Origin of the sequence: Roseibium sp. Sym1 (assembly GCF_027359675.1) — a bacterium.
In the GTDB taxonomy this organism is placed as follows: Bacteria; Pseudomonadota; Alphaproteobacteria; order Rhizobiales; family Stappiaceae; genus Roseibium.
Genome location: NZ_CP114786.1, coordinates 2,345,172 through 2,387,500, shown reverse-complemented (window position 1 = coordinate 2,387,500; position 42,329 = coordinate 2,345,172). Strand labels below are relative to the sequence as shown.

The window sequence follows — 42,329 nt, the reverse complement described above, 5'->3', positions numbered from 1 at the left end:
GGTCCGCAGTGTCGCCGGTCGATTCCGCACCGATATCGACCATGGCCGCACCTTCCAGCGTCATCCGCCGGCCACGATAGAGCGCAGCCTCGAATGTGTGGCAGACGGTTTCCCGGTAGGTGCTGTCCGGCGACAGGTTCAGAACTCCCATCTGGTAGGTGCGGTCCTCGAAGGTCCGGTTGAACTTTTCAAACGAAAAGGTCCGGATCGGCGTCTCGAGCGCATCGCGGTACTTGAGCCAGAGAGGCAGCAGGCGGTCTGCGGAAATCATTTATGAAAAGGCTCCTTGGAATTCGGCGGGCGCTGCCGGACAGCTTCCGGGCAAATAGGCGGGAAGGGCAGACCGGCAAGTCAGGCCCGCTTGCGAACGATACGAATGCCGACACCGGCGGCGTCCTCGAAAATGTCGGGCTTGGTCACCTTGACCATGACCTGGTCGGCCAGCGGATTGGTGAGCACGAAGGCCGCGACCGCTTCGGCCCAGTCCTCGACCAGGTCGACATGTCCGCCGGAGGCGGCCTTTTCCTGGATGAATTCGACGGCATCGGCATAGGAAACAAATTGGCCGGTCTCGCGCACGATCCTGCGATAGCCGGCAACCGTCCGGATCTCGACATCGAAGCACACCGATTGCCGGCGCCCCTTTTCGCTGTCGAGCACGCCGATTTCGGCCGGCAGCAACAATCCTTCGATCAGGATCGTGTCCCGGCTGTCCTCGACGAGATCCCCCTGCTCGCTTGAAGCCGTGGAGAGAGACGATGATTGCAATGGTGACGACATGGGAAATCCGGCGCAGTGATTAACGAATGACACCGCAAAGGCATGTCACCCCGGCCGCGCCGCCGTCAAGCAAAACAGGCGAGGCGTGCCGTGGACCGCCTGGTCCGGTGTGACCGCGGAACATCGTCACAAGGGACCTCCCATGTGCTTTTGAAAATCCGCGCGTCCTTCCGGCCGGGGATCGCTCAGTCCCTGACCACACGAAACTCGCTCGAAGCCGGTCGCTGTTGCAGGCCGGAGAGTTCGCCACAGCGGATGGCGGCGGCCTCGACAGTGCGCTTGACCAGATCCTGGATGCCGTTTTCGTCCGCCATGAATTCCAGCATGCCGGCTTCCGTCGTCCCCCCCTTGGAGGTGACCGCAACGCGGAACCCTGTCGCGTCGGCATTCGGCTGCGCCAGCATGCGGCCGGCACCGGCAACCGTCCTGATCGCCAGCTCGTGCGCAAGATCCTCCGGCAAGCCGAGTTCAAGACCCGCGGCGGCAAAGGCCTCCGCCATGGCGAAGACATAGGCCGGCCCGGCGCCGGACAGCGCAGTAACGATCGGCAGCAGATCTTCCTGCGGCATCTCGACGAGAGAGCCGACACAGGACATCAGCCGGATGAACAACTCCTTCTGCTCCTCGCGCAGATGCTTGTTGGCGACATAGGCGGTGATCGCGGCCCCGACCGTCGCCGGCAGGTTGGGCATGGCCCGGATCACCGGCGTGCCGTCCGGAAAGTTTTCCTCAAACAGCGAAATCGGTTTGCTGGCGGCAATCGAAAGGATCAGCGTCTCTCCGCCGCCATAGGCCTTGAGCGTCGGCAGCACTTCATCCACGTCGGGCGGACGGGTTGCGATCACGATCGCGCCTGGGCCTTCGGGGAACGGTTCATTGATGTGCACGCCCGTCTGGCCGGTCAGCCAGGCGGAAGGTCTCGGATCGCGAACAAAAAAGGTTTCGGCGGGAACGCCGTCCGCCATCCAGCTTCGCAGCAGCGCCTGTCCCATAAAACCACAGCCAATCAGGCAGACACCGCGATCCAACAGCCGTTTCATTTGTTCCATTGGCTCAAATCTATCAATTTACGCAGCGTGAACGAAACGGAACCAGAATAGTTCCCAGGCATACCCGGACCGTTCCTCTGCCGGCTCAAATGCATTGCGGCAACCAGCCGCTCCATTTCAACCAATAGAATGAATTTTCACTTCGACGACAATACGTAACTTTCTGAAACTGGTAATTTTTCCTTTCGATTCCTGTCATGTTTCGAAGGGCTTCCATAAATATTCGTTGTCTTCTATCTATTGCCGACCGCCAGGGCAGCGAAGGCGCGGGTCTACGCGCCCCAGGTGTCGCTGAGCCGGTATCCCGTCGGCCAGGGGTCGCTCGGATCCAGCATGTGCTGGTGAATGCCGGTGACCCAGCCGCGACCGGAAATCTCGGGCACAATGCCCTGAAGACCGCCGACCGTCTGTTCGGCCACGATCCGTCCGGTGAAGGTCGACCCGATGATCGACACCGCCTCGAACGTGTCTCCCACCATCATCTGGCCCTTCGCCGCCATCAGCGCCATGCGCGCGGAAACGGCAGTCCCGGTCGGGGAGCGGTCGACCTTGCCGGGCTGGATCGCGACGGCCGACTTTCCCGTAAGCCCGGTTTCCGTTTTCGACAAGGGACCACAGAATGCGCAGAAGGAGATGTGGTCCCAGTCCGGATTTTCCGGATGGGAAAAGCCGAGCTGCTCATTGGCCGCGTTGGTGATCTTCACGCCGAGCCGGGCAAGGTCCTTGGCCTCGTTCTCCGTGATGGCGAAACCGAGCGCGGCCGCATCGACCACCACAAAACTGTCGCCGCCATAGGCCGTGTCGACGCTCAGGGTGCCGAGCCCCTCGACCTCAAGCGGTACGGACAGTTTGCCGGCAAAGCTCGGCACATTCTGCACGAAGATCCGCTCCGCCTTGCCATCGCGGCACTCCGCCCGCACGCGCACCAGACCACCCGGTGCCTCCAGCACCAATTCGGTGACCGGCTCTTTCATCGGCACGATGCCGCCGTCAAGCAGCACCGTGGAGACGCAGATGGAATTCGAGCCGGACATGGGCGGCGTGTCCTCGGGCTCCATGATGATGAAGGCGGCATCCGCCTCCGGGTGCTTCGGCGGCACCAGCAGGTTGACATGCCGGAAGACGCCACCGCGCGGTTCGTTGAGCACGAAATTGCGAAGGGTCTCGTCCCTGGCGATGAAGCTGCGCTGCTCCCAGAGCGTGTCGCCCGGCGGCGGTGCGACGCCGCCGACGATGACATCGCCGACTTCGCCTTCCGCATGGCAGGAAATCACGTGGATCGTCTTGCTGCTGCGCATGGCGGACCTCAGGAGTAGCGGGCGACCGGCTCGCCCAGGGCATCGAAGATCGGCGTAATACCGAGACCCGGCCGGTTCGCGGCGGTCATCCGGCCATTGACGCGTTTGGGCGCGCCTTCGGCGATGTCGACCGTGCCATAGCTGTTGAAGTCCGTCGCCGAGAAAGTGAATTCCGGCGGTGTCGAGCGGGCGAGATGGGCGATCGCCGCCGTGGTGATGTCGCCGCCCCAGGTGTCCTCGATGGTCATCGGCAGGCCATGGGCAACGCACAGATCGCGCATCAATTTGGCCTTTGTCAGCCCGCCGACCTTGGAGATCTTCAGGTTGATGCAATCCATCGCGTCCTCGGCAATGCCGCGCACCAGCGTATTCGGCCCGTCGATCACCTCGTCGAGCACGAAGGGAAGCGCCGTGCGCCGGCGGATGGAAACGCTCTCCTCGTAGGTGAGGCAGGGCTGCTCGACATAGACATCGAGTGACGACACGGCCCCGACCACGCGTGCCGCCTCGTGCCGGGTCCAGCCGGTATTGGCATCGGCCACAAGCAGATCCGAGGGTTTCAGAACCGAGCGGGTGGCGTGGATCCGCTCGATATCGTCATTGGCGTCACCGCCGACCTTGAGCTGGAACTTGGTGTAGCCTTCCGCCGCATAGCCCTCGATCTTCTTCGCCATCACCTCCGGGTCTTCCTGGCTGATCGCCCGGTAGAGCACCACGTCGTCCTGGGCGGCCCCGCCCAGCAGCGTGTAGACCGGCTGCCCGGTCGCCTTGCCGAGAAGATCCCAGCAGGCGATGTCGATCGGCGCCTTGGCGTAAGGGTGACCGCGCAGGGCAGCGTCCATCACCCGGTTGACCTCACCGATATTGAGCGGGTCCTGTCCGATCAGGTGCGGCGCCAGTTCCTGCAGCCCGGAGCGCACGCCGAGCGCGTAGCTCGGCAGGTAGGCGGAGCCGAGCGGACAGCATTCGGCATAGCCTTTCAGGCCCTCGTCGGTCGCGATTTCCACCACGGTGCTGTCGAACACCTCGACGAAATTGCCGTTCGACCAGCTGTAGCGCCCCTCCTTCAGGGGAAGGTCGACCTGGTAGACATTGATGGCCGAGATTTTCATGAGTTTCCTCCGTTAAAAGCGGCGCGCTGAAAAGGCCGATGTGTCGATGGGGGTGGTGCCTTCACCGGCAAGACCGGCCACCAGTTCGGCGGTGCCTGCGGACTGGGTCAGGCCCAGATGACCGTGGCCGAAGGCGTAGACGATGCGCCGGTCGCTCGGAGACCGGTCGATCACCGGCAGGCTGTCCGGCATGGACGGGCGGAAGCCCATCCATTTTGTGCCGCCCCCTGTCTTCAGCTCGGGCAGGAAATCCTTTGCCTTGTTCAAAAGGATGTCGGCGCGCCGGTAGTCCGGCGGCAGCTTCAGCCCGCCGAGTTCCACCGCGCCGCCGACCCGGACACCGCCATTGATCTTGGTGACCACGAAGCCGTGACCGGAGAAGGTCAGGTGGGTTCTGAGCTCGAAGGCGCCCTCCGGCAGGGTCGTGTTGTAGCCGCGCTCGGTTTCCAGCGGGATCCTGTCACCGAGACCCCGCGCCAGGTGATGCGACCAGGCACCCGCCGCGACCACCACACGCCTGGCAAGGCAACTACTCTCTGAAGCGGTCACGATCTCGACGTCACGCTCCCTCGGAACCAGCCTGACGGCTTCGGCCGCGACCCGTTGACCGCCGCGCGTTTCAAAGGTCGTGGCCAGATGGTCAAGCCAGCGCGCCGGATCCACCGTATTGACCCAGTCGGGTGTATAAGCCGCGTGAGTGAACCGCGGATCAAGCCCCGGCTGGATGTCGGCGATCGCTTCCGGACTTTCCAGGAGGTCGAAGCGGATGCCGTGCTCGCGGCGCAGGTCCCAGCTGGCCAAGCTGGCCTGATACTCACGTTTTCCTTCATAAAGCTGCAGCTGACCTTCCCGCTGCAACAGGTCGGCGCTGCCGACATCCTGCACCTGCCGCTCGAGCGCCGCCTGCGAGTGCTGCATCAGGGACGCCTGTGCGGTGAGCGACGCCTGATACCGGTCCGGCCAGCTGGCACGCCAGAAGCGCAGCATCCACGGCGCGACCTTCAGCGCATAGGCGGGCGGGATCGACAGCGGACCGAGCGGATCGAGCAGCCATTTCGGCGCCCGGCGCATGATTCCCGGCGTTGCCAGCGGCACGATGTCGGTGAAGGCGAAGGCCCCGGCATTCATTTCCGATGCCTTGCGTGTCTCAGACGGCCGGTCCAGCACCAGCACCTTGTATCCGGCCTTCTGCAGGGCAAGCGCCGACCCGAGGCCGATGACCCCGCCGCCGATGACAATGATGTCGTGAACCACTGTGTCCGTCATGAAAATTCAACCCGGAAAGGGCCTGCGGAGCGCCGTTCTCCGCAGGCGAGATTGCCTCAGGGAAGCGTGTAGGCGGTCTTGACGGTGGTGTAGAACTCGGCCGCGTAACGCCCCTGCTCGCGCGAACCGAAGCTGGAGCCCTTGGTGCCGCCGAAAGGCACGTGATAGTCGACACCCGCCGTCGGCAGATTGACCATCACCATGCCCGCCTGGGCATTCTCCTTGAAATGGCTCGCATGTTTCAGGCTGGTGGTGCAGATGCCCGCGCTCAGGCCGAATTCCGTGTCGTTGGCAACGGCCAGCGCCTCGTCGTAATCCTTCACGCGGATCACGGAAGCAACCGGGCCGAACACTTCTTCAGTGTTGATGCGCATGGCATTGTCGGTCTCCGTCACCAGGGCCGGGGCCATGTAGAAGCCTTCCGTTTGCCTGTTCAGCCGTTCGCCGCCCTGGACTGTGCCGCCTTCTTTCGCAGCAATGTCGACATAGGACAGGTTCTGCTGCAGCTGGCGGTCGTCGACCACCGGCCCCATCTGGATACCGTCTTCCAACGCATTGCCGACCTTCATGGCCTTCATGGCGTCTGCAAGCGCGGCGACGAAGCGGTCGTGAATGCCTTCGCTCACCACGAGGCGGGAACTGGCGGTACAGCGCTGGCCGGTGGAGAAGAACGCGCCGTTGAGGCAGGCCGCGACGGCCACGTCGAGATCGGCATCGTCGAGAACCACCATCGGGTTCTTGCCGCCCATCTCCAGCTGGACCTTTTTCAGGTGCTGGCCGCAGGCGGCCGCGATGCCGCGCCCGGTCGGGACGGACCCGGTGAAGGAGATCGCGTTGACCTTTGAATTCTCGACCAGGCGCGGACCGATCTCGGAGCCGCGGCCCATCACCAGGTTGACCACGCCGTCCGGCACACCGGAGCGGGACAGGATCTCGACCAGCGCATGGGCGCAGCCCGGCACCAGCTCGGCCGGCTTCAGAACAACCGCATTGCCGTAACAGAGCGCCGGTGCGACCTTCCAGGCCGGGATCGCGATCGGGAAATTCCACGGTGTGATCAGGCCGATCACCCCGACCGGCGATCGTGTCACCTCGACATCGATGCCCGGGCGCACGGAGGCCAGCTTGTCGCCCGCGAGCCGCAGGGCTTCGCCGGCAAAGAACTTGAAGATCTGGCCGGCGCGCGCGGCTTCGCCAATGCCTTCCGGCAGGGTCTTGCCTTCCTCGCGCGACAGAAGACGACCGAGTTCTTCCTTGCGCGCCAGGATTTCGGTGCCGACAAGATCCAGAACGTCGAAACGCTGCTGCGGCGTGGACGCTGCCCAGCCGCTTGCCGCCGCGTGCGCCGCGTCAATGGCCTGATCGAGCTGCACCGCATCGCCCCTGGCCGCATGGCCGACAATGTCGCTGATGTCCGACGGGTTGATATTGGCGACGCTGTCACTCGTCTCGACCCACTGGCCGCCGACAAAATTCCTGTAATCCATGACAAATATCCGGTGTTAAAGACGGATCCCGGAGCGGTAGGGATCCGCGGGATTGAAAATCAGGTTGGCATCGGACGTGACGAAGGCCTGGCCGGCGACCGTCGGGATCACCCCGCCCCTTTCGCCCGGCCGGTAGCTGATCCGGTAGGTGCTGCCGATGACGCTTTCCTGCAGATAGGCCTCGCCCGGTGCCAGCAGTCCGTCCGCCGCGAGGCAGGCAAGCTTGGCCGAACAGCCCGTGCCACAGGGCGAGCGGTCATAGGCGCCGCCCGGGCAGAGCACGAAGTTGCGGCTGTCGGCCTGCGCGCTTTGGGGCGGACCGAACAGTTCGATGTGATCGATCCACGCGCCGTCCCTGCCGGTCACGCCGGCCTTTTCCAGCCCGGCCCGGATCTTCAGGGTCAGGTCGGTCAGCGGCCGGATATTGGCGCCCGTCAACGCGATCGGACTGTCCTTGACGAGAAAGAACCAGTTGCCGCCCCAGGCAACATCCCCGGTGACCGGACCGACGCCGTCGACATCGACGGTGACATCCTTCGCCAGCCGGTAGCTTTCCACATTGACCACCGACACGGTGTTGGCGTCGATCAGGTCGATGCCGACCTGGCCCACCGGCGTGTCAAGCCGGTGCTTGCCCGGTCCGATCTGTCCCAGATGCGCCAGCGTGACGCCAAGACCGATGGTGGCGTGACCGCACATGCCGAGGTTTTGCAGGTTGTTGAAGTAGATCACTCCGGCCGCACAGGCGGGATCGTCCGGCGGCACCAGAAGCGCGCCGATGATGGCATCGTGACCGCGCGGTTCCAGCACCACGGAGGCGCAGAAATCGAGATGCTCCGCCTCCAGCCGCGCCGCCCGTGTCGCGAGACTGCCCGACCCGAGATCGGGACCGCCGTCCAGAACGACGCGGGTCGGTTCGCCCGCCGTATGGCTGTCGATTACGCGCATTCGGTGATCACGCCTCCCTGTGCGCACCAGTCCGCGTACCAGGCCCTGAACAGCTTGTACTGCGCCTCGACATAGTTGCGCTGCGCATCGGTGAGCACGTCGGTCTCGTTGAAATGCAGGCGGTACTCGTCCTCGCCGTTCAGCACCAACAGGTGCTTGTAGTAAAGCACCAGGTCCGGGCCCTCGTCGAAGCTGGAGAGGACGCCGAGTGCCTCTTCCAGTTCCTGCGCCCGCTTGCGGGCTTCGGCATGGCCTTCGGCGGCTTTCTTGCACAGGGTCACCAGGTGCAGCACTTCCTTCGGCAGGGCATTGCCGATGCCGGTGATGGCCCCGGTGGCGCCGCAATTGAGGAACCCGTGATAGACGGCGGTGTCGACGCCGACCATCAGCGTGACCTGATCGTCCTGCGAGGTGATGTTCTCCGCCGCGTAGCGCAGGTCATCGAAGCCGCCGAATTCCTTGAAACCGATCAGGTTGGGGAACTCCGCCCGCAGGTCGAAGAAAAGATCGGCGCGGGTGGCGAAACCGTAATAGGGGCTGTTGTAGATCACCGCCGGCAGGCTCGACGCGGCCTTGAGGATGGCACTGAAATGATGACGCTGCGCGGTTACCGAACTGCCGCGCGACAACACGCGCGGGATCACCATCAGCCCGTGCGCGCCGACCTTCTGCGCATGCGCCGCATGGGCAGCGGCGGACTTGCTGTTGACCGCGCCCGTGCCGACGACCACAGGCACGCCGGCTTTCACGAGGCGTTCGACGCCTTCCATGCGCTCGGCATCCGTCAGCAGCGGCCAGTCGCCCATCGATCCGCAATAGACGACGGCGGACATTCCGGCGGCGATCAGCTCCTGGCCCTTCTTCACCAGCGCGTCGTAATCCGGCGAGCGGTCGGCCTTGCACGGGGTCATCAGGGCGGGCATCGTGCCGGAAAAGATGTTGGACGTCATAGTTTGCTCCTTGAAGGTCAGGCCTGCCGCGAATGGTTCCATGCACCGGGCACGGGACCTTGAGGCCTGACGGACTGATTTGGCGCCGGGTCAGCGCACGTTAGCAAGAAATTTGCGGGTGTTCTCGGATTCCGCCTGACCGAAGATCTGCGCCGGCGGACCGATCTCTTCCATCACCCCCTTGTGGAAGAAGGCGACCCGGTCGGACACGTCCCGGGCAAAGCCCATTTCGTGGGTGACGCAGATCATGGTCATGCCTTCCTCTGCCAGGAGCCGCATCGTGTCGAGCACTTCGCCGACCAGCTCCGGATCGAGCGCAGAGGTCGCCTCGTCGAACAGCATGTAGGTCGGTTCCATGGCGAGCGCGCGGGCAATGGCAAGCCGTTGCTGCTGACCGCCCGACAAGGCATTCGGAAAGACGTTCAGCTTGTCTTCCAGGCCGACATGTTTCAACTGCCTTTCGGCAATTTCCTTCGCCTCGGCCCTGGACTTGCCCTTGACGATGCGCGGCGCCAGGGCAACGTTTTCCAGCGCGGTCAGATGCGGAAAGCTGTTCCACTGCTGGAACACCATGCCGAGTTTCTGGCGCAGCCTGTTGATGTCGGTTCCCTTGGCATGCACATCGGTACCGTCGACCATGACCGATCCTTTCTGGATCGGCTCCAGGCCGTTGATGCAGTAGAGCAGCGTCGACTTTCCGGAGCCGGACGCGCCGATGACGGACAGCACCTCGCCTTTCTCGACCGTGAGGTCGATGCCTTTCAGCACCTGCAGGGTGCCGAAATATTTTTCAAGGCCGCTAATCTCGATCATTGGGCCCACCTTTTTTCCAGTTGTGCGGCATAGCGCGAGATCGGGAAGGACAGCGCGAAATAGAACGCGCCGGCGATTGACAGGATCAGGAAGGGTTCCTGCGTCCTTGTGATCAGGATCTGGCTGGCCTTCAGCAGTTCGACATAGCCGAGCACGGAGACCAGTGCGCTGTCCTTCATGACGCCGAGCGCCACGCCGACCCAGGCCGGAAACACCGCCCGCCCGCCGATGGGCAGCACCACGTAACGCATGTCCTGCCAGTAGCTCATCCCAAGGGAGCGGGCGGCCCGGCGCATCGGCTTCCCGACCGCCTCGATGCCGCCGCGGGCGACATTGGCGACCAGCGCCGCGGTGTAGATCGTCAGGATCACGGTGCCGGATCCGAACGGAGCCAGGTCCAGCCCGACGATCGGCGCGAAATTATAGAACAGCACCAGTTGGATGATCAGCGGGACGGAGCGGAAGACGTCGAGCACCGGCGCCAGGGTCAGCGTGGCCCAGAGCCGGCCTTCATGGAGCATCCAGCCGAAGATGCCTCCGAGCACGGTACCGATGGTGATCGACACGACCGAAATCCACAGCGTGCGCAGCGCCGCCTCGCCCAGGAACCACAGATCGTTGATGTTGAAGCCGGAAAAGAAGCTGATCGATTGGTTCATGTCTCGCCTCCCTCAGTATTTGAACAGGCGCATGGCGAGCAGCCGGGAGGCGCCGAGAATGATCTTGACGATCAAGTAGTAGATGATCGCGGTGACGGCGAAATACTCGAAGATGCGGAAGGTGCGGCTGGCGAAGAATTGTGTCTCGCCGGACAGTTCGCGGAAGCCGACCAGCATGCCGAGCGAGGACATCAGCACGGCCCAGACCATCTGGTTGGTGACCGGATGGTAGACGATCCTGAACACCTGCGGGATGATGATGCGCGTATAGGCCTGCCAGGAGGTCATGCCGAGCGAGCGTGCGGCTCTGAGCTGCGTGTCCGGCACGGCCTGGAAGCCGCCGCGGAAATTCTCCGCCAGGTAGCCGGCGCAGTTGAAGCTGAGACCCGCCAGCACGATGGCGAACGGCGACAGGTGCAGGCCGAAGGCGCCAAGGCCGAAGCCGAAGAAGAACAGCTGGAACAGCGCCGGCGTGTTGCGCGCCAGCTCCACCCAGCTGGTGGCCAGCCAGTAGAGCGGCCCTTTCAGCTTCAGGCGGATCAGCGCCAGCGCGAGCCCGATGACGATACCGATGACCATGGCCAGCGACGCCACCTGAAGTGTCAGCAGCCCCGCCTCCAGAAGGTCCGGCAGGCTTTTCATCACCGGCCGCCAATGGAAATTATAGTCGAACATTTTCTAGCTTTTGCTCCGGCTATCCCACCCGCTTGGGACAGAACGCCTATCAACCGGGATGGCCAAACTCCCTCTCCCTTGGGGGAGAGGGGCGGGGTGAGGGGCCAGACTTGAGAAAATGGAAAGTCCTGTCCCCTCACCCGGCGCTTTGCGCCGACCTCTCCCACCGGGAGAGGTAACGAGACGCATCGCGTCTCGTCTGGATCGAAACATTGCCTTGCTTCGACCGGCGCGTTTCGGGCAATCGCCTCAGTACATCACGCCCGGGATGCGCAGCTCCGGAGCCTCGCCGCCGACATACTTGCCCCAGAGCTCTTCGTAACGGCCGGAACGCACCTGGTGCGTAACGAAGAGATTGAGGAAGTTCAGCCAGGTCACGTCCTCGCGCTTGCCGACGACGGAAGTGTAGTCAGTGGTCCAGGGCATGCGCGGGCCGGCCTCGACCGTCTCATACTGCTCGGTGATCGGCTTGACCGCCGTGTTCGTGGTGATGCCGATATCGGCCTTGCCCTGGGAGACGGCCAGGAACACCTCGTTCTCGGACTGGTAGCCCTGGTAGAGATGCTCTTCGCCCCATTCAGCGGCGATCTTCAGCCATTCCTGTTCCGGCACGGTACCGATGGCGGCCGCGACGCGCTTGCCGCGAATGTCCTCGAAGCTCTCGATACCGCTGTCGGCATTGACCACGCCCTGTGCGTAATAGATCGCATAAGGAATGGTGAAACCAACCGTGCGCGCACGGGCAAGGCTGTCGGATGTCGCACCGAACACCACGTCGGCACGGCCGGTGACGATCATGGGCAGGCGCTCGGCCCAGGTCACCGGATAGATTACCGGCTCAACCTCGAGCGCCGCGGCGAGGTCGTTGCAATATTCAACGTCGAAGCCGGCCGGTTCGTTATTCTCGTCCCGGTAGCCGATCGGCGGGAAGTCGAGCACGACGCCGCACTTGAGCTGGCCGCGGTCGACAACATCGTCAAGCGTGTCGGCCTGTGCCGGCAAGGCGGCGGCGAGAGACAGCGCTGCGGCCGCCATGAATTTCCTGAACATGATTTCCCCTCTTTCTTCTCGAAGATTTTTGGTCGCAAGGCTTCCCCCGCCCCCGACCTTCATTCGTTGATCCGTCTTCCGGCGATCCTGCCGCCGGTTCCGGACCGCACCTGGCGCCGGGGCGTCCTCTGCCCCGGAATTTCGTCCGGCCGGAGATTGATAAACTAAATTGGATCCAATATTCAATATAAAATATTCAAAATGATTTTCGCTTCAAAGCGGCACCGCCATCTCGTACAAGGTGGACGCACGGAGACCTGGCTTCATGAAACTGAAATCGATGGATATTTCCGCGACCGCATCGGCGTCGTCGATCGTCTTCGACGCGCTGCGGAAGGCCATTATCGAGGGGCAGCTCGAAGAGGGCGAGCCGCTGCGCCAGGATGAAATCGCCCGCCTGTTCAACACCAGCCGCATCCCGGTGCGCGAGGCGATCTCCCGGCTTCAGGAACAGGGACTGGTCAAGACCCAGCGTTACAAGGGGGCGGTCGTCGCCGGCCTGTCGCCCAAGGAAACCGCCGAGATATTCGATCTCCGCGCCCTGATCGAGCCGGAAATCATCCGCGATGCGGTACCGCGCATGTCAAAGGAGCTTCTGGCGGAAGCCCGCGAAAAATGCGCCGCCTTCTCCTCCGCCACGGACCCGATGGCCTATGGCGACCTCAATCGTGATTTTCATGAGACGCTCTACAGCGCCAGCGAGCTGAAGTTCTTCCAGGAGATCGCCGACAACGCCATCGACCGCGTCGAGCGCCAGATCCGGGCCCAGCTGGTCATGTCCAACGGCATGGAACGCGCCGGCCGCGAGCATTTCGGCATCCTGGAAGCTTGTGAAAACAGGGACGCCGACCTCGCGTCGAAGCTGACCCGGGAGCATATCCAGGGCGCCAAGGCCTCGTTGCTCAAACACCTCAAACCGGCCTGACATCCGCTCGGCAAGCCAAGCGGAAATCATCCTTGCCGACGACGCAGGTGAAGGGGCCGGATGACGTAACGGCACGTCCACCGGAAGCAACAACCGGCCCCGGCACACCCTTGGCCGGTCGCTTCAGAACCGGGCGGTGATGGAAGCCTGAAAATTCCAGTCCCCAGCCTGGGTCTCTCCGCTGTCGCGCAAGGCGACGCCGGCGATGAAGTTCGCCGAGAAGTGATCGCCCAGGGAATAATCGAGCCCGGCACCGACACCGCCGAGGGTCGCGCTCTTGTCGGTGGCATGATCGATGCCGAAGCCGATATCGGCGAACCCGTAGAGCGACGCGCTGTCGGCAAACCGCGCCGGCCATTTCCCGGCCAGCTGCTCTGAAATCGGCGACAGGACCGGCAGTCGCAGCTCGTTGCGCCAGATCACCCCGCTGTCGACGCTGGCATCATCGTAGTTGTAGCCGCGTACGGCGTAGCGCCCACCCAGCGAGATCCGCTCGGTGTCGGGCAGCACCTGGCCGGTCAGCGTTCCCGAGACGCTGCTGATCCATGCAAACCGGGCCGGCAGAGAGGTCGCGCGGCTGATGTCTGCGGCCAGATAGGCATATTCGACCGACTGGACTCGCCCGTTCGAAAAGGTCTGCCAGGTGGTCGCCGCGTTGCCCTGCAACACACCTCCGGGATTGGCTTTCACCCTGAGATCAATGGCGGTCCGGCCATAGGGGTCGTCAAATGTATCGCTCCAGCCAAGAACGAGCTGGAGCAGATCCGCTGCGCCGTCCGCGACCTCGAGACCGTTGAAGAAAGTGACCCGTTCCAACCTCTTGAATTCGAGCCCGCCATAAAGGTCGCCCCAATAATGACCCGGCACCAGATTGGACACGGCCGAGCGGTAGATAATCGGCAGTTCATAGGTCGTGTTCTCGAAGGCGAAAAAGCGGTTGGGCGTCTGGCGTGTTGCCACGACCGCCGGGGCAATTTCCAGGCTTTGCCGGGCAAACGTCGGGAGGGTGATGCGGCCGGCATGGGATATGTAGGACGGATACTCACCCCGTCGCGGAATCACGACACCCGGGTCGCTCCAGATGTCGTCACTCGAGGTTGCCTGGTAGGAGATCCAGGGCCCGCCCGGCAACGGCAGCCGGACATTGCCGCCCAGAAAGTAGCGGTCCCGGCCCGTGTCCGGCGATCCGGAGTTGGACCAGCCGGCAAAGGCCTGCCAGGGCCTGCCCCTGTCAATGGTGATCTGCAGATCGCTGAGCGCGGCTTCCTCGCCGGGACGGAACACGCCATCGGAGCGCCGGTAGGGCGACCGGTTGAGCCAGCCGAGATCCTCCTCCAGCGCGCGCGCATCGATACGCGCACCCGGGCTGACCCTGAGCCGGGCCCGGATCCGCTCGGCCTCCTCCGGCGACACGCCCCGGACATCGACCTTGCCGGAGCGGAACTCGATGATCCTGACCTGCAGGACCCCACCGGTGATTTCCTGCGGTGGCAGCGTCACGGAAACAAAGGGATAGCCCGCGTTGCGGTAGACCCGCGCAATCGTCGACTGGACCTCGCCGGCAAGCGCCAGCGACAACGGCCTGCCGATATAGGGCGACAGCGCCGTGCGCAAGGCGTCCGGCGCGACAGCCGATGCGGGGCCGCCGATCCCCTCGGCGGCCTGTGCGGCAACCTCGTCCCCCTGTCCGATCAGGTAGATCCCGGTGACATCGACACCGAGCGGCGTGGTGTCGGCCTTGCCGTAATCCTGTTCGTCCACCTCAAGCGAGACCGGCTCCCCGGGCGCCGGTTGCGGCAGGTTTCGTTCCAGGGCCTGCTGGGCTGCGGCACCGGCCGGTATGAGCAGGACGGCAGCCAGCAACACGGCGATTGGAAGTTTACGAAACAGGATCATGTCTATTCGGCCGCCACGCTCAACCACGTGCCAAAGCTGCTGTTGCAGGGATGCACGCTGTCCTCGCCGCCGATGACGCCCGGTTCGCAGACATCCGATCCGTCCGGATCCAGTTCGAGCGCCTCCGGACCCGCAAGCCGGTTGCGTTCGAGTACCTGGAGCGACGGATCCGGACTGTCGGGAGTGTCTGACGTGTCGGCAACGGTTTCCGTGATCGTCAGCGTGCCCGGCGTGTAGGCGATGTCGTAGCCGAACTGGTCGGAATAGAACTCACTGCCGATCGCGTAGCTGCCGACGGCGGTCGCGGTGGCGGCATCGCCCCCTCCGAATGCTCCGAGAAGAGCGGCGCCGCTGTCGGACATGGCATAGGTGAACCCGCCCGAATAGACGGTGCCGTCATAGGTCTTGGTCTTGTTGTCGCCCGTGACCGAGACTGCCGTCAGGAACCCACGCAGCAGCGGCGCAGTGTGTCCCTCGTAGATCCGCCAGGTGTTCGCCGTGCCGCCTTCATCGTCGATGCTGAAACCGGCAGTCACGTATGTGTCGAGCTGCTTGATCTGGCTGGTGGTAACACCCGTCAGTCCCGACACGGTGGCATCAAAGGAGAAGCCGTAGGCATTCGTCAGGCCCGATGCCTGTTTGTCCCAGATGACGCCGTCGAAACCGGCGCCGCCACCCGACGCCACGAGACCGGTAACACCGCCCTGGTTGCCGTCACCGGCGGTGGCAGTTCCCGTCGCGTAGGCATGCGTGACCGTGCCGGCCTGTGTGCCGATCAGGCCACCTGCATATGCCGCCGACGATACGGAACCCGTTGCATAGGCGTCCGCAATCGAGCCCTCGTTGTAACCGACAAGACCTCCGGCGGCGTTGCCGCTGGTCACGACATCGCCGGTCGCGAAGGAGTTTGTGATGCTGCCCAGGCTTTCGCCGACAAGGCCGCCTGCATTGAAATTCTGATTGAGCCCGCCTCCGACCGTTACTTTGCCGGTCGCGTAGGATGAGTCGATCGTTGATGTGTTGAACGTGCTGCCGGCCAGTCCGCCGACGGCGTCCACGGGACCAACGCCCGTTACAGTGCCGCGCGCCGACGAGCCGGTGATCGATCCCGCATAGAAGTTGCCCACCAGTCCGCCAACGGTGGAATACGACCCGATGACGTCCGTCGACACGTGCACATTTTCAATGGCAACATCACCCGCGCCGACCAGCGCTCCGACAGATCCGCCTCCGGTAACGCTGCCGCCGGTCATGACAAGATCGGAAATCGATGCGCCACCGTTCGTTTCGCCGAACAGGCCGACGTAATATTCGGATCCGCGATTAATCGTCAGGCCGCTGATCACATAGCCCTGGCCGTCGAGACTGCCGGTGAATTCGGATCCGTAGGTGCCGATCGGGTCGAATCCTTCTCCGGAATTCCAGTCGGCTGTGCCGGACGCGTCAATGTCGCTGGCGAGAAGGAAGGACTGACCGACAAGGCTGCTCGACCCGATACCCTGAAGGCCGTAGACATCGGTGATCCGGTAGGGCGAGCCGGACGATCCGTCGCCGCCGAGCGCGCGAAGGAACTGGCCGCTGGCGACGGCAAAATCACCGGCGTAAAAACCCGGCAGGGTGCTGCCAACCTGGCTCCAGTCTCCAGAGGTCAGAATGAAACTGTCAACGTTGACGCTGCCGGCCGCTCCGGTCGTGATTGTGCCTGTCGAGGAGAGATTCAGCGTTCCGTTCGCGGCATCGATCGCGCTGTTGAGCGCAATGTCGCCACCTGCGGTCAGGCTGAAGGCTTCGCCGTCCGCCCAGGAGGCACCACCGTCCAGCGTCAGCGCACCGGAACTGGAAATGGCCAGACCGCCACCGGAGGCAAGGTCCCGGTCGACCGCATAGGCCATGGACGCATCAATTGTCAGGTCCTGGCCGCTTGTGGTCGAAAGCGAGGGACCGGCCGAGAAAAAGTCGAGATCCGTGTCGCTGTAGGCGCCGCGTGCCGTGGTCAGGCCAATCAAGGTATCGGAGAGGCTGCCTTGCGTGGTCCCGATCCTGAGCGTGCTGCCATGGATATCGGCACCGGTAACGCCTCTCGCGGACACCGTGTCGCTGAAGGTCGCCGCCTTGGTGCTTTCGCCGTCCAGATAGGACAGGACACCGGCGGGATCGAGCGAGCCTGCGGACGTCAGAATGTAATAATAGCCGTTCGCCCCGCTTGCCGCGCTGCCGATCAGGTTGCCTCCGGAGAGCGCGCTGACAATGGCACCGGACTGGGCGGTCGTGCCGGCGTCGCTGTAGACGGTGCCGGTAATTGCTTCGGGTGTGGAGGAATACTCCCAATTGAAATAGGGATAGAGGCCGTCGCCGGTGCCCCAGGTCGAGCTGTCCAGGGTGAAACCGCCCTGGGTCAGCGTGCCCTGCATGTCCGACGTGGTGAGACCGCCCGTGTTGGTGACGGTCGGGGTATAGAAGGAGGGCGTGTAACCGATCGCGTCGCTCTGTCCGGTCGTGTCCGTGTCCCAGGCCGAGTCGGTGATGGTAACGCTGCTGTCTCTGATTTCGGCAATGAGTGCCCCTGCATTCCCTTCGGCCTCCACGAGACCTGTGACAAAGGAATTTTCAATGGTCGTGTTTCGGTCGGCCTCGCCTACAAGACCGCCCGCGGAAGCATCACTCGTGCCGAGCACCTGTCCGGCGAAATAGGAGTTCGAGATCGTGAGGTCTTCCGTGTCAGCGACCAGTCCCCCGGCCACCCGGGAACTGCCGGACGCGATGACGGTCGCCGTGGAATAGGAGTTTTCGATCCTGTTGCCAAAGTCGTCGGTGGTTCCGACCAGACCGCCGACCCGCCCTCCATTTATTGTGCCGGTCGAGCTGGAATTCGAGATCGTCAGGCCTTCATTCATGATCCCGACCAGACCGCCAGCGGCACTGCCTCCACCCGTCTCCGTAACGGAAACATCTGCATGCACGTTGGTCATTGTCGATCGGTTGATGTTGCCGTGATACCGGGCAACGACACCTCCGCCCCAGTACTTTGTCACAACCGTGCCACTGACAGTGACATTCGACATGTTTTTGCCGTGGTAGCTCCCGCCACCGGTGTCGCCGACCAGGATGGCTGTCTGGTTGCTGCCGGTGACAGACGCGTTGGTGAGTGAGAGGTCCTTGATCTCCAGGTCTCTTCCGGAGGTGAAATAATTGTCGTACCAGACGCTTATGAGAGCGACATTGCTTTCGGAGGGCCGGTTGATATAGAGCCCGTCAATCGTGTGTCCCTTACCGTCCAGGCTTCCTTGCAATAAAACAGGTTTAAGGCCAGCTCCGCCATTCCAGGACGATGTGACGGACGCGTCGATATCGTTGGCGAGCTCATAATAAAGGCCGGTGTCGCTGGAACCGCTGCTGACGCGCCGGTCCTCATACGAGATCCCTTGAAGGCCATAAACATCGAAGAGCTGATAAGGATCGAGGTAGGTGCCATCGCCACCCAGCGCACGGATGAAGGTGCGGTAACCACCAATGTTCAAGCTGTTCGCGGCAAACGATGGCAGACTGGCGCCGACCTGGTCCCAGACGCCTGTGGTCAGCGTAAAACTGTCGACATCCACGGCGCCGCCCGCGCCTGTTGAGATCGTGCCGACATTATCCGCACCGCTGTTGCCGTAGGCCAGCAGCGTCAGTCCGCCGTTCTGACCGTCGATCGCCGCGTTGATCGCGATGTCGTTATAGGCATTCAGCGTCAGCGTGTTTGTGCTCGTCCAGGTGATGCCGCTGTCGATGGCAATGTCACCGTCACCGCCGGGTGTTCCGGCAACGGGACCGCTCGCCGTCGTCGCGGTGGTCCGCAGCGTGACGTTGGAACTGCCGAGATTGCTTGCGATGGTCGCCGCCCCGGCCGCATCGACGATAATGTCCTCCGGATCGATCAGCCACTCGCCCGTGGTCCCGCCTTCCGCGGACGTATCGACCCTCACGCCGGTGAAATCGACGGACTTTTTGCCGGAGGTTTCGACAAACCCGCCTTCGCCGCCCGTCCCGCCCCGCGCGCTCAGCGAGCCGGACACCGTTGCCGTGTCCTCGGCGAAGATCATGATCTCGCCGCCCTTGACGCCATCGCTTTCGGCGGAGGCGTCGAGTGTTCCGGCAATGGTGATCTCACCGCCCGTGACGGTGATGGTGCCGCCCTCGCTTGCCGGCTTGGCACCGGGAACCGGCACGTTTTCAGCTACCTTGCGCGCCTTGGCCCTGCCCGTGACGCGCACCTTGCCGGTGTTGCCTGCCGTCAGGAAGATCCGCCCGCCGGACGAACTGACGCCGGTCGCCTTGATCACATTCTCCGTATTGCCCGCCAACGCATAGACATTGCCGCCATTGGCACGGATCTCCGCATTGGCCGCTTCGATCGTGCCGGAGTTGACCGCTTCGGTGTCGGCCCCACCGATCGATACGGACAGCAAACCGTCGGCATCGGCCTTGTCCTTCATCAGGACTTCATAGCCTGCAGCAAGGGCGGCGGTGCCGTTCGGCGCCTCCAGGCGGCCGGTGTTTTCCACCCGCCGCGCAATCAGCGCGATATCGCCCTGCGCGGACCGGATCGTGCCGGCATTGACGATCCCGGCAGCACTTGTGCCGGAAAAGGTCATGCCACCGCCATCCAGGAAATCGGCGTTGGAGACATCCTGCGTCGAGGCGACGAAGGAGCCTCCGGTCGACACAAGTCCGCCGCTGCCCACTGCGACGCCGGCCGGGTTGACAAGGAATACGCTGCCGGAGGCCGTCAGGCTGCCGTCGATGGTGGACGGAACATTGCCTGTCACCCGGTTCAGCGTCGCCCCATTACCATTGTCGAAATGGACCCGCTTGCCCGAACCGACGGAAAATCCGTCCCAGGTGATGATACCCGCGGCCGTCGCCTGGCGGATATCCATGCGGGTTCCGTTCAGGAGGATCGTGCCGTCGCCATGCACGAACGCGCCACCGGCCGGCAGGTCATCGCCGGCAAAGACCGTCGAAGGCACAAGCGCGGTGGTCAGCAGGAGGAAGGCCGCCAGGGGCGCGGTCTTCGGGCGGCGGAGCGGGCAGGCGCTCGTGCTCGCGGCGATGCGCGCGCGGTTGTCTCGTATCGCCTGTACCATGTCTTGTCATGCTCCCAATGTTGCGTCGTTTGTGCCCACGACGGCAAACATCGGCATAATTACAGATAGGTGGGACACGGATTCCACCTACCAATACTAATCAATTCTGACAGATTCTTGCGGAGCCGACTGCCACGTGTCGCCAAGGAATCGCCTGTTTCGTTTTCCTGAAGACGCCCGAATGAAGTTGCCGCGCCCGCCCGCCGCCTTGACGGCGTGCGCACGGCTTTCGTTGGCAACAATCAGCCTGAAGCGCATGTCGCCTAGAACGGAATGCTGAGACGGATAGAGCCGCTGTTGGTTGCGAGCCTGTCGGAAAAGTTGCCGTCATATTCAAACCGGAGATCAAATCCGGATTTGGACGAGACCTGCACCCCCGCCCCGACCGATGCAAACTTGTCTTCATGTTCAAGCGACGTCTTGAACATTCCCGTGCCGGCGGGGGCCGACGTAAACCGGGCCGTTGTTTCCCGTGTGTCTTCCGTCAGAAATGTCATGCCGACCCGCCCGAAAAACCGGAGATCGGTTCCGTTCGGGTAGGTGTAGCGGCTGCCGATTTCCAGGGACGGTGAAGCCGCGAAATTCCAGTCGCCGGATCCCTCATATCTGAGGCCGTAGGTCCCGCTTTCCCGATGCCCGTCAACATGGGTGTAGACGGCGTCCAGATCGACATAGGGCTTGGCATAAAAACTGGTTGCCGCAAACGAACGGGCGATCCTTGCGCGGATGCCGCCGCTGAAAACATCCGGTGAACTGGAAACCGTTTCCGAGATCCCCGCCAGAGAAATCCTGCGGTCTATGTCATAGCTGCCGTAGCCGCCGGAGACGGCACCAGCCAGGGTCCAGTCGCCGATCTCGTGTTTCAGACTGACGCCAGCGAAGCCGCTCAATCCCTCACCGCTGACATTGCTCGAAGATTGGCTCAGCCAGCTCTGGTGAAGCGCGGCGGCCCCGCCGACAAACCAACCCGGGCTGATTTCCTTCTGCGCGCCCATGGAATAGGTCAAGGCGTCGAAATTATAGCTGGGGGCATTTCCATCGGCAAAGCGGGATCCGGTGCCGGCCGCCGTGCGGGCCCAGACACAGGAGCCTTCGCTCAACAGTGCATTCCCGCCTTCAAAGACCGGGCAGCTCATGAGCGAGTTGCTGAAGGCAAGGGACTGAAACCCTTGCTCGACCGCGGGCGCGAGCGCGGCTTTTGGTCGGAATTCGTCCAGAAGCTGCGTATAACTTCCCGAAGAATTGTCCACGGCATTGGCAAACGCGCCGAACAGGATCCCGAACTCCTCATTCCCGCCCGCGTTCCAGATCTGTTGCAAGTGACCGGCGAGTTCAGTCTGGTCGGAAGTCATGACAACGCCTTCCGGGGTAAAATCGGCAGATCCGACCGAGAAATAATGGTCATTCCCGGACGTGCCGATCGCATAGTCGAAGAGCAGCGAATCTTTTGCTGCAAGCGTACCGGCAACGGTACCGCCAACGGTCAGGAAACGCGTCTGCCGTTCCGGCAGCAGACTGATGGCATTGACCCCGAGCGTACCTGCCAGCGTGGCATCACCACCGATATCAAGGAGATCGGACTGCGTGTTGTTGAGGTCGACGGAAACGTACAATTCACCCTGGCTCGTCTGCTCGAAATTTCCTGTCACCTCGGTGGTACCGGTGCTGTCTTCCCGGTTGAGAACGAAGCGGCCATTGTTGACGACATGAGCGCCATAGAGATAACCGCCGGCAAGTGTGTTCGACGAATTGTTGGTGACTGTTCCCGCGGTGTTGCCGTCATCATTGGTGAGCAGAACATCGCCATAAAGGGATGCGCTGCCATTGACCGTCACATCCAGCGTTGCACCTTCCGCGGTCGTGCCGCTGCCGTTGAAAAGCACCGCGTTGTTGTTGTCATAGGCAATGCCGGTCAGGTAGGCGCCGGACTGCACGACCGCATCTCCACTGAGAACAACAGAATTATCGCGTCCGCCGGCGACCCAGATCGCGGACGTGTCGTCATGCACACCACCCGAGATTGTTCCGCCGCTTTCGACGGTGATCCCGATCTGGCCGTTGCCGTCCGGCCCCTGGCTTTGTGCAAAGACCGCCGTGCTTTGCGGCCCGATTGTCTCAATGGTGTTGCCGACCGTGAGGTTGATATCCCCGCCGGTTCCCATACCGTCCGAAGAGGTCACGCCTGCAAAGGCGCCGCTTGCGGTACCGCCGTAGCCACCGCCCCCACCGATCGACTGCACGATGACGCCGAATGCTTCAGAACCTGTCGTGATGATCGGTGCGTCGATATTGAGCGTCACCGTTCCGCCATCGCCGCTGGCGCCGCCGGAGGCCGCTTCGCCTTCTCCATCCCGTATGGTCAGAAGACCGCCGGTCGGATCGCCCCCCAGACCGCCGCCGCCTCCGATGGACTGGGCGATGATGCCATGGGCCCCGGAGCCGCTTGTTAAAATGCCGTTGCCGCCCAAAAGATCCAGCGTGACGACACCGCCATCGCCTGCCGCCCCACCCGTGCCGCCGATCGCCAGGTCGGTGTCTTGCGGCACCGTGCCGGTGACGCCGAGGCCACCGCCTCCGCCGATGGACTGGAGGAGTATCCCGGACGCTCGCCTGCCATGGGTGGAAATGCTGGCGTCGAAGTCCAGATCGATCTCGCCGCCATTGCCGGCCACGCCACCCTTGCCGCCGATTGAGACGCTGAATTCCGAACTGCTGACCTTTGTCGCCTGCTCACTGCTGCCGACGCCGCCCTGGCCACCGCCACCGCCGATGGACTGCGCCACAAAACCGAAGGCGTCGGCACCTGCCGTCGAAATGACGATGTTGCTGCTATCGTAGGTGTAGACGTGACCACCATCGCCACCCGCGCCGCCTGTTCCCCCGCCATCACCGCCGATGGCGATCGATCCCGCCAGACTGTTGGACCCGTCGCCTGCCTGGCCGCCACCGCCGCCGATCGACTGCAACAGCATGCCGAAGGCGCCGTAGCCATGGGTAGTGATCGCGTTGCTGTCGCTGCCCCTGACCCAGATGGCAGCTTCGCCGCCGTCTCCCCCGGAACCACCCTTGCCGCCGACGCTGACCTGGATATTCGCGGTAATATTGCTGGGTGCCGCGACCGAAGTTCCGCCCTGTCCGCCGCCGCCGCCGATGGATTGCACGACAACGCCATCAGCCCAGGCGCCATATGTCGTGATCCGGCCGTCATGATAATATTGCGCGGTGTTTCCCGAGCCGCCACTGCCGCCCTTGCCGCCGACATCCACCGTCAACTCGTAGGACGAACCGGCATCGGTCAACCGCTGAATGTCGGCTTCGGCATTGCTGACAAAATCGAGGATCTTGTGCGAAGACGCATCGTTGCCGAGCGAGCCGCCGATCCCGCCGCCGCCACCGATCGATTGCAGCACCACACCGTCCGCGTCGCCGCCGAAGGTTTCAACAACACCATACTGCTCGACATAGATGCTTCCCCCGTCGCCGCCGCTTCCACCTGTGGCGCCGACGCCGACATCCACGGTTCCCGAATACCCTTCAGAGCTGGCTGCGAGATAGAGCGTGCCCCCTTGCGAGTTGCCGCCGCCGCCACCGATCGACTGCGCAACGAGGCCGTTCGATCCCGAGCCTTGGGTCTGCACCGTGTAACCGGCATAGTTATGAACCGAAACGCGGCCGCCACTTCCGCCGGCTCCGCCCTTGCCGCCGAGCTCGATTTTTGCATCCACGGAGGCGACACCGCCCTGGGAATAGGTGTCGCTGTTGCCGATCCCGCCATCGCCGCCGCCGCCGCCGATCGATTGCGCCAGAACGCCATGGGCATTGTCGCCAACCGTCAGCAGGGTTCCGCCGGGGGCCGCGGTTGTCAGTTTCGAGGCACTCGTGTCGGAAGAATTGCTCTCCGCCCCGTAGGTTCCGAGCTCAACCGTGACCGTGGCGCCATTGCCCCCGCCGGACGTCACGAAATCATAGTTGTTGTTGATGTCATGCATGATGTTGCCGGCGCCGCCACCCAGCGCCGTCCCGGCGGTAACTTCCACCGTGTCCTTGTCTCCAAGCGTCGTTGTCAGCGTGCTGGCATCGCCGCCCCTGCCGCCGCCACCGCCGATCGATTGCGCAAGAATGCCGTGCGAAGCGTCGCCGATTGTCGTCAGCGCGGAATCCTTGTCGAAACTCACGGAGACGGCACCGCCATTGCCGGCATTGCCGCCGTTTCCACCGACCGCGGACTGGAAATTGAAGGCAACGGGAACACCGGTTCCCGTCGGCACGGCGACCAGGAAGTCACTCGCGGAGGCCGAGCCCCCGGATCCGCCGCCGGCGCCGACCGACTGGGCAAGAATGCCGATGGAATCGCCTGGAGCGCTGCCGCCCGTCGATTGTGCCGCGAGCCCGGTGACGATGTTGCTGCCGGTGAGATCGACGGTGACCGATTTGCCGTCACCGCCCACGCCGCCGCTGCCGCCGACAATCAGCGCCGCATTGAAGCCTACCGAGGCGTTTCGATAGCTGGCATTGCCGCCCGTACCGCCGCCACCGCCGATGGACTGGGCAATCACGCCGTTGGACTGTGCACCGGCCGTTGATACGGAGAGGTTTCTCTGGCGGATGGTTACATCGCCGCCGCGCCCGCCGGCCCCGCCCATGCCTCCGGTCTGAAGCGCCACATAGGAAGAGGAACTGAAATTCTTGGCGCTGCCGCCGGTGCCGCCGCCGCCACCGACGGATTGCGCGATCATTCCTGGTGCGAAATCTCCGGCGGTGACGATCGCCCCCCAGCCGTCATCGTCATTGTCCGGGTCTTCAAGATCAGGCACGTAGGGGACAAAGGCGTTGTTGGAGCCGGTCGCGCCGCAGGTTGCGGTGTTGTCGACGCAAACCGTCCCCCCGTCGCCGCCTCCCGCCGCGGCACCGCCGACACCGATCGAAGCGATGCTGGAGAGCGTTGTCGAGCCGCCGCCGTTGCCGCCGCCGCCGCCGACCGATTGAAAGATCGCAGCGGCCGACCAGTCCCCCGACGTCTGCAGCTCGCCGATATTGGAGACTGCGACGGCACCGCCATTTCCTCCGCCGGCGCCTTTGCCGCCAACCCCGGCAATCCCGGCGGCATCTCCTCCCGATCCGCCGCCGCCGCCGATGGACTGAACGACCGCGGCAACTGAGGCATCGCCGCTTGTTACGATCGTCCCCGTGTTTGAAAATCCGGCACCGGCACCGTCGGATTTGGTCGATCCGGAGGAATTTCCGCCGACACTTACAAGCCCCGTGGCAGACCCGGCTGCGCCGCCGCCGCCGCCGATGGACTGAACAACAAAGGCATGCGCATTAAACCCTTGCGTGGAATAGTGGCCTCTTGCGTTGACAGTCGCATTGCCAACAGTCCCGCCACCGGCACCGTCCCCGCCGAGGCTCGCAATCGTGGAGGTGTTCGCGCCTCCGGCTCCGCCACTGCCTGCAATAGATTGCGCCACAACGCCGAATGCATGGTCTCCCGCAGTGGTTAGCGGAAAACTCCCGTCGGTATGGACATGGGCCAGCACATCTCCCGCGTTGCCACCATTGCCGCCGTTTCCGGACTGGCCACCCAAGACACTGACAAAATCACCGCCTGTACCACCGCCACCGCCGATGGACTGAGCAACAACAGCCGATGAGTAGTCGCCCGTCGTTTCGACAAGTGCCAAGCCGCTGTCGTCGCCAAGATCAAATTCCAGCTCGAACGTTACATCGCCCGCGTCGCCGCCAAATCCGCCGCCGCCACCCGTGCCGGCCAGAGCCGTCCCATCGCCGCCGTCCCCGCCGTTCCCACCGATGCTTTGGCCGACAACCCCGAAGACCTCATTGCCCCTTGTAAGCACGCTGCCGCCATCAGAAATCTCGATCGTAACATCGCCCGCCTGCCCGCCATTGCCGCCGGAGCTGTCCTCCAAAGGGCCTGTCCCGCCATTTCCACCGGTGCTTTTTGCAAGGACAGCGGCACTGGCCTCATGGTTCGAACCTGCGACGTCCAGCAGCAAATGAGCATGGTTCCTGACTGTGACGTCGCCAGCAGCACCACCGTCGCCGCCGTTGTCGCTGTAATCCGACGATAGGTAACCGTTGCCGCCGAGGCTGTAACCTGCCAGAGCGAAGAGGCCGGTTCCTTCGATATCAGTGGTTTGCCAATAGATGGCTCCGGCTGTTTCGTTCGTTATCACGACCGTGCCGCCTGAGCCCGCGTCGCCATTTTTCCAGCCGCCGCCGCCGCCGGTGGAGCTTGCTATCAATCCCCCACCGGTGCCGGCGCTTGTATAGCGGCTTGAGCTGGAACCGATCTGGAAAGGACTGTCGGACGAATTCTCAATGCGAACGGATCCCCCGTCACCGCCGCTTCCACCATGCTGATCGTCAAAAAGGGCATTGTTTTGATCGCCGCCCTTGCCACCGTAACTGCCAATACTGATGAGCTTGAACCCGTTGGCCGAACTGCCGGAGACGGAATAGCTGAAATCGCTGTTGTATGCGTTGTCCAGCGTGACCGAAATATCTCCGCCATCTCCGCCGTCGCCGCCGTTCGAATTGTTGTCATCATTGCTCAGATCGCCATTCCCGCCGATGGAATCGGCCGAGACGCCCGTGACTGGCCCCGTGACTGACGAGCCCGGCTGGTCGACACTGATCAGAAAACCGTTGTTGTTTTGGATCGTGATGTCGCCGCCATCTTGTCCGGGGCCACTGTCCACGCCGGGATTACCCCTCGTCTGCATATACCAGACTGAAAAATTGAATGCGTCGCCGAACGAAGTGGGCAGGTTCGCTTGCTGCGGGGCGGAGTTCGTGATGGAGATATCCTTGCCGTCTCCATCTGGCTGGGTACCTGCAGCCTGATAGAAGATGTTGTCGGCAGAATTCGGTTCCGTGAAATCGCAAGTGATGGAGACACTGTCCTCAACGCAGTCGTCGGCAAGCGCGGTTTGCAGGCTGGTCAGGCAGGCAACGGAAACGGTTGTCAGCAGCACCGTTTTTCGCCTTGAAATTGCAGCCGTAGCCACAGTTCTCAGACCCTGCTTTCCAAAATATCTATGCATGACAAGTTCCTCTAACAGGATCCGAACAGCGTTGGCCTTCGGTGGATGGCGGCAAGGGATTGGTTGGCGGTCAACGCCGGTCTGACGGCGTTGGCAGCGCAAAACTCCGCATCTTCGGGAATGCCGGGCAGAAGCCCCTCGGAAGGGTTCCGACATACGAGCCGGCCGCCGGCTTGCCCGCGGCCAAAGCCACAGGTTCGCCGCCCTGTCCTGGAAGTGATGCTGCAGGTATCGGGAGAGGAGCCCGGACATGCCTCCGGTTGACGGACCGCCATCATCTCAGCACCCGCCATGCCGAAATATCCGGTCTCGCTGGCCATCTCCCTATGCCCCCAACGCTACGTCGTCACGCCCACGACAACGAACATCGGGCTGATTACAATCGGCACGGCAGGTGAATTCCACCTACCAATACTAATCAATTCTGACGGAATCTGACGGGAGTTGCCTCTTTTCGGTGACACCTGCCTAAAAACAAGGCTGCTTTAGTCCGTGGCACCAAACTGTGACTTGAACCGATTGCAGTGTTCGGCCATCACAAGACCATGATCGACCTCAAGACAATGCTGCTCCTGGAATTCGCCACAACGACCTTCATGGCAATCGCCTGGATGCTCGTGTGGATTTTCTGGCGGCATATCTACGAACTGAAGGTCATAGCCGCCGGGTTCGTCGCCGTCGCGGTGGGCCTGTTTCTCTATCTGCAAAGGGGTCCGGATCCGTCCCTCCTGCGCATCGTCACGGACAACATGGTCATCAAGTTTGGCCTGGTCCTGTGGGCCGACGGGCTGGCGCGCTTTCTCGGCCAAAGGCGCAATTTGTGGATCGGCATTGCCTGCCTGGCCGCCCAGTTCGTTTCCTGGACCGCGGCAGTCATCTACATTCCCGACAGCCTTGCGTTTCGCATTCACGCCTCGACGGCCTTTACCGTCGTGATGATGAGCCTGATGATCCGCACGCTTGCCATGGACCGGAGCCAACCGCGTTTCCTGCGCTGGATCACCATCGCCCTGCTCGCCGAATATGTCGGTGCAAGTCTGCTGCAGAGCGCACTGGTCCACCTGAACCCCGCAACCGTCGCGAACAGCCGGGTGCTCTCGGACATCAACGCCTGGTATTTCTTCCAGGGTCACATGTTCATTGTCGGCTTCTTCATCTGCCTGGTCTTCATGGTCGGCATGCGCCTGTCGATGGACCTGCGCGACCGCAACACGGCCCTTGCGCGCGAAGTTGCCATCAGGCGCCAGCTGGAACAGGAGCTGTCGGCGAGCCTGGAAGGCGAGAAGACCGCCCGCAAGGAACAACGGCAGCTCATGCGCATGGTCAGCCACGAATTCCGAACGCCGCTCGCGGCGATCCGTTACGCCAGCGAGATGCTGTCAACATTGCTCCCCAGTCCCCAGGAAGCCGTTTCCAAACGGATCAGGGGCATAGACGAGGCGGTGTCCCGCATGACCATGCTGATCGACCGGTTCCTGTCGAGCGAGCGCCAGCAAGAAGGTGTCCTGAAAATCGAGACGGTCGATATGCCCGCGCTGATACGGGAAATCCAGCAGCATTTCGATCATGCCGCTCTCGGCAATCGCCTGATCTTCGATGCCGCTGCACGGCTGCCAGCCTTCAGCACGGATGTGGAAATGCTGAAGACGGTGATCGTCAACCTGATAGACAATTCCCTGAAATATTCCGATGGCTCGGATGCCGTCGAGATCACCATTTCCATCCGGGACGACATGCTGGTCATCCAGGTCGCCGATCGCGGCATCGGCATTCCCGCGGAGGAGAGCGGCCTGGTCGGCCAGCGTTTCTACCGTGCGTCCAACACCAGCGGCACCGGCGGCAGCGGCCTCGGTATTCACACCTGCAGGCAGTTGCTCGGGTATCACGGCGGCAGGCTCCAACTGCGGCCGCGCCAAAACGGCGGCACGCTTGCCCGCGTTCATCTGCCCGCGGCCGGCTCCCTGCCGAATCGTGTCCTGGAGCAACTGACCATGGAGGCGGTATGAGCAGGATTCTCATCGTCGAGGACGAAAACGCCCTGCGCGCGGATCTGGTGGACTACATGTGCCTGAACGGGTTCGAGGCTCAGGGCGCCGGAACGGCGGCCGACATGTATGCCGTGCTTGCCGAGCCCGTCTTGCCCGATGTCATCATCCTCGACATTTCCCTTCCCGACGGCAACGGCTTCGAGCTGGCAACGGACATCCGCGCCCGGCTGAACTGCGGCATCATCATGCTGACGGCCCATGGCGATCCGGAAAGCCGTGTTCAGGGGTTCGAAAGCGGCGCCGACATCTACCTGGTCAAACACACCAGCCTGCGGGAAATTTCCGCGGCCGTGCAGAGCCTGTTGCGGCGGCTCGCGCCCGAAACCGAGGATCCCTCACCTCAGCAATGGCAGCTGGACCCGACCGCGTGGAAGCTCCTGGCACCGGACGGCAAGGTGATCCGCTTGACCGCAACCGAAAACACCTTTGTCAGTACCCTGATCGAGCATTCCGGCGCCACTTGCACACGGGATCAGCTCTCCAGCATCCTGTCCCGGCGCCAAACCCAGTTCGACAACCGGCATCTCGACGCGGTCGTCAGCCGGCTGCGGCGCAAGATCACCGATTCAACATCGGCCGAACAGCCGATCAAGTCGGTCTACGGCGTCGGTTATTCCTTCGGCGCACCAGGCCGGATCGACTCCAGGCAGCCGTCCTGACCGAAACGCCTAGGGCCGGACTGCCGCCTAGAACACGACCGGTCCGAGCAGCGACCCTGCCGCCAGCGCCACAAGAATACCGATGAGATCGAGCGGTGCGCCTGCCCGGAGCATATCCGGACGGGTCACGCAGGGATTGGCAAAGACGATCGCGTTTGGCGGGGTCGCGACCGGCAGCATGAAACCGATCGAGGCGGCCATCGCCACCGGCAGCGCGAAGGTCAGCGGATCGGCGCCAATGCCGACGGCTGCGGCACCGGCCACGGGCAGGAAGATCGCCGCCATCGCCGTGTTGGAGGCGAGTTCTCCGAGATAGACGATGATGAGCGCCATGGCGAGCAGGATCCAGAGTGTCGGCAGCCCCTCCAGACCTTGTGCCTGCTGCCCGATCCAGCCGGCCAGACCGGTCCGTTCGATAGCGGAGGCGAGCGACAACCCGCCGCCGAACAGGATGAGGACGTCCCACCTGAGGTTCGCGGCCGTCTCCCAATCCAGCAGTCGAGCACCCGTGCGATTGCCCGCACTGATCACGAACAGCGCGAGCGCCCCGGTCATCGCGATGCCCGCATCGCTTATGCCAAGACCGGGCAACGCCTCCGAAAGCAGCGGCCGAAGCATCCAGCCACTGGCCGTCAGGGCAGCTACGATTGCCAGGCGCTTCTGTCCTGCCGACAGCGGCTCGGAGGGCGGAATGGAAACCTCGATCGGCTCTGTTCCCATGGTGAAGGTAAAGCGCGTCAGGAACATCCATGTCAGCGGCAACAACAAGATCACGACCGGAAGGCCGACAAGCATCCATTCGGCGAAGCCGATGACGATGCCATGGGCGTCTTCCATATAGGCGGCGAAAAGCGCGTTGGGCGGTGTTCCGATCAGCGAGCCCATGCCGCCGATGGTCGCCGCGTACGCAACGCCCAGCATCAAAGCGGTGCCGAAACCGTCCTTCTCCCCTCGAAGCGCGGCAATGGACGCTGCAATCGGCGCCGCCACCATGGTTGAGGCCGTGTTGCTGATCCACAGACTGAGAAAGGCGGTCGCGACCATGACCGACAGGATAACCCGTTTCGGGTCCCCGTGTGTCCGCGCCAGGATCGCAAAGGCCAGGCGCCGGTGCAGTCCCCATTTCTCGATGGCCTTGGCGATCATGAAACCGCCGAGAAACAGGAAGATCACCGGGTTGGCATAGGAGGACGACAGATCGGCAATCGTTGCGATGCCGGCAAGCGGAAAGAGCGCAAGCGGCAACAGCGCCGTCACCGCGAGCGGGATGGTTTCCGTCACCCACAGAACGGCCATCAGGATCCCGACGCCGGCCGCCGCCTGCGCACCGGAGGTGAGCCCGGCCTGCGGCGGCAACACCGAACCTGCGATCGCGATTACCACGGCGCACGCGTTGGCGGCGGTCACGATCGCCGGGCTTGATATTCTCCAGTCCATGCCGAATCCCCTTGTCTGGCTCCGACTCTGGAAGGGCTGCACTCGCAAAACAAGTCGTGAAAACCCGTGCAGGCCTGTGACGACCAGGGTCTGATGCTCCCCGCAATTGAACCACTTTGCCCCAAGCGCGTTTTCCAGGGAGACAGCATTCAGGAGGACGTCATGGCCCTTTTACGAAATAGGGGAAACAGCCTGTGTGCCGGGACAACCGTCCTGGCGGTCGCCGCCATTGTATTTCTTGGATATCCGGCGGAGGCCGACCAGCCCACCGGCGACTGCGTCGTCACACCGGGAGAGGAGCGCCCGCTGGAACAGCAGGACACAACCGCCGGCATCATGACCGAATGCGACGGCGTCCTGAAGCCCGCGCCCGTCGGCGATGCCGAGCTGGTCGAACCGGCACCGGAAAAAGGCAGAACACCGGTCATCGAGCCCGGCGAGATCCCCGCCCGGCCGTCACCCGGCGACGACCCTGCTGCACCGGCCGGCGACTGAGTGCTGCGATCCGCCTCAGGACCGCAACAACCGTTTTGACGATCCGACCGCCGTGGCGATCTGCGAGTAGTGGGTCTTGCGCTTTTCGGAATTCCCGGCTGACCGCAGCAGCTTCGTGACGGTTTCGTCGATCGCGGCGGAGGCTTCCCTGTTCGCCTGCTCAAGGCTGGCCTTGGCAACCGCGCGATAGGAGCGCCGCCCCTGTGAAACGCGTGGAGCGGTTGGGTCCTGATAGCGGGTTACAATACGATCGAGCTTGCGGGACAGGCTTCTGAGTTCCCGTGCAGCCGGCTGATAGCCTGGCCGGTTTTCGATCGTGGACGCCGCCCGCGCCAGGACGTTTCGAAAACAGTCAACGCGGTATTCCGGGCGGAAGTTGGCCTGGCACTCCCTGCCGCCGCTCTCGATGAGCCAGACAACGCCCCGCGTAACCCGGTCGCTCAGTCCGTCGGAAGCGCTCAACCGCGGATCCCTTTCGCCGGCATAGGAAGGCGAACTGGACGAACTGGAGCTCATGCTTTCACTGGAATTGTACTGAACAAGCAGCAGGTCATTCGGGAGCGCTTTGCCGTCCTCAAAAGGTAGCGGCGATGGTCCGGCAGGCAACACCATTGCATTTGCGGGGCTGGCTGACGCCGCCACAAGCTGCCCAGCCATGCACGCGGCAAGAAGGCCGGCACTGATTTTGCTCTTGAACATGTTTCACCTCAACAAATCTCGACATTCATTTAAAAAAATCAGATGTCTGAAAATCGGAATCAAATATTATGAAAATACTGAAAGCGAATAAATTCTACTGGATTACATATTTTTACATTGGCAAATTTCCAAAACACACTCAATAGTAGTCAGATTCCATTAACTTCAATCATAAAATCTTGACCAAATACAATAGTCTCAAAATTACTCTGCGAAAGCAAGCTATCCAGAAGAAGGTCCGCCTCGGACTCGTCAATCCGAAAGGCCATAGGCCTTGCGGAGACCGCGCTGAGTCTGCGGTCCGAACTGGCCGTCGATGCTGCCCGTATAAAAGGAACGTTCGGACAGCTTTCGCTGCAGGGACCTGCGCGTCTCGGCCTTGAACATCTTCGGGTTTTCCGACAACTGCCCCAGGACCTCCTCGTTGCCCGATCTCAGGGCGCGATAGAGATATTCCGCCGCGTCGTCAGGCTTCTTGCCCTCCACGACACCGTCATCAATGAGAGCCGCATAGTTGAACATGGCTTCAGGGTGCCGCTGGTCCGCCGCCTGTCCGAACAGCTCGATCGCCTTCTTGGGATCGCGCACGATGCCCAGCCCGCCCTGGTAGTGAAGAAAGCCGAGATCGTTGATCGCATCCGCAAAGCCCTCGGCTGCCGATTTGCGGAACAGCTCCAGGGCCCTGTCGACATCCTGCTCGACGCCGATGCCGCGTTCGTACATGCGGGCAAGCTCGAACATGGCCTCGGGATCTCCGGCATCGGCGGCCTGTTCCAGCAGCGCCGCCGCGCGCGCCGGGTCATAGCGGTCCTCGTCCGGATTGAGGCGCATGTAGGCAAGCCCCTTCAACGCCCTGCTGTCGCCTTCCCTTGCCGCCACCTGCAACTGTTCTTCCTGGTCGATTTCCAGCCGGCCCCAGGCATTCTTGCGCGCGGAGGCCTCCAGGACATTGACCTCCTGGCTGGTCCCGGCGAGGAAATAAGGTTTGCCGGACAGCGATCCGTAAGTGTGTGGCTCCTGCGCGTTCCCGGTCGTCTTCAGGACCGTGTCCCGGACCTTGCGAAAGGCAAGTCCGATTTCAAGATCCCGTGTCTTCAGGGTCTGCGCAAGTGCCATCGCGAAGGGACTGTTGTCACCTGCGCCGTCCAGGGCAACGGCTCCGGCTTCCGCGGCATAGGCAACCAGGGTTCCGCGCTCGGGCGAGGCCGGTGCAAGCCCCTGACGGGCGCTTCTGTTGTCGACCGTGAGCGTCTCGCGGCTGCCGCCGAGATCCGCGAAGGGATCGTTGCGGCAGGAATCCAGGATCACGATCCTGAGCTGCCGGGCCTTGTCGACCGCCGCCAGAATATCGTCGAGAGAAACGGACGTATCGGCGACCTGCTGACGGCTGCTCGCCTTGGCATCCGCGGGAACCAGGTAGTTGCGTCCGCCGACCTCGATCCCGTGACCCGCGTAGTAGACAAGGGCGACATCTGCCGTTTCCGCCTCGAAGGCGAACTGTTCCAACAGGTCACGGAACTCGGCCAGACCGATGTCGAAATGTTCCGACACCCTGAAATTCAATTCGTTGAGCGTGTCCGAGATGAGCTTGCCGTCATTGGTCGTGTTGGCCAGATCGGGCGCGTTCTCGTAGCCGGCAATGCCGACCACCAGGGCCATGCGTTTTTCGGCAAAGGGATCGGTTGCCGATTGAGCCGCCATGCACGACAGCAACAGAAGCAGAAGAGCAAGCTGAAGGAGACCACTGCCACAGGCACTAAAAGCCCGCGGAAGCGGCGTGGTCCGGATGGGGGCATGACACAAGCGCATGAGAGACAAGTTTCTGCCTTTGATCCACGTTCGGTAGCGCTGTCCCCATCATTGGCTCATCGGTCCGTCAACACAAGCCCCCTTTCGCCGCAACCCGCATGATTGCTCACCCCACCTGCGTAAAAAGAGGCCGGTTCGACGATGCGAACCGGCCCAGGGGAGGAAACGGCATATCTGTTCAGGCGATCCTGGCGGCAATGCTCTTGGTCTTGCAGTAGCTCTTCAGTCCTTCCAGGCCCTTCTCCCGGCCGAAGCCGGATTTCTTGTTGCCGCCGAACGGCACCTCGATGCCGCCGGCGAAATACTCGTTGATGAAGATCTGTCCCGCGTCGATCTTGCGCGCGAACCGATGGGCCCGGGCAAAATCGGATGTGTAGATGCCGGCGACCAGGCCGTACTGGCAGTCATTGGCCAGCTCCAGCGCGTGATCCGCATCCTCGGCGACCTGCACGGTGAGCACCGGCCCGAAGATCTCCTCCTGCGCCAGTTCGTCGTCGGCGGCGACCGCGTCGACGATGGTCGGCTCGAAGAACCAGCCCTTGCCCGTTGCCGGGTCCTTCGTGACGGAGCCGCCGACGGCGATATGGGCGCCGCGCTCTTTCGCCCGGTCGACAAAACCCGCGATCCTGGCAAGGTGCTCGGCGGAATTCACCGGACCGACATCCGGCTGCTCAAGGCCGTGCCCAAGCTTCAGGGTTTTCACACGGCGAACCAGTTCGGCGACGAAGTCCCCGTGGATGCTTTTCTCGATCACCAGGCGCGAACCCGCCGAACAGATCTGGCCGGCATTCTCGTAGATCGCGCCGATGACCCCGTCGAGGGCCTGCTCCTTGTCGCAATCGGCCAGCACCACCACCGGCGACTTGCCGCCGAGTTCCAGCACCACCCGGGTGATGTCTTCGGCCGCCGCCTTCATCACCGTCCGGCCCGTCTGCACCGAGCCGGTGAAGGTGATGTGGTCGACGTGCCGATGGGAAGTCAGCGGCGCTCCGGTCTCCGCGCCCGTGCCGGTGACGACGTTGCAGACACCGTCCGGCAGACCGGCCTCGCTCAGGATCTTCGCCAGCATCAGAGCCGTGAACGGTGTCTGCTCCGCAGGCTTGGCGACAACCGTGCAGCCCGCCGCAAGGGCAGGCGCGAAACCTCTGGCGGCGGTCGAAATCGGAAAGTTCCACGGAATGATATGCGCCGTCACGCCGACCGGCTCGTGGATGGCGTAGCCGATATAGTCCGGCCCGAGTGGAAAGCTGTCACCCTGCAGCTTGTCGCAGGCGCCGGCGTAATATTCGAACGTTCGCGCCGCGCCGCGCACGTCACCCATCGCCTCCTGCAGCGGCTTGCCGCTGTCCAGGGTCTCGGTCACGGCCAGCAGGTCGAGATTGTCGAGGATCAGCTGCGACGCCTTCTGCAGGATACGGGCGCGCTCGACCGGCGCCATGTCCCGCCAGACCGTTTCGAAGGCCCTTCGGGCCGACTGCACTGCCTGATCGACATCCTCGGCCGTTCCGGCCGTGAACCGGGCAAAGGCCTCGCCACGCCCCGGATCGAAGCTGTCCATGGTCCGGTTGTGCGACGGCTGGGTGAAGGTGCCGTCGATGAAATGGCCGAGCGGCAGCGCCGAAAGCGTGCCGGTTTCGGCATATTCTTCCAGAAGTTCGTTGGCAGTTAGCATGCTCAGCGCTCCCAGGAACTGATCTTGTAGGTGGATTTCGCCAGCCATTCCGGGTCGATCTCGACGCCCCAGCCCGGCGCGTCGGTAACGACCGCATGGCCGTCGACAATCTCATAGGGCGAGGACCGGAACAGACCGTATTGCCAGGGATAATAGTCTTCTTCCTCGATGGAGAATTCCAGGTACTTGCCGGCATTCGGAATGGCCCTGAGCAGATGCATGGTGAACAGCGTCACCAGCGACAGGTTGGCCGCGTGCGGCGTGCAGGGCAGGCCTGCCTCGTGCGCCATCCGCGCCACCTGCATGGTGCGCACCATGCCGCCGAGGTAACAGATATCCGGCTGGATCACGTCGACCACGCGCCCGTCGATCATGCGCTTCCAGTCCACAAGCGAACAATCCTGTTCGCCGCCGGTCACATCGATCTCCAGCGCATCGGTCACCTGTTTGGTCTGGTCATAATGCCAGTAGGGGCAGGGCTCCTCGTAATGGGAAATGCCGTTGTCCTGCAGGAGGTGCCCCACTTCGATGGCCTTCGCCGGCGAATAGCAGGAATTGGCATCGACCAGCAGCGCGGTATTGTCATCGAAGGCCTTGCGCATGACCGGCACGATCTCCTCCGTCCGGCCCGGCCATTCGTCCTGGTCCCGGCCGCATTCCGCGCCGATCCGGAACTTGAACGCATCGAAGCCGTACCGGTCCTGCTGTTTTTTCAGCCGGTCGGCCTCGTCGCGGGGCGTGATGTCCCGCTTCATCGACGAGCCGTAGGCGCGCACCTTGCCCGGCGTGCCGCCGATGAGTTCACAGACCGGCTTGCCTTCCAGTTTGCCGCGCAGGTCGAACAGGGCGGTGTCGAGCCCGCCCATGGCGCGGCGCAGATAGGCGCCGGGGAACTTGTGCTCGCGGTCCGGAATGATGTCCATCAGGTGGGCGATGTCAAAGGCGTCCGCGCCCAGGGCATAAGGCGCGACCTGACGGTGCACCACCTCCGCGGTGATGTCGGCGCAATAGGGCGCCACCTGCCCCCAGCCCGTCGCACCGCTGTCGGCCGTCACCCGCACGAAGCAGACAAATTCATTGGTAAATGTTTCTATTGATTGGATTTTCATGTCTTGCACGGACCCGGTGACAGGTCCTTCCCGGCAGGTTTGATTTTGGCTCTCTGCCGAACCTACCCGGAATTGGACTTGAATTAAGGTCCGTTTTGCGCAAATTCTCATACCAATTTGGAGCGCCAGAGCCTGTCCACTCAATCCAGGATCATTTGATGTCGAAAAGCAGTTCACTCGGCGAGGCGCGTCGCGAAGTGCGATGCGGTACATCGGTCAAGCGGCGTAACGCTGCCGATGGACTGCTTTGCGTCACCCGGAGGGCCGGGCTTTTGCGTCCGCTGACCACGTTGGCTTGCGCTTGTGGTGGAACCACCCCACCGCGCGCAACCCGCCTCGTCAGCAAACGCAACCGCACCGGTCAAATGAACCTAGATTGAATGGGCATCCTCTAGATGAAACGTCATGCAGGTGCGGTGCTGTCGTCGATCAAGATCGACAAGACAGCCGACAGGAAAATTTCCATCCAGCTCTACATGGCCCTGCGCGACCTGTTGCTGACCGGAGCCCTGACGCCGGGCGACCGGCTGCCGGCAACCCGGACCCTGGCGCAGGAAATCGGCGTTTCGCGCACAACGGTCATCGACGCGGTCGACCGGCTGATCTCGGAAGGCCTTCTGGAAGCAAGGGTCGGCGCCGGAACCTTTGTCAGCGAGGCGCTCAATGCCCGCCTTGCGCCGAGACCTTCTCAGGAAGTCAGCGACACGGCTCCGGTGGAGCCACGCCTGTCCCATGCCACCCGCCACGCCATTCCGGACTTCACCCTGAGATCCCGCCTGCCGCACAAGTCCCAGGCGTTCGTCACCGCCCTGCCTGCGCTCGACGCCTTCCCGATGGCGCAATGGGCCAAGCTGTCCGCCCGGCACTGGCGCAAGGACCGGGACCATATTGCAGGCTACGGCGAACCCTTCGGCTATATGCCGCTCCGCCGCGCCATCGCCCGTCAGCTCAACGCCTCGCGCGGCATCAAGTGCGACCCGCAGCAGGTCTTCATCACCAACGGCGCCCAGCGCGCCTTTTCCGTGGTCGGCGGCATGCTGGTCAATCCCGGCGAACCGATCTGGTTCGAGAACCCCGGAGCGATCGGCGCCCGCAACGCCTTTGTCGCCATAGGTGCCAATCCGGTTCCGGTCGATGTCGACCTGGAAGGGCTCAGTGTCGAGGACGGCCTGGCCAAGGCCCCGCACTTCCGGCTCGCCTTCGTCACGCCCTCGCACCAGCAGCCGCTCGGCCATGTCATGAGCCTGTCGCGGCGGCTGGCGCTCCTGAAGGCCGCCAACGAAGCCGATGCCATGATCGTCGAGGACGATTACGACGGCGAATTCTATTACGGCGACCAGCCGCCGCCGACCCTGAAGAGCATCGACACCCATGGCCGCGTGATCTATGTCGGCACGTTCTCGAAATCCCTTTTCCCGGCGCTTCGGCTCGGCTTCGTCCTCGTTCCGGAAGGCCTCGTCGACAGCTTCGAGAAGGTCTGCCTGACCTGGCTGAGCGGCGTGCCGACCGTTACCCAGGCCATCGTCGCCGAATTCATGGACGAGGGCATGTTCGCGACCCACATCCGCACCATGCGCCAGCTCTACAAGAGCCGCCACGACACCCTGATGGAGGAGGCCCGGGACCTTGCCGGCGATATCGACCTGCAACCGGCCAGCAGCGGCTTTCATGCCGTTGGCCTGTTGTCACCCGGTGTCGATGAAGGCAAACTCGTCGCCAGAGCCGCCGAGCATGGCATCACGACCGTGCCGCTTTCCCGCTATGCGCTCACCGGAATCCCGCAGCGCGGCATCGTGCTCGGGTTCGGCAGCTGCGCGCCGGAAGAGATCAAAAAGGGCGTTCAGGTACTGAAGACGATCCTGCCGGAATACTGCAACCGCTAACCGGCCGGGTCGAACAATTGGACTGCTAAATTATCTGCAATGGATATATTTGGCAGGCCAATTCAATCCTAGGCTTTTTTACGGTGCTGCGTGAATTCAGGAGGACGTCATGCATTTCAAGACAACACTTACTGGCCTTTTGGCCGCAACCATGCTTGCCGGTGCAGGCTCCGCCCAGGCGGAAACCCTGCGCCTTTTGACCTGGGGCTCCTACGCGCCCGATGAACTGGTCCAGAAATTCGAAGAAGAATATCCGGACATCGATGTCGAGGTCACCTTCTCCAACAACGAGGAAATGATCGCCAAGCTGCGCGCGACCGGCGGCGCGGGCTTCGACCTTGCCCAGCCGAGCCACGACCGCATCTACGCGGCGCAGCTCGAATACGACATCTACAAGCCGCTCGATCTTTCCAAGATCGACACGAGCGTCATGGAAGCCAAGCTTCTGGACGGCGTGAAGGCCAACACCACGATCGAGGGTGAGGTCTATGCCGTACCGCACCAGTGGGGCACGTCCGGCCTGATGGCCGACAAGAGCAAGGCCGCCGATTTCAAGAGCTGGGCCGATCTCTGCGACCCGGCCTACAAGGGCAAGACCTCGATGCGCCTGAAGCGCACCATCCTGCTCGGCACCGCCTTCTCCATGGGCGAGGATCCGTTCGCGGCCTATTCCGACCTCGAGAAATACCAGGGCATCCTGGACAAGGTTGCCGACAAGCTGATCGAGTGCAAGGGCAACATCAAGGCCTACTGGAAGGGCGGCGACGACCTTTCTGCCATGATGCTGTCGGGCGAGATCGTGGCATCCGAAACCTGGGATTCCACCGCCTACAAGCTCTACGACCAGAACCCGGACATCGTCTTCGTGCCGCCGAAGGAAGGCGCGCTTGCCTGGATCGACACCTTCGCCCTGCCGCGCAAGGCCAAGGCCGATGACGCCGCCTACAAGTGGATCAACTTCGTGCTGCGCCCGGAAAACGTCACCCTGATGTCCGCCAGCACCGGCGCCATCGCGGCCGTCAAGGGCGGCAAGGACCTGTTGCCGGAGGACAAGAAGGCCGCCGTCAACGCCGCCTTCACCGATGCCGACATCGACAATCTGAAGTTCTTCGCCAACATTCCCCCGGGCGTGGAGGACATGGAAGGCAAGACGCTTGAGAAGATCAAGGCAGCCACCGGCGGCTGATCCCGCCACCTGATCCGAAAAACGGGGCTGTCAGCGCCACCCGCCCTGACAGCCTCATCGTCAAAGGGGTCCCGGGGTCAGACCCTTGGACGCTGAAACGAGGACGCCGCATTGAACGGTGTTCCCGCCCCCACTTCCTTCCAGCTGGCGCATTCATGAAACAAGACAATCCGACCTACGACCTTGAATGTCTCGACATTGCCAAGAATTTCGGACCCGTCCGGGCCGTGAAGGGCGTCTCCTTCGACATTCCGAGCGGGTCCTTCTTCTCCATCCTCGGACCGTCGGGCTGTGGCAAGACCACCTTGATGCGCATGATCGCAGGCTTCGAGGAACCGAGCGGCGGCGACATCAGGATCAAGGGCAAGTCGGTGCTCGGCGTTCCGCCCAACCGGCGCAACGTCAAGATGGTGTTCCAGCACCTGGCGCTGTTCCCGATGATGAATGTCTACGAGAACATTGCCTACGGCCTCCGCTGCGCCGGCTTCGGCAAGGACCACATCAAACGCAAGGTCCATGACGTGCTGGAGCGCATCGCCCTGCCGGATGTCGCCGAACGCGAGATCCACCAGCTTTCCGGAGGCCAGAAGCAGCGCATCGCCATTGCACGCTGCATGGTGCTCGACCCCGATGTACTTCTCCTCGACGAACCGCTCGGCGCGCTCGACCTGAAGCTGCGCGAGGCGATGAAGATCGAGCTGAAACTGCTGCAGCACCAGTTCAACACCACCTTCATCTACATCACCCACGACCAGTCCGAAGCGCTGGTGATGTCCGACAATGTCGCCATCATGAACCAGGGTGAGTTCGAACAGATCGGCACACCCCAGGAACTCTATCACCGCCCGAAGACCGCTTTCGTCGCCGGCTTCGTCGGCGACAGCAACCGCTGGTCCGGCACCGTGAAGACCAGCGACGGCACCGGCGGCAAGGTGGAAACCGAACAGGGCCTGCCGATGAGCTTTTCCGCCGGCGCCGGCCAGACCATCCGCGACGGCGCCAGGGTCGACATTTTCGTGCGGCCGGAATTCATCAGGACCGTGCGGGCGTCCAACACGTCCGCCGGTGGTGCCGACGGCGACAACCAGCTGGAGGGCGTCATCGACAGCCTGCTCTTCAACGGTGCCAACAGCCGCGTTCTGGTGCGCACCGGCAGCGGCGAGCTGATCGAATCCGACGTGACCCTCACCGGTGACAACGACCTGAAACCCGGCGAGGATGTCCGCCTGGTGTGGTCGTCCAGACAGGCCATGTGCTTTGCCCGCCAGGAGGGCGCGTGATGCAGAACAGGGACATCAAGCGGCTGATGCTGATCCTGCTGTTCGCGCCCTTCGCGCTCTGGATCGTGCTCCTGATCATCCTCCCCCATATCGGCATGGTGGTGCTGTCGCTGAAGGAAAAGGTCGCCCCGCGCGTCTATGAATACAGCTTCGCCAACTACCTGGAATTCATCAACGAACCGATCTACTGGAACACGCTTCTGCGCACCGGGTCGATGTCCCTGCTGGTGACCGCCCTGGCGCTCTTGATCGGCTTTCCGATCGCCTATTACATCGCCAAGATCGCCGGACCCCGCGCCCGCGGCGGACTGTTCCTGCTCTGCCTGATCCCGCTCTGGGTCTCCGACCTGATCCGTTCCTTCGGCTGGATCCTGCTCCTGCGCGAGACCGGGGTGATTTCCAACTTCCTGCTCTGGACAGGCCTGATCGGCCAGCCGGTGGAATTCCTCTACAACGACGCCGCCGTCATTGTCGGCCTCGTCTATACCGTGATCCTGTTCATGATCGTGCCGCTGGTGTCCACCCTCGACGGCATGGACAATTCCATGATCGAGGCGGGCTACAATCTCGGCGGCAGCGGCTTCACCGTCCTGCGCCGGATCATCGTCCCCTACGCCATGCCGGGCATCGTCGCCGGCTGCATCGTCACCTTCATGCTGACGGCCGGCTCCTACCTGACGCCGATCCTGCTGGGCGGCAAGAATTCCTCCTGGTTCACCGAGCAGATCTACAACCAGTTCATCACGCGCTTCAACTGGGAAGGCGGCGCCGCCTTCGGCATGCTGCTCCTGCTGTTCACCTCGATCGTCATCTGGCTCGGCCTGAAGCTGTCCGGCCAGACGCTTGCCAACACCGTCGCCAAGAGCTGAGGAGGAGAACGATCATGCTCGCGCAAAAGAAACCTTCTCCGTTCCTGCTCGGCTACCGGCTCTACGTCGTCGCCTTCTTCATCTT

The 42,329-nt window shown here is 62.8% G+C and carries 30 protein-coding genes (2 of these 30 cut by a window edge); 9 read left to right on the top strand and 21 right to left on the bottom strand.

The features are described 5' to 3' along the window. The 13 genes from O6760_RS10865 to O6760_RS10805 form a co-directional block, all read right to left on the bottom strand. Nucleotides 1-271 carry the 5' portion of a dihydropteroate synthase gene (locus O6760_RS10865; RefSeq protein ID WP_269585391.1) on the bottom strand. The gene continues 614 nt to the left of window position 1, outside the view, so only the first 271 of its 885 coding nucleotides appear in the window; the start codon lies at nucleotides 269-271; its stop codon lies off the left edge, out of view. 80 nt (nucleotides 272-351) lie between these two features. After that, entirely contained in the window at nucleotides 352-780 is a 429-nt protein-coding gene (locus tag O6760_RS10860) for a dihydroneopterin aldolase (protein ID WP_269585390.1), read from the bottom strand. Nucleotides 781-965: 185 nt separating this feature from the next. Continuing rightward, nucleotides 966-1,820: a pyrroline-5-carboxylate reductase family protein gene (locus tag O6760_RS10855; protein ID WP_269585389.1), complete on the bottom strand. Its 855-nt coding sequence runs from the start codon at nucleotides 1,818-1,820 to the stop codon at nucleotides 966-968. 281 nt (nucleotides 1,821-2,101) lie between these two features. Next, nucleotides 2,102-3,127: a trans-3-hydroxy-L-proline dehydratase gene (locus O6760_RS10850; RefSeq protein WP_269585388.1), complete on the bottom strand. Its 1,026-nt coding sequence runs from the start codon at nucleotides 3,125-3,127 to the stop codon at nucleotides 2,102-2,104. Nucleotides 3,128-3,135: 8 nt separating this feature from the next. After that, nucleotides 3,136-4,239, bottom strand: coding sequence for a cis-3-hydroxy-L-proline dehydratase (locus O6760_RS10845; protein ID WP_269585387.1), 1,104 nt, complete (start codon nucleotides 4,237-4,239; stop codon nucleotides 3,136-3,138). A 12-nt stretch (nucleotides 4,240-4,251) separates the two neighbouring features. After that, on the bottom strand, nucleotides 4,252-5,505 hold the full coding sequence (locus tag O6760_RS10840) for an NAD(P)/FAD-dependent oxidoreductase (protein WP_269585386.1): 1,254 nt from the start codon (nucleotides 5,503-5,505) through the stop codon (nucleotides 4,252-4,254). A 56-nt stretch (nucleotides 5,506-5,561) separates the two neighbouring features. Then, on the bottom strand, nucleotides 5,562-6,992 hold the full coding sequence (locus O6760_RS10835) for an aldehyde dehydrogenase family protein (RefSeq protein WP_269585385.1): 1,431 nt from the start codon (nucleotides 6,990-6,992) through the stop codon (nucleotides 5,562-5,564). Between the two features lie 15 nt (nucleotides 6,993-7,007). Next, the gene (locus O6760_RS10830) at nucleotides 7,008-7,940 is read right to left on the bottom strand and encodes a 4-hydroxyproline epimerase (RefSeq protein WP_269585384.1); all 933 of its coding nucleotides are present in this window, start codon (nucleotides 7,938-7,940) and stop codon (nucleotides 7,008-7,010) included. Beyond that, the gene (locus tag O6760_RS10825) at nucleotides 7,931-8,890 is read right to left on the bottom strand and encodes a dihydrodipicolinate synthase family protein (protein WP_269585383.1); all 960 of its coding nucleotides are present in this window, start codon (nucleotides 8,888-8,890) and stop codon (nucleotides 7,931-7,933) included. The genes O6760_RS10830 and O6760_RS10825 overlap by 10 nt, the downstream gene beginning before the upstream one ends. Nucleotides 8,891-8,980: 90 nt before the next feature. Further along, on the bottom strand, nucleotides 8,981-9,703 hold the full coding sequence (locus O6760_RS10820; RefSeq protein ID WP_269585382.1) for an amino acid ABC transporter ATP-binding protein: 723 nt from the start codon (nucleotides 9,701-9,703) through the stop codon (nucleotides 8,981-8,983). Beyond that, nucleotides 9,700-10,362 carry an amino acid ABC transporter permease gene (locus O6760_RS10815; protein WP_269585381.1) on the bottom strand — a complete coding sequence of 221 codons (663 nt, stop codon included), beginning with the start codon at nucleotides 10,360-10,362 and terminating at the stop codon, nucleotides 9,700-9,702. Before O6760_RS10815 ends, O6760_RS10820 begins: the two co-directional genes overlap by 4 nt. 12 nt (nucleotides 10,363-10,374) lie before the next feature. After that, on the bottom strand, nucleotides 10,375-11,037 hold the full coding sequence (locus O6760_RS10810) for an amino acid ABC transporter permease (protein ID WP_269585380.1): 663 nt from the start codon (nucleotides 11,035-11,037) through the stop codon (nucleotides 10,375-10,377). Nucleotides 11,038-11,286: 249 nt separating this feature from the next. Next, entirely contained in the window at nucleotides 11,287-12,087 is an 801-nt protein-coding gene (locus O6760_RS10805; RefSeq protein ID WP_269585379.1) for a transporter substrate-binding domain-containing protein, read from the bottom strand. Nucleotides 12,088-12,352: 265 nt separating this feature from the next. On the opposite strand from O6760_RS10805, the gene O6760_RS10800 reads away from it, so the two are divergent. Then, the gene (locus tag O6760_RS10800) at nucleotides 12,353-13,012 is read left to right on the top strand and encodes a GntR family transcriptional regulator (protein WP_269585378.1); all 660 of its coding nucleotides are present in this window, start codon (nucleotides 12,353-12,355) and stop codon (nucleotides 13,010-13,012) included. A 123-nt stretch (nucleotides 13,013-13,135) separates the two neighbouring features. Here the strand turns inward: O6760_RS10800 and O6760_RS10795 are convergent, their stop codons facing one another. The 3 genes from O6760_RS10795 to O6760_RS10785 form a co-directional block, all read right to left on the bottom strand. Next, entirely contained in the window at nucleotides 13,136-14,908 is a 1,773-nt protein-coding gene (locus O6760_RS10795) for a ShlB/FhaC/HecB family hemolysin secretion/activation protein (protein ID WP_269585377.1), read from the bottom strand. A 2-nt stretch (nucleotides 14,909-14,910) separates the two neighbouring features. Next, the gene (locus O6760_RS10790; protein WP_269585376.1) at nucleotides 14,911-20,034 is read right to left on the bottom strand and encodes a beta strand repeat-containing protein; all 5,124 of its coding nucleotides are present in this window, start codon (nucleotides 20,032-20,034) and stop codon (nucleotides 14,911-14,913) included. Nucleotides 20,035-20,297: 263 nt separating this feature from the next. Next, nucleotides 20,298-27,029 (bottom strand): autotransporter outer membrane beta-barrel domain-containing protein, encoded by a 6,732-nt coding sequence (locus O6760_RS10785; protein WP_269585375.1) that lies wholly within the window; start codon nucleotides 27,027-27,029, stop codon nucleotides 20,298-20,300. A gap of 593 nt (nucleotides 27,030-27,622) precedes the next feature. On the opposite strand from O6760_RS10785, the gene O6760_RS10780 reads away from it, so the two are divergent. Then, nucleotides 27,623-29,104 (top strand): sensor histidine kinase, encoded by a 1,482-nt coding sequence (locus tag O6760_RS10780; protein ID WP_269585374.1) that lies wholly within the window; start codon nucleotides 27,623-27,625, stop codon nucleotides 29,102-29,104. Continuing rightward, nucleotides 29,101-29,805, top strand: a complete 705-nt coding sequence (locus O6760_RS10775) for a response regulator transcription factor (protein WP_269585373.1) — start codon at nucleotides 29,101-29,103, stop codon at nucleotides 29,803-29,805. The genes O6760_RS10780 and O6760_RS10775 overlap by 4 nt, the downstream gene beginning before the upstream one ends. 27 nt (nucleotides 29,806-29,832) lie before the next feature. Here O6760_RS10775 and O6760_RS10770 read toward each other — a convergent pair whose 3' ends face one another. Then, nucleotides 29,833-31,242 carry an SLC13 family permease gene (locus O6760_RS10770; protein ID WP_269585372.1) on the bottom strand — a complete coding sequence of 470 codons (1,410 nt, stop codon included), beginning with the start codon at nucleotides 31,240-31,242 and terminating at the stop codon, nucleotides 29,833-29,835. Between the two features lie 162 nt (nucleotides 31,243-31,404). Between O6760_RS10770 and O6760_RS10765 the strand changes: the two genes are divergently transcribed. After that, the gene (locus tag O6760_RS10765) at nucleotides 31,405-31,737 is read left to right on the top strand and encodes a hypothetical protein (RefSeq protein WP_269585371.1); all 333 of its coding nucleotides are present in this window, start codon (nucleotides 31,405-31,407) and stop codon (nucleotides 31,735-31,737) included. A gap of 15 nt (nucleotides 31,738-31,752) precedes the next feature. Here O6760_RS10765 and O6760_RS10760 read toward each other — a convergent pair whose 3' ends face one another. The 4 genes from O6760_RS10760 to O6760_RS10745 form a co-directional block, all read right to left on the bottom strand. Next, entirely contained in the window at nucleotides 31,753-32,436 is a 684-nt protein-coding gene (locus tag O6760_RS10760) for a hypothetical protein (RefSeq protein ID WP_269585370.1), read from the bottom strand. A gap of 252 nt (nucleotides 32,437-32,688) precedes the next feature. Further along, nucleotides 32,689-34,137, bottom strand: coding sequence for a caspase family protein (locus tag O6760_RS10755; RefSeq protein ID WP_269585369.1), 1,449 nt, complete (start codon nucleotides 34,135-34,137; stop codon nucleotides 32,689-32,691). A gap of 286 nt (nucleotides 34,138-34,423) precedes the next feature. Beyond that, entirely contained in the window at nucleotides 34,424-35,917 is a 1,494-nt protein-coding gene (locus O6760_RS10750; protein ID WP_269585368.1) for an aldehyde dehydrogenase family protein, read from the bottom strand. A gap of 2 nt (nucleotides 35,918-35,919) precedes the next feature. Then, nucleotides 35,920-37,026 carry a mandelate racemase/muconate lactonizing enzyme family protein gene (locus O6760_RS10745; protein ID WP_269585367.1) on the bottom strand — a complete coding sequence of 369 codons (1,107 nt, stop codon included), beginning with the start codon at nucleotides 37,024-37,026 and terminating at the stop codon, nucleotides 35,920-35,922. 395 nt (nucleotides 37,027-37,421) lie between these two features. On the opposite strand from O6760_RS10745, the gene pdxR reads away from it, so the two are divergent. The 5 genes from pdxR to O6760_RS10720 all read left to right on the top strand — a co-directional run. Then, nucleotides 37,422-38,909, top strand: a complete 1,488-nt coding sequence (gene pdxR / locus O6760_RS10740) for a MocR-like pyridoxine biosynthesis transcription factor PdxR (protein ID WP_269585366.1) — start codon at nucleotides 37,422-37,424, stop codon at nucleotides 38,907-38,909. A gap of 109 nt (nucleotides 38,910-39,018) precedes the next feature. Beyond that, nucleotides 39,019-40,095 carry an extracellular solute-binding protein gene (locus O6760_RS10735; protein ID WP_269585365.1) on the top strand — a complete coding sequence of 359 codons (1,077 nt, stop codon included), beginning with the start codon at nucleotides 39,019-39,021 and terminating at the stop codon, nucleotides 40,093-40,095. Nucleotides 40,096-40,250: 155 nt separating this feature from the next. Then, nucleotides 40,251-41,375 (top strand): ABC transporter ATP-binding protein, encoded by a 1,125-nt coding sequence (locus O6760_RS10730; protein WP_269585364.1) that lies wholly within the window; start codon nucleotides 40,251-40,253, stop codon nucleotides 41,373-41,375. After that, on the top strand, nucleotides 41,375-42,244 hold the full coding sequence (locus tag O6760_RS10725; protein ID WP_269585363.1) for an ABC transporter permease: 870 nt from the start codon (nucleotides 41,375-41,377) through the stop codon (nucleotides 42,242-42,244). Before O6760_RS10730 ends, O6760_RS10725 begins: the two co-directional genes overlap by 1 nt. A gap of 14 nt (nucleotides 42,245-42,258) precedes the next feature. Beyond that, nucleotides 42,259-42,329, top strand: partial view of an ABC transporter permease gene (locus O6760_RS10720; RefSeq protein ID WP_269585362.1) — the 5' end (the start) only. Its footprint extends 790 nt past the window's final position; the window shows 71 of its 861 coding nt (coding positions 1-71); the start codon lies at nucleotides 42,259-42,261; the stop codon falls past the right edge of the window.

Coding starts and splice junctions, on each gene's coding strand:
- O6760_RS10860 (WP_269585390.1), bottom strand. CDS start 780: ATGTCGTCACCATTGCAATCATCGTCTCTCTCCACGGCTTCAAGCGAG.
- O6760_RS10855 (WP_269585389.1), bottom strand. CDS start 1,820: ATGAAACGGCTGTTGGATCGCGGTGTCTGCCTGATTGGCTGTGGTTTT.
- O6760_RS10850 (WP_269585388.1), bottom strand. CDS start 3,127: ATGCGCAGCAGCAAGACGATCCACGTGATTTCCTGCCATGCGGAAGGC.
- O6760_RS10845 (WP_269585387.1), bottom strand. CDS start 4,239: ATGAAAATCTCGGCCATCAATGTCTACCAGGTCGACCTTCCCCTGAAG.
- O6760_RS10840 (WP_269585386.1), bottom strand. CDS start 5,505: ATGACGGACACAGTGGTTCACGACATCATTGTCATCGGCGGCGGGGTC.
- O6760_RS10835 (WP_269585385.1), bottom strand. CDS start 6,992: ATGGATTACAGGAATTTTGTCGGCGGCCAGTGGGTCGAGACGAGTGAC.
- O6760_RS10830 (WP_269585384.1), bottom strand. CDS start 7,940: ATGCGCGTAATCGACAGCCATACGGCGGGCGAACCGACCCGCGTCGTT.
- O6760_RS10825 (WP_269585383.1), bottom strand. CDS start 8,890: ATGACGTCCAACATCTTTTCCGGCACGATGCCCGCCCTGATGACCCCG.
- O6760_RS10820 (WP_269585382.1), bottom strand. CDS start 9,703: ATGATCGAGATTAGCGGCCTTGAAAAATATTTCGGCACCCTGCAGGTG.
- O6760_RS10815 (WP_269585381.1), bottom strand. CDS start 10,362: ATGAACCAATCGATCAGCTTCTTTTCCGGCTTCAACATCAACGATCTG.
- O6760_RS10810 (WP_269585380.1), bottom strand. CDS start 11,037: ATGTTCGACTATAATTTCCATTGGCGGCCGGTGATGAAAAGCCTGCCG.
- O6760_RS10805 (WP_269585379.1), bottom strand. CDS start 12,087: ATGTTCAGGAAATTCATGGCGGCCGCAGCGCTGTCTCTCGCCGCCGCC.
- O6760_RS10800 (WP_269585378.1), top strand. CDS start 12,353: ATGAAACTGAAATCGATGGATATTTCCGCGACCGCATCGGCGTCGTCG.
- O6760_RS10795 (WP_269585377.1), bottom strand. CDS start 14,908: ATGATCCTGTTTCGTAAACTTCCAATCGCCGTGTTGCTGGCTGCCGTC.
- O6760_RS10790 (WP_269585376.1), bottom strand. CDS start 20,034: ATGGTACAGGCGATACGAGACAACCGCGCGCGCATCGCCGCGAGCACG.
- O6760_RS10775 (WP_269585373.1), top strand. CDS start 29,101: ATGAGCAGGATTCTCATCGTCGAGGACGAAAACGCCCTGCGCGCGGAT.
- O6760_RS10770 (WP_269585372.1), bottom strand. CDS start 31,242: ATGGACTGGAGAATATCAAGCCCGGCGATCGTGACCGCCGCCAACGCG.
- O6760_RS10765 (WP_269585371.1), top strand. CDS start 31,405: ATGGCCCTTTTACGAAATAGGGGAAACAGCCTGTGTGCCGGGACAACC.
- O6760_RS10760 (WP_269585370.1), bottom strand. CDS start 32,436: ATGTTCAAGAGCAAAATCAGTGCCGGCCTTCTTGCCGCGTGCATGGCT.
- O6760_RS10755 (WP_269585369.1), bottom strand. CDS start 34,137: ATGGCGGCTCAATCGGCAACCGATCCCTTTGCCGAAAAACGCATGGCC.
- O6760_RS10750 (WP_269585368.1), bottom strand. CDS start 35,917: ATGCTAACTGCCAACGAACTTCTGGAAGAATATGCCGAAACCGGCACG.
- O6760_RS10745 (WP_269585367.1), bottom strand. CDS start 37,026: ATGAAAATCCAATCAATAGAAACATTTACCAATGAATTTGTCTGCTTC.
- pdxR (WP_269585366.1), top strand. CDS start 37,422: ATGAAACGTCATGCAGGTGCGGTGCTGTCGTCGATCAAGATCGACAAG.
- O6760_RS10735 (WP_269585365.1), top strand. CDS start 39,019: ATGCATTTCAAGACAACACTTACTGGCCTTTTGGCCGCAACCATGCTT.
- O6760_RS10730 (WP_269585364.1), top strand. CDS start 40,251: ATGAAACAAGACAATCCGACCTACGACCTTGAATGTCTCGACATTGCC.
- O6760_RS10725 (WP_269585363.1), top strand. CDS start 41,375: ATGCAGAACAGGGACATCAAGCGGCTGATGCTGATCCTGCTGTTCGCG.